The sequence below is a fragment of the Chryseobacterium sp. genome (assembly GCF_041914225.1).
GTDB lineage: Bacteria > Bacteroidota > Bacteroidia > Flavobacteriales > Weeksellaceae > Chryseobacterium.
Genome location: NZ_JAYSDT010000001.1, coordinates 1 through 57,307 on the forward strand (window position 1 = coordinate 1; position 57,307 = coordinate 57,307).

Genomic DNA, 57,307 nt, shown 5'->3' on the forward strand with positions numbered 1-57,307 from the left:
TTTTTAAAACAATGCGCAAATATCTTAAATATTAATGAATTGTAAAAATTATATGTGGTTAAAGTTTGTTAAGGGCCTTTCTTCAGAAGAAAAATGCAAATTTTCACAGATATAAATAACAATTCTTTATATAAAAAGATTACCTGATAAGACGGCTTACTTTATCAGGCTTACTCTGTATTTTACATTTTAAGCAGACTTAATTTTATGAATTGAGATAAGATTTTTTATCTTTGAAACATGAATTGGGAGAATATCGCCGGACAGACGAATCTGAAAAAACTTCTTAGAGAAAGCATTGCTGAAAACAGAGTGAGCCATGCCCAACTTTTTGTAGGAAAGGAGGGATACGGAACACTCCCGATGGTGCTGGCTTATGCAAGGGAAATCTTCAGCCAGGAAAATGAACATGCTGCTGCAAAGGTAGAGCATCTCAATCATCTTGATCTTCACTTCAGCTTTCCGGTTTTTACGGATAATAAAAACTCGTTAAGTAAGAATAAATTTGATGAATTCAGGGAAATGATCCTGGCTTCCCCCTATGCAAGTTATGATGACTGGACTGCTTTTTTGGAGTCGGAAAATAAGCAGTTATTTATTTCTGCAGATGAAATAGATGATCAGAACCAGAAATTTTCTCTGAAAAGTTTTGAAGGAGGAACCAAAATTCTTATTGTCTGGAGAGCAGATAAGATGAATGTTGCCGCTTCAAATAAATTTTTAAAATTCTTGGAAGAGCCGCCGGCAAAGACTGTCATCCTTCTTACTGCTGAAAGTACCAATGATATCCTTCCTACCATCCTTTCCAGAACACAGATTGTAGAGATCCCGAGAATTCATGATGAGGATATTGAAAATTATCTCAGACAGAACTTTTCAGTTTCAGAAGAAAAAATTAGAGAGATTGTTCATGAAGCGCAGGGAGATCTCAACTATGCCATAAAATTGCTGAATTCGGGTGACAAATCCAATGAGTTTGAAAAGCTCTTTGTACAATGGGTAAGAGATGCATTTATGGTAAAAAAGAAACCCGAGTATCTCAGAAGCATTATTTTCTGGGCAAGAGAAATTGCCGGATGGAACAGGGAAAAACAGAAAAACTTCCTGAATTATTGTTCTGAAATATTCAGGTTGGCATTGCTTCAGAATTACCAGTCCGAAGATCTTGTCTATAAAAAAATCAATGCGAATGGTTTCAATTGGGCAGGATTTTCAAAATTTATAAGCGGAGCCAATATTGAAAGCATCCTGGAAGAAATCAATGCAGCCGATCTGCATCTGACAAGAAACGGAAATCCTAAAATTGTCTGGACGGATCTGGGAATAAAATTATCAAGATATATACATAAAAGCTCATAAATAAACTCCGGTGGCAGCCGGAGTTTTTGTTTTCAACTACAACCGGTTATCATATTGCTTGTAGTTTCCTTCTTTTTTTATCTATTATTTAATGTTAAGTATTCAGAAAATTCAAATACTGTTATTAAAAGTTTTCATTACTATTAAATAAATATGAACTCTTTTTTAAGCTGTTTTCCATCAAAAACAGCCTTTCCTTCGGTTTTAGCATCTATTATAGAAACAGTCTTTTCTTTGCAATAAATTAAATCTATATTAAAAAATCAATCAATCGTTTGATTTGAATAAAAACTTATGTAAATTTGCGCCCTGAAAAATGAATACTAACATGATTTCAAAAGAAGAGAATATATTATTTGCCGCTGAGGAGCTCTTTGCTGAAAAAGGGTTCGAAGGAACCTCTACCCGGGAAATTGCTAAGGCTGCTAATGTAAATATCTCTATGATCTCATATTATTTTGGCTCTAAGGAAAAACTTTATGAGAAATTAGTAGAATACAGAATGAATGAAGGTCAGTTTTTTTCGAAAGATCTTTTGGGGAGAACTGATATCAACGAATGGCAGAAAATTGAAAGAGTAATTGATCAGTTTTCCAACAAAATCCGGAATCAAAAATGCTTTTACAGGATTATGCAGAGAGAGCAGCTGCATACCAAGAATCCACAGATTGTAGAATTTTTGAAGCAAACCAAAATGGGATTCCTTTCCATGTATTCACAGATATTGGAAAGCGGTCTTAAAAATGGAATTTTCACCAAAAAACCACCTATTTACCTGCTTCATTCCACAGTAAGCGGAACTTTATTTTATGCATTCAATGCAAAAGAAATGTATAAAGAGTTCCTGAATGAAACAGAAGATGAGGAAGCTTTTGACGAAAAATACTATACAGAACTTAATAAACATATTAAATATTTACTAAAAGACCTTTTAGGTTATGAAGAGAATAAATAACTCAGTGATTGCATTATCACTATTCGTAGGAATAGCCCATGCAAATGCTCAGGAGAAAAAGACACTTTCTCTTGACGAAGCCGTGCAGCTGGGAATCCAGAACAGCAAGAATCTTAAGATAGATGCAGCCAAGATAGAAGAGGCTACAGCTGATCTTCTGGAAGCTAAAAACAGACAGTTACCGGAGCTGAAAGTATCAGGAAGCTATATGTATCTTCCGATAAAACCGAATATTGATATCAAGCTTCCCGGTGTTTCAGGTGCAGGAGGTCCGGAAGTACATCAGGTGCTTTACGGAACTGCCAATCTGAGCGTTCCGATCTACAGTGGCGGAAGAATCAAATATGGTATTCAGTCGGCTAAATATCTGGTGGAAGCTTCCAAACTAAGCACTGAGAATGATAAGATTGCTATTGCTTATAATGTAGCTCAGGCTTATAACAACTTATTCAAGGCAAACCAGTCTATTAAGGTTTTTGAAGAAAATCTTGCAGCTTCCCAGAAAAGAGATGAAACTTTCCTGAAAATGGAAAATAATGGTTTGATCGCGAGAAATGACAGATTAAAAGCCAACCTTCAGACTTCAAATATTGAGCTTCAGCTATTGGAGGCAAAAAACAATTACAATATTGCCAATATCAATATGGATCTTCTGCTAGGTCTTCCTGAAACAACGATACTTGAAGTGGATGAAAATTATATTGAAGAAGGATCGGATGTGAAGCCTGTTGATTTTTATGTTAATGAAGCCCGAGAAAACCGTAAGGATTTGCAGGCTTTGGCACAACAGAGAAAAGCAGCAGAATTTGGAACCAAGGCTGCAAAAGCAGAAAATCTTCCTTCTATAGCATTCACCGGAGGCTATGTAGCTGCTGATATTCCTAAGTTTCTTACCGTATATAATGCAATCAACGTAGGAATCGGAGTATCATACAATCTATCCAACCTTTGGAAAGAAAACTCTTCTTTAAGACAGTCACAGGCCAGAGAAAAACAGCTTGCCGCTACCGACGAATTACTGAATGATAACATTAAGCTTGATGTCAACAGAGAATACCAGAACACAGACTATTCCAAAAAAAGAATTGCTGTTTTCGAAAAATCTGCTGAGCAGGCCAATGAAAATTACAGAATTACAAAAAATAAATACGACAACGGTCTTGCAACCATGACTGAATTGCTGGATGCAGACGCCGCTCAGATTGCTGCCAACGTTGGCGTAATCAATGCTAAGGCAGATGCTGCACTGGCATACAGAAAACTATTACAGACAACAGGAACTTTAACAATTAAATAATCAGATCGAAACCAAAATGGAAAATAATAATACACAGGCAGCTGAACCTAAAAAGAAAAAAAGTTTAGTTTTTCCTATCATTTTAGCGGCAGTAGTAATCGGAGGAGGAATCTACGGTTACAGAGCTTATACTTACGGACAGTATCATGAAGAAACTGACGATGCTCAGATTGCTTCCAATATGGCACCGGTAATTTCTAAAATCTCCGGCTATATAGCTGAAGTAAAAGTAAAAGACAACCAGTTTGTAAAAAAAGGAGATACTTTGGTGATTTTGGATAACAGAGATCAGAAAATGGCTCTTGAACAGGCTCAGGCAGCATTATCTACGGCTAAAAGTAATATTTCCAATGCTGAAGCTGCTACAACAGCAACTTCGAAAAATATCGGTTCTTCAGAAGCAGCAGTAATCACTGCTAACGCTCAGATAGAAGCTGCAAAAGTAAATGTATGGAAAACATCACAGGACCTGAAAAGATATGCCAATCTTGTAAAAGACCATTCTATTACAGAGCAACAGTATGAGCAGGCACTTGCTGCAAAACAATCTGCAGATAAACAGCTACAGGTATTGGTTGACCAGAGAAATCAAATCGCTCAGCAAACTCATATTGCTTCTTCCCAGACGGCGGCAAGCTCTCAACAGATCAGTGTTGCAGGATCAGTAGCTAAACAGAGAGAAGTAGATGTAGAAAATGCAAGGCTGAACTTATCATATACAGTAATCCTGGCACCGGAAGACGGCTATGTAGGAAAAGTACCTACACAGGCAGGTCAGTACCTGCAGGCAGGATCACAGTTGTTTGCTTTGGTGAAAAACGACCAGAAATGGGTAGTGGCCAACTTTAAGGAAACACAGGTAGACAAAATGGTAGAAGGGCAGAAAGTGAAAATTGAGATTGATGCTTTCCCTGATCAGGAATTTGAAGGAGTGGTAAGCTCATTCTCCCCGGCTACAGGAGCTACTTTCTCTATTCTTCCTCCGGATAATGCAAGTGGTAACTTCGTAAAAGTAGTTCAGAGACTTCCTGTAAAAATTGATTTTGTGAATCTTGACAAAAATATTGCAAAAAGATTGAGAACAGGAATGAACGTGAAGGCAGAAGTTGCTTTGAAATAACATTTAAATTGTTAAAAGTCAATGAACTTCGTTGTCAATAGTGAATCAGTTTTGCTGTCAATTAAAACGGTAGGCTTTACAATTCACCATTCACTTGCGAAGCAAAATTCACCATTGATTTTTCACATCGAAAAAAACTTATGCAAGATTCATTAGTAGAATATGGAGCGCGGAGAGTGATCATTACGATTACTGCTATCCTTTGTGCCCTTCTTGAAATTGTAGACTCCACGATTGTTAATGTTGCCTTGAATGAAATGAAGGGGAATCTTGGAGCTACGCTTTCAGAAGTGGGTTGGGTGATTACGGCTTATGCCATCGGGAACGTTATTATTGTTCCTATGACAAGCTGGCTTTCACAGCAGTTCGGGCGTAGAAATTACTTTGCGGCATCCATCATCATATTTACGGTATTTTCATTTTTATGTGGAAATGCCACCAATATCTGGGAACTTGTTTTCTTCAGATTGATGCAGGGTATCGGAGGAGGAGCCTTACTGGTAACCTCACAGACGATCATTACGGAATCTTATCCGATTGAAAAGAGAAGTATGGCTCAGGCTATCTATGGTCTGGGAGTAATTATCGGTCCTACATTAGGTCCGCCACTTGGAGGATACATCGTTGATAATTACAGCTGGCCGTATATATTTTATATTAATATTCCGATCGGGATTGCAGCCACTTTAATGACCCTGCAGTTCGTGAGAAGTCCGAAATATGCTGAAAAGCGTAAAGTTTCAGATGTCGACTGGATCGGTATTGGTTTACTGGCTGTAACGGTAGGTTCATTACAGTTCATTCTGGAAAGAGGACATGAAGAAGATTGGTTTGAAAGCGGAATGATCGTAGCCTTTACAGTAGCTGCAATATTAGGATTTATATTATTCCTCTGGAGGGAACTTACCTTCAAATATCCGATTGTAGAACTCCGGGTATTGAAAAATGGAAACTTAAGAATCGGAACGGTGATGTCGTTTGTATTGGGATTTGGGCTGTATGGGTCTACATTCATCGTTCCGCTTTATACACAGAGTATCCTGGGCTGGACGGCGCTTCAGTCAGGAGCCTTAATGATTCCGGCGGCTTTAACGACTGCTTTCATGATGCCTATCATCGGAAGATTACTGACGAAAGGAGCAAAACAGCAGATTTTAGTTTCCCTGGGATTGTTCATCTTTTTTATCTACAGTTTCTGGGGATATAAAATCCTGACACCAGACACCAGTAAAGATGCTTTCTTCTGGATGCTGATTGTAAGGGGAGCAGGTCTGGGACTGCTGTTCATTCCTATTACATCACTGTCATTAAGTACACTGAAAGGCCAGGAGATTGGTCAGGGTGCAGCTTTTACCGGGATGATGAGACAGCTGGGAGGGTCTTTCGGGATTGCAGCAATTACAACCTTTATTGCCAACGCTGGTCAGAAATACAGAAATAACTTAATTTCCCATCTGGACGAGAACAGTTTTGACGTTCAGCAAAGGCTGGCTGCCCTGAAAGCAAACTTTATTGCAAAAGGAATGACTCCTGATGCCGCAATGAATGCCGCTTACAAAATGCTGGATCTGTCCGTAACCAAACAGGCAACCGTTCTTTCCTACATGGATGTATTTCTTTATCTCGGGGTCATATTCCTGATATGTATTCCGTTTATCTTGTTCATAAAAGAAAGAAAGAGCAAAGAAAAAATAGATTTGAGTGAAGCCATGCACTAAATTTTAAGATCAAAACCTTCGAAATTTTCGAAGGTTTTTTATGTTGTTTTTTACGTAAAATAGTAGGAGACAGTAACTTTCTGTTTTCATTTTGTTAAATAAAAAATAATATCACTTGTTGGAGAGTTTATTTATTTTTTCTAGCTTTACATAGTTTTACGACTTCAACTACAATCTCAAAATACTAATAACTTATTATATGAATCAAATTCAGCTGCCGGAAACTTACGTGGCATTATCAGATTTCAGAAAACATGATGTTTATCTCCCTGAAATGAATCAGGCTCAGATTATCGCAGATTTCTTTCCCGGAACTTTTACAGAGCTTACCCAGCGCCTTTCTGATATTACAGGAGCTTTCTATGGAGGAATGCTTAAACAGGCCGGAAAACTGTATGGAGCAGAAGCAATAGAACAGCTTTCCAGCACCTTTATGTATGATCTTGGGTCAAGAATGGCCTTAAAGAACCTTGAAACAAAATCCAATCTGCAGCCTGGGATTCCTGCTGTTGCAAAAATATTAATTGGAGCAGTTTTTACATCCAGTCCCGAATATAATTTTGAATTTAAAGAATTAAATGACCATACATGTGAGCTGCTGATCAAAGGAGTAGACCGTTACCATAGAATCACCCAGAGCCTGCAGATTGCAGGACTATTGAAATGGCCGGTTATAAAACCTTTCATACAGGGAGCTTGCGATACTATGGGGCTGGATGTTTTACTTGAAATAAAAGTCCTGAAACTTGATCCGGACAGTACATGCAGCTATCATGTCACTGTTTCTGAAAAATAGAATGAGAATGCCGGGAAATTAAAAATGCATTCATGAAATATAATAGAAGCGGACTTTAGTCCGCTTTTACTATTATAAATCGAAAATCAGGTTCAGCCAAAAAACTAAAACTGGCATCCCGTACCCCGAACTCCTAGTCAATCCTCTCTATCCATTCAATACCGCTGATGTCAATCAATTTTAAGGAATGAATTTCATTTTTCTGAAAAATATCATCAATATTCATAGTCACATCAGCTTTTGCTCCCAGTGGAACTACAAGACTGTGTTTCCCCGGTTTCACTTTGGCAACATAATGATTTTGAATATTCTCTTCAGGAATTCCGCCGAGTTCTCTTTGATCAAGTTCCTTTAAAATATTTCCGTTTTTGTCCAGAATATGGATGCCTATTACGAAAGATCCGTATACATCGGCACCTTCAGTTCTGTATACCTCAAATTTCAGGTGTGATTGATTATGGGAGATATTTGAAATTTCCAGTTTAGGCTTTACTGATTTATTATGGAGAGTTCCCCATACACCGCCATGGAAATACTGGTTGGTAAAAAGGGTTAACCCAAATATGATTAACGATCCTGCCAGTACGAAAATTTTAGGTTTTGAGATGGGGAAACTTCCGGATCCCAGCCATTGAAACCAATTCTTTTGAGTGAAATTTTGGCTCTTCTTCATAAAATAATAATCCAGTGAATAAGCACCGCTTCCCGAGAGAAACAGAACAAATCCTCCTGCGATTCCCAGAACACCTATCTGCCATTCATCAAGACAGGTTGTTCCCAGCCAGCCGGAACCCAGTAAAATTCCAAAAGCAAGGCTGAAGATACCGATGCTCATGAGGCGGGTAAATAATCCGAGGATGATGAATAATCCGATAATAGCTTCAATAATAGTAAAAATCATCATGGAGCGCTGTAATGCGTCGGGATGGGTAACCAGGTACTCAATAACAGGTTTTATTCCAAGTGCATTAGGTAAAAAATGATTGAATTTTTCCCCGATATATCCGTTTTCATCGGGAATAAGTTTGTTTTCCAGGATAAGTCTGCGCCAGAATGCTGAAAAATAAGTCCATCCGATGACCATGCGGAGGGATAAAGTATATAAGCCGGCCAGGTTCGAAGACTGGCTGTTTATGGTATGTTTCATTGAAATTAATATTGTATTGTAAAAAACTGATTTTATAATTTGATTTTAAAAAAGTTTAAATCAGATTAAGTTTCAGTCTTTTAAACAGAATATATTTCGGAGGGCTGTTTCCTGTTGAATGCCCGGAATAGTTATTGAGAAAGATCTTCTCTTCAACGGAGCTGACTGCAGCAGCAGTAAGACCGGATAAGAATTTATTATACTGGTTTTGAACTTTGTTTTTTGAAACTGATATACCTGAAGAAACAGATGCCTCATCGCAGCTAAAGGAAAGTGAGGAAGTGGTTTTTACCTTATTAAGTCCACTGATATACTGAATGTCAAAAATGTCAAGAATATTCCTTTTAACAGGGCACGGAGACAATGAAAATACCAAAATAAGCATCGTAACGACAGCTTTATAGGTTTTCATATGGAATCCTGAATGGTGCATGATTACAAAACTATACTTTATTTCAACATAAGATTAATAAATTCCAGGAAATCATTCTGCTGATCTACAAATAAATAATGGGAGCAGTTATCAATCAGTTTAAAGTTTTTCTTTCCGACAATATTTTTAAGATCATTAAGTTGCTTTTCCGAAAATATACCGTCATTCTTACCATACACTGCAAAAAGAGGAATTCCTTTTTTTCGGATATTTTTTAAAACGGTGGTATTATCAAGATTATTCAAAGGTTCATTCTGATAAAATGTAAGTGGAGAGTTGGGGTTTCTTATATTGTTTTTATAAAATTCTCCTGCCTGGTATTCCTTTCTCAGCATTTCACTTTCGGAAGTAGGATTGGGCATGTCAAAGAAGCCAAGTTTTCCAGCCATTTCATAACATCTTTTTCTGTAAGCCGCGGAATTTTTATCCAGATTTTCTATTGCTGAAATTTCTGCAAGCTGAACAGAATCATTTTTGAAATGTTCTTTTGCCTTTTTAAGAATATGATCATAGGTCTCCTGCTGGGTAAATAAAGCGCCCGCAAGAGTCAGCGACTTTACCTTTTCAGGAAATTGTGCCGTAAACAAAGTTCCGATAATCCCGCCGAAACTGTGGGCAATAATATTGGCTTTTTTGATATTGTATGCGGAATAAATACCTTTTAAATCCTCAAAACTTTCTTTAAATGTCATGGTTGCACTTTCATCTTTTGAACGTCCTTCACCACGTCTGTCATAGACAATGACGTAAAATCCTTTGTCAGCAAGTTTTTTGGCTGTAGTTCCTTCAAATAAAGTGGCATTTCCGCCCGGTCCGCCATGAATAAAAATGACAGGCGGGTTTTTAGGTTCACCATAAGCCTTGGAATATAAATTCTGTGCTTTAAAGAACATTGAGCCTATCATAAAAAGAAGGGAAAACAGTACTTTCATATTGGATATTTTGACTCTTCTAAACTACTAAATTTCTCTGGACGGAAAGTCATAAAACTGTTTTAAGAGCTGTTAAATTTAAAAATTAAAACACTACTGACGGACAGTTGTCACAATCCCGCTTTATCTTTACAGTCTGAAAGTTTTACAAAATAGAAAATATATTGAAATGAGTTATTGTTTGGCAATAGAAGGGATGCAGCCCGAAAGCAGAAAAGAGCTGCACAGGAATTATCATGACAACTATTACGGGTTTCCTATTCATGATGATAATGAATTGTTCGGAAGACTGATCCTTGAAATCAATCAGGCTGGATTAAGCTGGGAAACTGTCCTGAAAAAAGAAGAAAGCTTCAGAAAAGCCTATGACAATTTTGATATTCAGAAAATAGCGGCTTATACAGAAGAAGATCGGGAAAGACTGCTGAGCGATCCGGGAATTATCAGGAATAAACTAAAAGTAAATGCTGCGGTTGAAAATGCAAAAACAATTATTGAATTGCAACAGGAATTCGGTTCTTTCGAAAAATGGCTGGAACATCATCATCCTAAAACATTGCAGGAATGGATGAAGCTGTTCAAAAAAACATTCAAGTTTACAGGTGGGGAAATTGTAAATGAATTTCTGATGAGCACCGGATATCTGAAAGGAGCCCACCATGAAAGCTGTCCCATTCACCCGAAAGTATTGGCGCAAAAACCTTTGTGGAAAAAAGCTGAGGGAAAGTAGAATACGGATTATTCTTTAATTAACAAACCTGGATTTCTACGGAATGACAATAGAACTGTTTGATATTATGCACGAACAATGTCATTCCGCAGGAATCTCATTTTTTAAATCATTCTTCGATGTTTCCTTCATCAGTTCTTTATGTTCTTTGCCCCATTTTTCAAACTCAAGGATAATGGTGTTCAGTTTGTAGCCTATTTCTGTAAGCTCATATTCTACCCGTGGCGGAACTTCGGCATACACTGTTCTTGTAATAATTTTATCCTCTTCCAGCCGGCGGAGCTGAAGCGTAAGCATCCGCTCGGTAATATTCTGAAGCTTTTTTCTAAGTTCCCCGAATCTCATTTTCCCATTAATCAGATAACAGCAGATTGCCAAAGCCCATTGTCCTCCGATAATATTGGAAGCATAAATTTCCGGGCACTCATCAGCAAGTGCTTTTTTATTGGCATAATTGGTTGAGGTTTCCTTTATTTTAGTCATTACTTACATTTTTTATAGTACCATACAATAGGTTGCTAATGTACGAAATGTAAGTAACGTGTTGTAATTTTGCAACAGAAATTTAAACATAAGAAATTTAAACATAATGAAGACCTTAGTAATTGTGACGCATCCTGATATTGAAAAATCAGTGATCAATAAAAAATGGATCGATGAATTGAAGAAATACCCTGACAAATATACGGTTCATCAGCTGTATGAGGCTTATCCTGACGGGAAAATTGATGTAGCTCAGGAACAGAAAATGATGGAATCTTACGATAAAATTGTATTTCAGTTTCCTTTTTACTGGTTCAGCAGTCCGCCGCTTTTAAAACAATGGCTGGATGAAGTGGTTTTGTATGGCTGGGCCTATGGAAGCAACAGCGGTTTCAAGCTGGCGGGAAAGAAAATGTCACTGGCTGTTACCGCAGGAATAGATGAAGAAGGATACAGCGCATCCGGAGAATATAAATATACGATGAAAGAGCTTTTCCGACCTTATGAATTAACCTTTGATTATATAAAGGCAGATTATAAAGAACCATTCGTTTATTATGGAATTGAAAGAGATTCTTCCGATGAATGGATCAACAGAAGTGTTCCGATGTATCTGGAGTTTCTGGATAATTTATAACAATATAAAAAGTAAGTTGAACTTGAATTAAAATGAGTTCAACTTACTTTTGTATGTATTCAAAAGGTTCCACATTCCAGTCATGGACATATTTCTTTATGGTATTTCTGTCAATGCTAAAGGGTACATCCTGATATTTCCAGCCTTTTGAAGGAACTTTTAAATCTATAAGGTAGTTTTCAATAGAGTAGATGTCAAGTATTGCTGAATTATCGGGTTTTATAGAATCAAAGACGATGAGAAATTTATCTCCTTTCTGATAAGAGACATTAGCAGTTTTAGAATAGGTTATACCATTAACATCATATTTGTAATCTATTCCTACGCCATTATTATTTTTGTGATGCCAGTCCGAACTAGCTTCTCCAATTGTATATTTAGGGCTTTTGAGTATGTTGTTTATTCCTAAATTGGCACTAATTAAACAAAATATGATAAAAATTAAAGTGATTATCAAACAATAATGTGAAACTTTTCTGAAATCAGTTTTTTCATGCTCCGGTTCTATATTTCTCATTGAACTTCTGCAGATCTATTGCCTGCTCCTGAAAATATTCTTTAAATGTATCTGAAAGATTTTTATCTTTAAATTTCATAAGAGTATACCCACTGTCAAAAGCAACAATTTCTAAAATACTTTCCGGTATTAAAAATTGATCAGGTTCCCAAATGATGGAATTTTCAGCAGATAATTTGGAAATTAATGAAGCATCAGGTTCAATATTATCTGGAACAGCTGATATTATTCCCCAGATAATTTGAGGACTGTTTTTGTAAAGCTGTTCAAATTGTTGATGGCTTAAAATGAAAAAATCGTATTCATAGTTGATAGGGATTGGCTGGCCATTAGGAATAAATTCCAAATCAGTCAGGATCCAGTTATAAGTAACCAGGTAATTCCATATAGGCATTAAAACTTCATGGAGATTTGTATGGAATTTTACCTTTTTTGTACTTCTGATAATCCAGTTCATTTATTCTTTATGTAAAATCCGATAAATCCTCTTCTCTGCTTCCTCCTTTGTAATCCCACTATAAAAATCGTCCACAAACGGATGATCATAACTTTGATGAGGATAAACAAAAGGTCGTCCGACAGAATTATTTACTACTACAGTTGTAGGAACACTTTCCTCAAACTCATAATCCGGAAGATAGGTGGAAAGCCATCCGAAATATTCAGCCTCGAACTCCTTGTTATCATAGTTCTCAACGTATTCATTGAAGTTTTTTTCACTCAAAGAAACCCAGATTCCATAATCCAGATCTTTGCAGTCATCCACTACTTCCTGTACAAGAACAGTACGGATAAACCTGTGGGAATCTTTTGCTTCTTTTATGACGCACAGATCTGAGCTAAGTTCTGCATTTTTCAATTCTTCTTCAGATAAACAGGAATAAAAATAAGGGTATGAATAGGCAATTGCCGGCCAGTCTTCTTTCTCTTCTCCACAGCATTGGCAGATGTATTTCATCATTGTATTTTATTTATAATATTGATTAAATTTAAAAAGCTAAAAATCCTTATCCTACCGTAGGCGTATCCTCTTCTTTCAGTATTTTTTTATCCTTCATGGTAAGCATCATTCTTTCATATTTGTACTTTTCCCAATCAAAGCTGTTGAGAAAATCAAGGGCTACCTGAAATCCTCTGTTGAAGAGCTCTTCCTTTTCCTCCCTTTTCATAAAGAAATTCAGCCAGCTGCTGGTCCCACAGTTAACAGTCTGTATGCTGTACAGTTTATAAAAGGTGTGTTTGGTAAGAAATGTTTTATCATTAAATCCTTTTAAGGTACTGATGATATTTCCGGCGTAGCTGAATGGTGTTTTAAGGATTTCTTCACTGGTTTTCCCTTTTTCCGAAAGGATAGTAGAATCACTTGTGAGCTGCACCCCAAAAAGGGGCATTCTCGGATAAAAAACTTCATCCGCATGAAACAGATCAATGGGGAAGTTGGAAATACTGCCGCCATCAATGAAAACTCCTGCAGGATTGATATCTTCAGGCTTGGTATTCATCCAGTACCTCCAGGCATATTTTACAGAATCGTCGTCTTTATTGATTTGTTTCTGAAAAGGCTCAAAGAAAAAGGGAACAGCCATAGAAGCCCGTACAAATTCTGCCGGACTGATGTGCTTCAGTTCCTCTTCAGACCAGTAAAGATTAGCCATCGTGGGAAGCTCTACCTTAATTTTTGCATTGATATCGGTGGTGATGACAACATATTCGGACTTGAGAAGGTAAAACGGGTTATTTTTATAATAATCATTATTTACAGAGCTTTCGTAGAAAATCCGGTATCGGGTCTGATCAATATGTTCCTTATTCTTTTCCTTAATCTTTTCGATGCTTTGCAGAGCCATCAGGTAATATTCCTGTCCGTTTCCATACCGGTAATTGAGGTTGAGCTCTCTTTCTTTCTGAATGAATTTTTTATTGAGATGAGCAACCGTTTTTATTCCGAATTGATCCAGCGCATTCTGCATCGTTTTCTGAAAAGTATTTCCGGGATTCAGTCCGCTGTTTTCTTTTCTGAAATTGTTGTAAAGCTTTTTGATACAGAAAAATAGAATGACGGCTGGTATCAGAGGAATCAGGAACATCAGTTTTGCATTCAGAATCGTTGTTGAAGGTGCCAGAAAAGGAATACTGATCAGGATAATAAAAAGGATAGCAGCAATAACAGCATTGATCTTAAAAAAATCTTTGTTATTCAGCATCGCATGAAGGGTGGTTTTTACATACGTCTTCCCATCCATGAAATCTGAAAAATCCCAGCTAAAAAGGATATCCTTGATCAGCTCACTTTTAGATTCCTCTTTGGTTTTACAGGCTGCAATAAGCATCGTATTAATGGCGCCAGCACTTGTTCCTGCTACTTTCAGAAAACGGATACCGAATATTTCCAGGCCGTAAAGATAGCCTACCAATGCACTCCCCCAGACACCACCACCTTCCTGAACAAACTCCACATACTGATTACCTGATTGATCCAGAAGGTCAGAAAATTCTTTGCCGGAGATATTCTGATGTACAGCCATCAGCTTTTCTTTGGATGCCTGTGAAAGGGACGGATCTTCCAGGATTTTATTAAGGTTTTCAGAGGTCATGGTATTTTTGTTTTGTGGTATGATGGTTAAAGACAACAAGTAATCAACTGGTCATATTTACAGTAGATACGCCTTTGTGTCAATATAAAATCTGATCACCATTGCTTTCGTCTTACATAAATAAATGTACTGATCACAACTGTAGCCATTGCTCCCAAAGTTATAAAATAGCCATACTTATGATGAAGCTCAGGCATATTATCGAAATTCATCCCGTAAACGCCGGCAATGAAAGTGATCGGTAAAAAGTAAACGGAATAAATGGCCAGAACCTTCATCACCTGATTGGCCTTCTGATCAGAAAGGGCCAGGAACATGGAAATAAGGTTAGTAATCTGGATATTCAGATGATCAAAATCCGCTACAACATCTTTATGCTTGTCCTTTAAATCAACAAATTCGGAGTCCTGTAAATTCAGGAGTTTAAATTTATCAATAGCATCCGTAGAGATAACCAGTACCCGTGAATTCAATCCTGATTTTCGTTTCAGTTTATAAAGACGGCGGATCTGGCTGGTATGATTGGTGTTTTTAAGGAAAATCTCATTCTCAATATTATCCATCGTTTCGAAAAGACTTAAAGATTCATCATCAAAACTTTTCATAATCAGGATAGCAATCATGAGGGTGATTTGCTGAGGAGTAACGTCCTGCTGAATCAAAGAAACCTTTTTTTTGGTCTCCGTGATACTTCTGGTCTTCATCCTGTGGATGGTAATAATGGTATTTTCAACCAGAAAAATTCCAATTTTGGTGCTGATATCGCTGATGGTATTCAGATTTTTCCTTTCCAGCTCCGTACTTTCACGAAGTAAGAAGAATTTTACATTCCCGTCTTCTTCATATTTCGGAAGGTGGTTAGGATCCATTGTATCTTCAAGAAGAAGATTGTTGATTTCATATCTTTCATGAAGAAATTTCAGGTCTTCTACAGTAGGAGCCTCTACATCTACCCATTCGCACTGGGAGGTTCTGTATATCGTGTCAATTGGCATAAAGTAAAAATACTAATATTTTGAAAAACTATGTGTTAAATAAGTTTTATCTTTGCCAAAATTAAAAAACTATATGATTAAAAGTACAATAAAAGGTGTGGGATTTTATGTTCCAGATAACGTTGTAACAAATGATGATTTAGCAAAACTGATGACGACCAATGATGAATGGATTACGGAAAGGACAGGCATCAAGGAAAGAAGACACAGAAAAAACAGATACGACTCTCAGGAAACCAGCGCTTATCTGGGTTTTAAAGCTGCAGAAAAAGCCATCCAGAATGCTGGTCTTACCTCAAAAGATATCGATTATATTATCTTTGCCACACTTTCTCCGGATTATTATTTCCCAGGATGTGGTGTATTGCTTCAGGACATGCTGGGATGTGATACGATAGGAGCATTGGATGTAAGAAATCAATGTTCAGGATTTGTATATTCTATGAGTGTTGCCAATGCATTTATCAAATCTGGGACTTATAAAAATATTCTTGTGGTAGGAGCTGAAGTTCACTCCTTCGGACTGGATTTTTCTGATGAAGGAAGAGGGGTTTCTGTCATTTTCGGAGATGGGGCAGGAGCTATTGTTCTTTCGGCTACAGAAGATGAAAATGCGGGTGATATTTTAGCCATGAATATGCATTCTGAAGGAAAATATGCAGATGATCTTTGTACTCAGTTCCCGGGTTCAAAGTTCGGATGGAGCGACAGGATGAGAAAAGACCCTGAAAATGTAACAAACAAAGAAGTATACCCGATTATGAACGGTAACTTTGTGTTTAAGCATGCCGTAACAAGATTCCCTGAAACAATGATGGAAGCATTGAACAAAGCTGGAAAAAAAGTTGAAGATCTTGATATGTTCATTCCTCATCAAGCGAACCTGAGAATTGCCCAGTTTGTACAGGAAAAATTCGGATTACCAGACGATAAAGTGTTCAACAATATCCAGAGATACGGAAACACAACAGCGGCTTCTATTCCGATTGCTTTAAGCGAAGCAATTGAGCAGGGAAAAATCAAAAGAGGAGACCTTGTCCTTCTTTCTGCTTTCGGAAGCGGATTTACGTGGGGAAGTGTCCTGTTTGAATACTAAGAGAAGCAATTATTGCTTATTGCCTCATAAAAAACAGAAGGGAAACCTTCACTTATACCACAACTGAAGACGTGAAAATTCCCATCCTTTGGAGGGGTGGCGAAAATTCAAAGAATTTTTGACGGGGTGGTTTATACATCATAAAAAAACGCAGAACGGAGTTCTGCGTTTTTTTATTTCAGACCTTAATAATCAATTAAAGGCTTTTCAGTAATTTTTCCGTGTCAGAAGAATCCTGTCCGGTGCTTTTCGCAAGTTCAATAGACTTTTCAGCCCATATTTTTGCATTTTTCTTATCACCCACCTTATTGTAAAGGTTGGCTAAAGTATCTGTATTGGCAAAGTTCTGGTCTTTTTTTACAGATTCCTGCGCCCATGCAATCGCTTTTTCAAGGGACTCCTTGTTGCTTACATTTTCAAAGAAGTTCCACGCAAGGGAATTCAGTTCTTCGGAACCTGCTGCAGAATAATCTTTGTAAAGGTCAAGGATTAATTTTTCATATTCAGGAATATTTTTATTCTTTAAAGCTCTGTTGGCTTTCATTCTTTTTAAGATCTTGTCAGCCTCTTCTTTGCTCAGGAATTTCTGCGCTTCAGACATAAAATAGCTGTCATTCCATGTTTTAGCATCTGCATTGTATGCTTTTTTAGAAATAGTATTCAACTTGATATTTTTATCAAACTTTTCATACTTATCTTCCGGGAAAAATTTAACGATATCGGCTTTTTTATCCTGGAAAATTTTGTACAAAGGACTGTCTGTAGTCTGAACTCCTGAAAGAAGCATCTGAATATCTTCCTGATCTAAACTGGTTTTCTGCTGAAAATAACGGTTCATCACTTTACCGGCGAACTCAGCATCATTATACATGGTAAGGCCTGCAAGATTCTTTAAAAATTCAGGATCTTTTTCTCCGTTTTCAAATTGCTGCTTCAGAGAAGTCAGTCTTTTATTCGGATCTTCAGCATCTTTTGCAAACTGGATAAAGTCTTTTTCCTCTACATATCCCAAAGTTCTGTGTACCGCTTCACCATTTCCGTCAATAAACAGGTAAGTAGGAAATGCTTTTACGTTATATTTTTTGGCAAGCTCAATTCCTTCCCCTTTTTCCATATCAATTTTAGCATTGATGAAATGAGAATTATAATAATCACCCACAGACTGAAGCGGGAAAATATTTTTAACCATCAGCTTACAAGGCCCGCACCATGAGGCATACGCATCAATAAAGACCAGTTTTTTTTCCTTTTTCGCTTTGGCAAGGATAGAGGCAAAATTGCCTTCTTCAAATTTAATTCCCTGCGCCCATGCCAGGGCTCCTATAAAGATGGAGGAAAGTATTGCTATTTTTTTCATAAAAACTTTTTATTCCCTACAAATGTAATAAATATGATGACACATGAGCCGTTCATATTGAAAATAATTATATAGGAACTTTAGCTTTAAAACAGAGATCAGGTGATTATGAAAGATAATCATATATTATTTTAGTTTTATTATTAAAATTAATGTAAATGATTGTTTTGGGTAAATGATTAAATTTCAAGATAATATTTTAATAAAAAATAAAATATCACTAGTTTTGTAAAAAACAAAAAGACACTCCCTGAAAATAATGATGAATTATTATAAAATCAAAATAATAATTTGTTTTTTTATGCCTAGAAGTCTTCTGAAATTTTTGTTTTTGCTGATAACAGCAGTTCCTATATTCGCCCAGAAAAAAAATAACTTTGATCTTATCTGTGAAAGGACTTCTTCCGTCACAGCTTATAAGGATTTACCCAAAGCAATCAAAACTGCGGATTCTCTTTATATGTCAGCTCAAACTCCTGCAGAGAAAATCAGATGCCTCATTCTTTCTTCAGAACTTTATCACCATGCGGGCGAACTTAAAAAAGCAATTTGTTACAGTGAAAATGCACACTCGGTCATCAACCAGGTTAATGATCCGCAATGGATGACTGTAGTAACCAGATTACTTGCGAGACAATATAGACAGGTAGGGTTATACGAAAGATCCAAAAAATACATTCTGAAAGGACTGGAAGCTGCCGGCCGGATCACTGATTTTCAGAAGAGTAACGAAGCGGCAGGACTGCTGAATCAGGAAATGGCCTTCTATGAAATGGAGATGGGGAATTATCCCAATGCTATACAATATATCGAATCTTCTCTGAAATATTTTGAAAAAATAAACAGTGATAAAGAAAAAAAGACAACAGCCGCTTCTTATCAGCTGTTGGGAGATATTTATTTCAAACTTAATGATTATCCTGTTTCTGAAAGCTATTATAGAAAAGCAGAAGGTTTACTTAAAGACGGAAGCTGCACCCTGGGTTTGGTGTATAACGGATTGGGAGGTATCCGTCTTAAGCAGAAAAACTGGAAAGATGCTGAATCCTATCTTAAAAAGGCGGAGAAAATTGCAGATACATCCCGGAGTCTTAAGCTTAAAAAGGCCGTATATTCCAATATTAATGATTATTATGAAGGAACGGGAGATAATTTTAAAGCTTCATTGTATGCGGTGAAATATATACGTGCCTATGACAGCATTGCAGCCCGCAATCAGAGTTTTGCAATGAAATCCTTTGAAAACCCAAAGGGAAAGCCTAATAAAAAGAGCGGGCAGATGAACGGAGTAAAAAATGCTGCTATTGTAATCCTCTTTATTTCACTGGTAGGCTTACTCATTTTTATCAGAAGAAAACAGAAAAAACAGCGTTCAAAATTACGAAATATGATGAGGGCTCAGTTTAATACGATCAGCAGCAGAAACCATTATCCTTTATTACAGCCCGATTCTGAGTTTTCCAATATATCTGTAGAAGAAATTGATGACAAAGAACCTGAAGCAGACCGGAGAAGAAATGATTCCCTGATGACTTCCGAAACAGAATCTAAGCTGCTTGAACTTCTTGAAGACTTTGAAAGAGGTAATCTTTATAATAACAAAGGAATGTCCCTTTCTTTTCTTGCCGGTGAACTGAACACCAATACAAAATATCTTTCTTATGTCATTAATCAGCATAAAAGCGCAGACTTCAAAACATACATCAACCGTTTAAGGATTAATTATATTGTAGATAAACTCATCAATGATGAGAAGTACAGGCAGTATAAAATAAGTATCCTTGCCGATGAATGCGGGTTCTCTTCTCACAGTAAATTTGCATCGGTGTTTAAAGCGGTAACGGACTATTCTCCATCTGCCTATATCAAATATCTGGATAATGAAAATAAATCCGATACACATGTTCATTTTCCGGAAAATGATTAAAAAGACCTGATTTTTTAATTTCTATCTTGTCATTTTCATGAAAATGAACAACCTATTGTTTTAAAGAAACGCCTTTCTATCATATATTTGTGTCAGTTTCACAGAACAGGAGACAATCCTGATACATCTTATCGCTTTTTATTCCGCTTTCTGAATTAAGGTCATTTAAGTGAAACAACAATTCCTCTTTTTAATCTTTTAAGGAAATATTCTGTATCAGAATATCAGCCATATTTTATAATCGGGGTTGATTGCCCGGTTTTTTTTCAGTCAAGTTTTTTTAAGTGCAAATCCACAGAAAGTCTGTGGATTTGTGATTTTATTTAACTTTTGTACTGTCTGTCTTTGCTTTTGAGGTATCAGCCGGTGCTGGTGAAGGTATAGAATTGGCAACTGCAGAATCACCCATTCTGTTTCTTAAGGAATCTTTATTGTGGGCTTCTTTATATTCCTCCCTTTTTTCTTTGTTTTGAGCACAGCTTCCAAGGAAAAGAAATCCGAGAACGGCTCCTATGAATAATTTTCTCATTGTAATATATTTTAATGTTTGGTGTTTATCAAATATAAGGATTTAAAGATAAAAGATAAAAGATAAAAGATAAAAGATAAAAGATAAAAGATATTCTCATTAAACACTACTATACATTTGGATGTAAAATATCAAAAGGAATTTCTTCTGTTTTTAATTTCATCAGGTTTTATAGGATTAATAATGGGTTAGATTCCTACGGAATGGTAAGGACTGATTATATCACGTATTTGGTGCTGCTTAATTCTTTTTGTCATTCCGAAGGAATCTATATAACGTTATTTTCAACAAGTTTGAAGAATAAACGATTTTTTCATTAAGCTATTATTTGTCAGGATATCAATAGAAGTGGGCTTTAGCCAAACCTAATTTTTTCATCCATAATTAAATTAAACCATCTACCCTTTAACTTTTTATCATAAAAAAATCTGCAGCGCTTTCATCTGCAGATTTTCCATGTTAAGTTAAACGTATATAAATACTATTTGACAGGAGACGTTGCCATAGAATCCCTTTTTATCTTGATAGTGTCAGGATTCGTCATTTTTGTAGTCATTGTATCAGTAGTAGGCGGTATACTTTTTTGTGTACTGTCTACTGTTGCTGAATCACGATTACTTGTTGACATTGTCGATTCTTTGGTTCCACAGCTCACTGCAAATATTCCTATTCCGATGGCTGTTAGCAATAACTTTTTCATATTATTTTATTTTGGGGTGTATAATAACGGAAAATCAATAATTATTCCTAACAGGGCATTAAAAATCGTAAAATACCTGTAAAGTTTGTTAAAAGATGTTAGTAGGGACGAGGAGCGGGCTTCGAGGTATGAGGTGTAAGGTGAAGTGGGAGAGTTAGAGAGTTAGAGAGTGTCGGGAAGTGAAGAGTATTTTTCTGGTTATCAGTAATTTTAATTTTAAACCCCAAACTTTGAACTTTTAACACCACCCATAACTCGAATCCGAACCCCCGAATCCGCATTACCCCACAAAAAAGCCCCGAAACCGAAATTCCGAGGCTTTATATGAAGAACAGACTATGATTACTCATTGCCCATTACTTATTACTCATTACTTATTATCCAAGGTATGGATATTTGTAGTTTTTCGGAGAAACAAAAGTTTCTTTTACGCTTCTTACAGAAACCCATCTCAGAAGATTCATTTTAGAACCTGCTTTATCGTTTGTTCCTGAAGCTCTTCCTCCACCGAAAGGCTGCTGTCCTACTACAGCACCAGTTGGTTTATCATTAATGTAGAAGTTACCTGATGCATTTTCTAAAGCCTTATAAGCTTCGTTGATTGCGTAACGGTCTTGTGAGAATACAGAACCAGTCAATGAATAAGGTGAAGTAGAATCTACAAGCTTAAGTGTTTCTTTCCAGTCTTTATCTTCATATACATAGATGGATAAGATTGGACCAAAGATCTCTTCTACCATACTTTCGTAGTGAGGATTTGTAGTTTCGATTACCGTTGGGTGTACAAACCATCCTTTAGAATCATCATATTTTCCACCGATAGCTACAGTAGCTTCACCTGAAGCGTTCGCTCTGTCGATATATCCTTTGCACTTTTCGAAAGAATTTTTGTCGATTACAGCGTTTACAAAGTTAGAAGTATCTTCAGGAGAACCGATTTTGATTGTACTCATCTGATCTTCCATTACTTTTTTCACATCAGCCCAAAGAGATTTAGGAATATAAGCTCTTGACGCTGCAGAACATTTTTGTCCCTGATATTCGAAAGCACCTCTTACCAATGCAGTAGCTACAGCTTCTACGTTTGCGGATGGGTGTGCAATCACAAAGTCTTTACCACCTGTTTCTCCAACAATTCTTGGGTATGTTCTGTAGTTGTGGATATTGTCACCGATCATTTTCCACATTCCCTGGAATACTTTTGTAGAACCTGTGAAGTGAAGACCTGCAAAATCCGGGTGAGCCAATACTTTCTCAGCAGTTTCTTTACCATCCGTAAAGATCATGTTGATAACCCCCGCAGGAAGACCCGCTTCAGTCAATACATCCATTATTACTTTTGCAGAATATACCTGCTTGTCAGACGGTTTCCAAACCACCACGTTTCCAAGCATAGCCATACAAGTTGGAAGGTTTCCGGAAATCGCTGTAAAGTTGAAAGGAGTTACCGCAAAGCAGAATCCTTCTAATGGTCTGTACTCAACACGGTTCCAGATTCCGTTGTCAGAAACCGGCTGTTCAGCATACATTTCTGTCATGAACTCTACGTTGAATCTTAAGAAGTCGATAAACTCACAAGCAGAATCAATTTCAGCCTGATGTACGTTTTTAGACTGTCCGATCATTGTGGCAGCGTTGATCACATCTCTGTAAGGACCAGCCAAAAGATCAGCTGCCTTTAAGAAAATTGCTGCACGCTGTTCCCAGCCTAGTTCATTCCATTCTTTTTTAGCTGCCAATGCCGCGTTGATAGCGTCATCCACATGCTGCATACCACCCTGGTAATAGAATCCGAAGTCATGAGCATGATCCTGTGGAGACTGAAGCTGTACTTTTGTATCAGTTTTTACTTCCTTTCCGTTGATGATCATTGGGATTTCTACCTTTTCAGCCCACATTTTTTTATACGTGGCAATAAGACTTTTAACTTCCGGAGATCCCGGTTCATATGAATTTACCGGCTCATTTACCGCTAATGGTACTTGCGAAATTGCTTTTGACATATTACGTTTTATTATTTTATTAAATTAAATAAGATGTGTATACAAATTTACGATAATTATAAGGAAAGAAAAAATACGGCCTGATTTTGTGAAATAAACTTAATTGTTAATTAATTCTTAGTAAATAATGTTTTTTAAGCCAATATAATTGATAATAAAACATGTGTTGGTCCTGTTTTTTAAATAGAAGAAAAAGATGAGATGAATAGTCATAGTTATAGGAATAAGGACAAAAAAATATTTGTCATAGTTCATAGAGAGCGCTTAAGCGTTGTAAACAAAGGATTTGTGGCTGAATGTTAAAAATACATAAAATTGCATTTGTTGCGATTTTGAACATTTTAAATAAATTTTTTGATAGCCGGGGCTTTCAGATTGTTCTAATTTTACAGCATTATTAACAGGTATGAAAAAAAGAGTCTTATTTTTCTCTTTTGTGATATTTTTCTCAGCGCTGTGTGCAGGTCTTTTTGCACATAAAGGGAAAACTCAGCCATACTCTGATATCCTTTCAAACATTCATCTTCTTCAGCAGAAATCCGATCAACAGACCCAGCCTGAAATGTACAGTTTTTCAGATGTACAGGATGTGCAGGATTCCAATGACTGGGAGAAAGTGAAGTTTGATTACTCAGTACTTACACAGCAGTGGTTATATTATTTCTTTGCAGGCTACACTTACAGTACACGGGTTGCGGCCGTTCAAAACCGTATTTATATTACAGCACCAAGATACATTCTGTATCATTCCCTGCAGATTGCGGGCTGCTAATCCTTTTTTTTAATCGTAATGACTTTTATGGTTTGTATTAATGTGAATACAGATCCGTAAGAATCATTTCCCACTTTACATTTTTGAATATTTCTATTTGCCTTTACAAAAGGTGAACAGGATTCTCTTTGTCCAATTTTAAATAAAAATACTATGCATTTAACACCGAGAGAAACGGAAAAGCTTATGCTGTTTCTGGCAGGCGAACTCGCTCTGAAAAGAAAGGCAAGAGGCCTTAAATTAAACTACCCTGAATCCATAGCACTGATCAGCCACTTCTTGCTTGAAGGTGCAAGAGATGGAAAAAAAGTAGCCGAGCTAATGCAGGAAGGCGCTAATCTTCTTACAAAAGAGGATGTGATGCCCGGCGTGGCAGAAATGATCCACGATGTTCAGATTGAAGCAACGTTCCCGGATGGGACGAAGCTGGTAACCGTACACAATCCAATCCGTTAATACCTATTCATCATGATACCAGGAGAAATTTTTGTAAAAGAAGGTACAATTATCTGCAATGAAGGCAGAGAAACTGTAAAAATAAAAGTAACCAATACAGGTGACCGTCCTATTCAGGTAGGTTCACACTTCCACTTTTTTGAAGTCAATAAAGCGATGAGCTTTGACCGCGAAAAAGCTTTCGGAAAGAGATTGAATATTGTAGCAAGCACTGCAGTACGTTTCGAACCGGGAGAAGAAAAAGAAGTGGAACTGGTAGAAATAGGAGGAACCAAAAAAGCAATGGGTTTCAATAATCTTGTGGACGGACAGATAGATTCCGAAGAACAGAAAAGAGAAAGTCTTGCAAAAGTTGAAGAGTTAAACTTTAAAAATCACTAAGATGAGCTTACACGTAGACAGAAAACAATACGCCAATATATTAGGTCCTACAGCCGGAGATAAAATCAGGCTGGGGGACACTGAAATTATCATTGAAATTGAAAAAGATTTCACTCATTACGGTGATGAAGCCGTTTTCGGAGGAGGAAAAACCGTTCGTGACGGAATGGGACAGAATGTTACCGCGAAAAGAGATGAAGGTGTTCTGGACCTTTGTATCACCGGAGCTGTTATCATTGACCACTGGGGAATTGTGAAAGGGGATATCGGAATCAAGGATGGGAAGATTGTAGGAATCGGAAAAGCTGGAAACCCTGATACAATGGATGGTGTATCTCCTGATATGATCATAGGGGCTTCAACTGAAGTTCACGGAGGAAAAGGATATATCGTAACGGCCGGAGGTATTGATACCCATATCCACTATATCTGTCCTCAACAGATCGAAACTTCTTTATACAGTGGAATTACTACTATGATTGGCGGAGGAACAGGTCCAAACGACGGAACCAGCGCAACAACAGTAACTCCGGGAAAATTCAACATGCAGAAAATGCTTGAAGCAGCAGAAGAATATCCTATGAACCTTGGTTTCTTCGGAAAAGGGAACTGATCAGCAGAAGAACCTATCGAAGAACAGGTGGAAGCCGGAGCTTTAGGCGTAAAAATCCATGAAGACTGGGGAGCAACTCCTGCGACGATTGATGCAGCACTGAAAGTAGCTGATAAATATGACGTTCAGGTGGCCATCCATACAGATACATTGAATGAAGGAGGTTTTCTTGAAGATACGATGAGAGCCATCAACGGAAGAGTAATCCACACCTTCCACACAGAAGGAGCAGGTGGAGGCCACGCACCGGATATCATTAAAGCAGCCATGTATCCCAATGTATTGCCGGCTTCTACAAACCCTACACGCCCTTACACCGTAAATACCATCGATGAGCACCTGGACATGCTGATGGTTTGCCACCACCTGAGCAAAAATATTCCTGAAGATGTGGCATTCGCAGATTCACGTATCCGTCCTGAAACCATTGCTGCAGAAGATATTCTTCATGATATGGGAGTTTTCAGTATCATGAGTTCAGACTCTCAGGCGATGGGAAGACCGGGGGAAGTGATTACCAGAACATGGCAGACTGCAAGCAAAATGAAAGAGCAGAGAGGTGATCTTGCAGAAGATAAAGACAGTGGAAACGATAACTACCGTGCCAAAAGATATGTGGCTAAATATACTATCAATCCAGCTATTGCACATGGTATTTCGGAATATGTAGGATCAGTTGAAAAAGGAAAACTGGCAGATCTGGTGATCTGGAAGCCTGCATTATTTGGAGTAAAGCCGGAAATGATTGTAAAAGGCGGATTTGTAATCGCTGCTAAAATGGGAGATCCTAATGCATCTATTCCAACACCACAGCCGATCATTTACAGAAATATGTTTGGAGCCCACGGAAAAGCTAAGTTCGGGACTTGTGCCAACTTCGTTTCGCAGATCTCTATCGATAACGGAACTATTGCTTCCTACGGATTAGAAAAAATGATTCTTCCTGTGAAAAACTGCAGAAATATTTCCAAAAAAGACCTTATCCATAACGATAAAACGCCTTTAATTGAAGTGAATCCTGAAAACTATAAAGTAACAGTAGATGGTGAATACATCACATGTGAACCGGCAGAGAAACTTCCTTTAACACAGTTGTATTATTTGTTCTAAGATAAATTTTATGAATCAAACCTAACAGGTTTCAAAAACCTGTTAGGTTTATTCAACAACGAAAAAAGATTTATCAGACCCTATTTTAAAACAATTATAGAACTACGTTTAGAATGAAATATTTAAATAAAACAGTTTTTTCTGTTGCTGTAGCCGGAATGTCGTTACTTTCCAGTAATGTAAGTGCTCAGTTTTTAGGAGGGCACAGGCTGAAAAGCGATGAAGAAGGACCAAAAGGCCAGTTTATGATCTATGGTTCCCTGGACTATTCTAAAATTACCACACCGTCAAGCAGCAGCAGTACGGTTTCCAGTGCACCGCTTGGAGTGGGATACTTTATTAATAATAATGATCTTATCGGGGTTAATTATGCCTACTCACAAAATTCTGTTGATCATCATGTGGCTTATAAACAAAATGAAGCAGGTATCTGGTATAGCCCTTCACTGATGCTTGGAAAATACTTTGTACTGATCGGGCAGGTAGATGCTCACTATGTCTGGGGACAACAGCTGTCAACGGCTGCTGATGCGATGCAGAATTTTAACGGATTCCGTCTTCGTGCCTATCCTTTGATTGGAATATTGCTTGGAGGCGGCTGGGCTCTGAAATTCAAATTTGCAGAACTATCAATGCTTCAGACCAAAACAAAAGAGGAGGGCTGGACAAAAAGCTACATAGCAGGAATCAGTGGTTCAACATTCGGGGTAGGAATCTCCAAAAACTTAGACTTCAGAAAAAAATCCAACAATGATAATTAATCAAATCATAGGCAATCTCGCTGAAAATCCTACGGACAAAACCATAGATTATCTTGATCTGGAATGGTTTGAAACGACGAAAAGAATCCAGCGCAAAAAGACCAGACAGGGAACTGATGTCGCGATCAAATTTCTCAGAGAGGGACAGCGTCTGCGTGAAGGGGATATTCTTTTTGAGGATGCAGAAAAAATAATCGCAGTCAATGTTCTGGAAACAGAAGCCATTGTGATGTCGCCCACTTCACTGCTGGAAATGGGTACTGTATGTTATGAGATCGGAAACAAGCATATTCCGCTTTTCATTCAGAATGACAAAGTCTTGCTTCCTTTTGAAATGCCGATGTTCAGATGGCTGGAAGCGAGTGGTTTTAAGCCGGAAAAACAATCGGTGAAACTGCTCAATCTTCTTAAATCTAATGTAGAACCTCATGGACATGGAAGTCTGGGCTCTACAATCTTTACAAAAATCTTAAAAATGGCAGCTCCGAAAGATGAATAGCATGAATATAAATTTTCTGTCGGGTTTGCTTCATTTGGCGGATCCTACACTTCCTATCGGAGGCTACACCCATTCCAACGGACTTGAAACTTACGTACAGGAAAGAATTGTACATAACGTAGAAACTGCAAAAGAATTTGTGCAGAATATGCTCCAGTACAACCTGAAATTCAATGACGGGGCTTTTGTAAAGCTGGCTTATGAAGCAGCCGAAAAGGGAGATTTTCAACAGCTTTTAGAACTGGATAATGAATGTAATGCGATAAAATGTCCCAGGGAAATCCGCCAGGCCAGCCAGAAATTAGGTCTCAGGCTGATTAAGATATTCAAAAGAAGAGAAGATTTTCCTCTTATGGAGGTTTTTGAAAAAGCAGTTCAGCGTAAAGAAGCCAATTCCCACTACTGTATTGTATTCGGAGTCTATGCCTGTTTAATGAAAATTCCTTTGTACGAGGCGCTTTTAGGGTTCTATTACACTTCAGTGGCGGGAATGATTACCAATGCTGTAAAGCTGGTCCCTCTTGGACAGCTGGATGGACAGGATATCCTTTTTTCTCTTTACCCTGTGATGGAAAAAACAGCTTTGGAAACTATAGAACTGGACAGAGATCTAGTAGGGCTTTGCAATACCGCTTTTGACATCAGATGTATGCAGCATGAGAGATTGTATTCAAGGCTTTATATGTCCTAAAAAGATAAAAGGTAAAAGAGCAAATTGGCGAATTGCTCTCTGCTGAGTGAAACGTCCTTGCGATCGAAAAATATTCGAGGTAAAAAAACTTAGCGCCCATAGCGTTAAAAAACAAATAAAATTTTAGAAAAAAATGGAAAACAGAAAATATATAAAAGTAGGAGTGGCAGGACCGGTAGGTTCAGGAAAAACTGCATTACTGGAACGTTTAAGCAGGAAATTATTCGGGACTTATGATCTTGGAGTAATCACCAATGATATTTATACCAAAGAAGACGCTGAGTTTATGGCAAAAAACAGCCTTCTTCCTCATGACAGAATTATCGGAGTGGAAACAGGAGGATGTCCACACACAGCCATCCGTGAAGATGCAAGTATGAACCTTGAAGCAGTAGATGAGCTGGCAGCACGTTTCCCGGAAATCGAACTGGTTCTTATTGAAAGTGGAGGGGACAACCTTTCAGCGACATTCAGTCCGGACCTTGCAGACGTTACCATTTTCATTATCGATGTAGCAGAAGGAGAAAAAATTCCCAGAAAAGGAGGACCTGGGATTACAAGATCAGATTTACTGATCATTAATAAAATTGACCTTGCCCCTTACGTAGGAGCCAGCCTTGAAGTCATGGAAAATGATGCCAGAAGAATGAGAAAAGGAAATCCTTTCGTATTCACAAATCTTAAAACAGATGAAGGACTGGACAAAGTAATAGGTTGGATTAAAAAATATGCTCTTCTGGAAGAAATTGAAGAACCGAACCTGGTAAGATAAATGGACAGTCGTTTAAAAATTATTGCAGGATTCAAGGAAGGAGAATCCTATGTGAAAGATCTTTATATCTCACTTCCTTTCAGGGTAGTTTCTGTAGGACAGCGAAAAAATGACAAAAAGCTCTATCAGATGGTAATGAGCTCCTCTCCGGGAATTCTGGATGGAGACCATTATCATCTGGATGTTACGCTTGAAAAAGGAGCTGCGCTTCAGTTGCAGTCACAATCTTATCAAAGGCTTTTCAACATGCAGGACAAAGCGCTTCAGGAACTCAACGTCTCTATGGAAGATGAAACTTCTTTTGCTTACGTTCCACATCCCATAGTTCCTCATGAAGATTCCAATTTTAAAAGTAAAGCCAATATTCATATAGGGAACAACAGCCAGATCATCATCAGTGAGATTATTACCTGCGGACGGAAGCACTATGGAGAAGTTTTTAAGCTGAAGCGCTTTCAGAATGTAATGGAAATCTATCACAACAATAAGCTGGTCGTGAAAGATAATGTTCTCATTCAGCCTGATATGATCCCGATCAGCAGCATCGGAAATCTGGAACAATATACCCACCAGGGAACCCTGATCTTCTACAGTACGAAAGAAAATGTAGACAGAAATGGATTGATTGAAAAAATAGTTGAAGCAGCAGCGCAGCACCATGAACAAATGGAAGCAGGAGTTTCAGCAATGGATGACAACGGTTTTGTAGTAAGAGCTCTGGGACATGGAGGAGAATTGATGTACAACTTCTTCCTTCATATTCAGGAGATTCTCTGGTCGTTGGAGTAAAGAAGATCTAATGCTTACGAGAGACATATTCAATAGAAGCGGGCTTTAGCCCGCTTAATAAAAAGAAATCTTCCATTGGCTTTAGCCAAAACTTAATAAAGAATCTGAAATAACAGAATTAATAAAAAATGGATAGTACAGTTTGGGCACTTCTTTTGAGTGCCGTTTCAATAAGTTTTATACACACCGCTTCAGGACCGGATCATTACCTGCCATTCATAGTGATCTCAAAATCTAAAAAATGGAGCGGTATGAAAACAGCAATATTAACGGTTGTCTGTGGTTTCGGACACGTATTCAGTTCTCTGATTTTGGGCTTTATCGGGGTTTTTCTCGGATGGCAGCTGAATAAGATCTCCTGGTTTCAGGATATCAGAGGAAACTTCTCAGGATGGGCACTGCTGATTTTCGGAGGCGTTTATCTGGTATATGGTCTCATTCAGGCAATCAGAAATAAGCCTCACAAACATTTTGACGTGATGGGAGATGATGTCTATGTATACGAACACAATCACAGCGAAGTTGTAATACCTCAGAAAAGAATAAAAGTAACCCCGCTTGTATTATTCATGATTTTCGTGATGGGACCAAGTGAACCATTGATTCCTTTGTTGTTTTATTCAGGAGTAAAACACTCAATGTCTGAAATTGCCGTACTGGTAATTTCTTTCACTGCAACTACAGTCTTAACCATGCTTGGAATGGTTCTTCTGGGACGTTATGGTTACTCAACACTATTTAATACCGAAAAACTGGAAAGATATATGGGGGTGGTAAGCGGAGCTGTGGTAACCGTGTGCGGAGTCGGAATGGTCTTTCTTGGATGGTAAACGGGTTTCGGGATGCGGGATACGAGATACGAGTGGTAGAGTTTGAGGGTAAAAGGGTTTGAGAGTTTTAAGGTTGAAGAAAAAATTGAAGCTGAAAAATGATGAACTTTCAATCTCGCATCTTTTATCTTAATCTAATCCTCGCACCTCGCAATCCGAAACCCGCACCTCGAATCCAGCAACAAAAAATAACCAGCGAAAAACAAACAACCCCCCCATTATTAATAAATTAAAAAAACTATGAACGAATTTTTCAAAAAACTGCCTTTTTTAGACAATATATTAAAAGGAATCGGGCAGATTATGCTTCAGGAAAACAGATGGACCGGTCTTCTGTTTCTTATAGGAATCTTCATGGGAAGCTGGCAGTGCGGCGTGGCGGTATTGCTTTCAACAGCAGCCGGAACTTTCACAGCAATGAAACTTAAATATGATCAGTCTGAAATTAATGCGGGACTGTACGGCTTCAGTGCAGCGCTGGTGGGAGTAGCCCTGGCATTTCTTTTCGAAACTACGGTATTGATCTGGATTTTAATACTATTAGGTGGAGCGTTGGCTGCTGTTATCCAGCATTTCTTTATCCGGAAGAAAATTCCGGTGTTTACTTTTCCTTTTATCATTATTACATGGGTATTGGTTTTTGCATTGCATCATTTTACCCACATTCCACCTTCTGCCATGTTGAGCAGTGAAGTAGTTCCTACAGAATATGATGATTTTCTTACCTGTACCAATGGATTTGGTGAGGTGATATTTCAGGGCGGGGTTCTTTCAGGAATGATTTTCTTCCTGGCTGTTTTCATCAGCTCTCCGATAGCAGCTTTATACGGGTTAGCCGCATCTATTCTTGGTGCCGGATTATCACAGTTAAATGGAGAACCCATCAAAGAAATCCACATGGGATTATTTGGATTCAACGCGGTGCTTTCCGCTATCGTTTTTTCCGGAGTCAAAAAGACAGACGGTCTATGGGTGCTTATTGCAGTCCTTATTACCATTGCCATTGATGATTTCTTAATAGACAATCATTGCCTGGATATCGTTGGCGGAGTATTTACTTTCCCATTCGTAGCCGGAACGTGGATTACACTTTTAATTCAAAAAATATTTCTTAAAGCGAAAGCGTAGCTTCTGAGTTTGAGAGTTGAAGGGTTTGAGAGTTGTGGAGCCTTAAGAGTGAGAATTTTTCCAGTCTCTCATCTCTTCGTCTATTATCTCTCATCTCTTATCTAATTTATAATTTAACTAAACAAAAAATGAAAATAACAAAAATAGCAGCTGCATTTCTGGTCATGACATTCAGTGGAAAAATGATGGCGCAGGAAGCAGAAAAACAGTTGCTGATCAAAGATGCAAATGACAAATTTCCCATTGCCGATGCTTTGGTAAAATATGACCACGGAAACAGCCATACCCATACAGGACTGGATGGCACTTTTGCCATTCCTGTAAAATCCCTTCCTGATACCCTTGTGATCAGCCGTCAGGGATATGATGAGGTAAAATGGGTGGTGACTAATGATGAAGATAAAAATAAAGTTATTTTTTTGCAGCATAAACCTTTTCAGATTTCAGAAGTAGCGATCAATCACAGTTCATTTCTATCAGCCATTACCAAGGTTGATCTGAATAAATTTCCAGTCAACTCAGCGCAGGATCTGTTGAGAAAAGTTCCGGGACTTTTTATTGCCCAGCATGCCGGAGGAGGAAAGGCAGAACAGCTTTTTTTGAGAGGATTTGATGCTGATCACGGGACTGATGTAAGCGTGAATATAGACGGAATGCCTGTGAACATTGTTTCTCATGCCCATGGACAGGGATACTCTGACCTGCATTTTGTGATTCCCGAAACAGTAAACAATATCGATTTCGGAAAAGGGGCATATTATATGGATCGCGGAGACTTTAATACCGCGGGATATGTAGATTTTCAGACGTACAACGGATTGAAAAACAGTATGATTAAACTGGAAGGAGGCTCGTTTAATTCCAAAAGAATTCTGGGAATGTTCAATATTCTGCATGATGATCTGGGTAGGAAAAATGCATATGTAGCAGCAGAATATAATTATACAGATGGTCCTTTCGATGTGAAACAGAATTTTAACAGGGTTAATATTTTCGGAAAATACAATCAATGGCTTACGGATAATGATTATTTCAACATTCAGTTTTCAACATTTAATTCTTCCTGGAATGCTTCCGGACAGATCCCGGAACGTGCCGTAGATGAAGGAATTATTGGCAGATGGGGTAGTATAGATCCTACTGAAGGTGGGAAAACTTCAAGAACAAACCTTCAGATGAACTTTAAGCACATTATTTCTCCTTCCGAACAGATTGATGCGATGGCTTTTTATTCAAAGTATAATTTCAATCTGTATTCTGACTTCACCTTTAATTTAAAAGATAAAGATCATGGGGATGAAATTCAGCAGACTGACGGAAGAAATATCTACGGAGCCGAAGTAAAATATACAAAAACGTTTTCCCTTGCAAACAGCTCTTTAAACTGGACTTCAGGAATAGGTTTAAGAAATGATGACATTAATACCTTACAGCTTAATCATGTTTACCACCGAGATATGCTGCTCGACAGGCTATCAGACGTGACAGGAACTGAAACCAATCTTCATACATACTCTGGACTGGTATGGAAAACAGGAAAATGGACGATTAATCCGGCTTTGAGAGTAGATCATTTTATTTTCAATATGCACAATCTGCTGGATGCAGAGCAATTACCATCCGGACAGTCAAAAGAAGCCACCAGGCTGAGCCCAAAACTGAATTTCTCCTACGCTCAGAATGATAATGTGATGTGGTTCCTGAAAACAGGAATGGGCTTTCACTCCAATGATCTGAGAGTGGTAGTTCCCAATAAGAACGAGAATACTCTTCCGTACTCTGTCGGAGCAGATTTTGGGGTAAGATTGCACCCTTTCAAATCCTTGATCATTACTCCGGCAGTATGGTTTATGGATCTTCAGCAGGAGTTTGTCTATGTAGGAGATGATGCAGTGGTAGAGCCTTCCGGGAAATCAAGACGCTTTGGGGCAGATCTTGGAGTTCGTTTCCAGCCGTTGGAAAATTTTTATCTGAATGCGGACATCAATTATTCCCACGCAAGATTTACCGAAGAAGAAAAAGGGCAGGATTATGTTCCGCTGGCTCCGGTAGTTACCAGTACCGGATCTGTAAACTGGGACTTCCTGAATGGCTTTTCCTTAGGAATCCAGTACAGATATCTTGGGGCAAGACCGGCTGTAGAGGATAACAGTATCAGAACCAAAGCCTATTTTGTGAATGACCTAATGCTTTCTTATAACCGTCAGAAATGGGGTGCCAATTTTCAGGTTAATAACCTTTTCAACGTAAAATGGAACGAAGCCCAGTTTGCAACCGAAACCCAGTTGAAAGGAGAAACTGAACCTGTTACAGATCTTACCTACACACCGGGAAGCCCTTTTGGAGTGAGAGTGGGTGTGTATTATAAGTTCTAAATAGGAGAGTGAGAGAGTATAAGGTTTGGAAAGTTTTCGGGATACGTGTTTCGGGGTTTTTACCATTTACGCTTTAGCTTTTTCACTCTTTTACTTGCCTCTTTGCTTTCAAATATTTTGTATAACTTTAATTAATCATAACAAGGATATGGAAGTTCTGTCCAATTTTCAATATAAAAAACTTTTTCTTCCGAATATTACGGACAAAATATTGGCTAATAATGCTGATATACAGCTATATCGGATAGAAAATTATCTTAAAGGAATTCTTATGCCGGTAATTCCATACCGTACAACGTTCAATTTTATTATTTTCGTTACCAATGGCCATATCAGGCAATACCTTGAAAATAAAGAGTATCATGCCGAAAAAGGCGGAGTGATTTTTATCAAACAGGGAACAATCACAGCAACCGTTGAGCTATCCGATGATATTGAAGGTTTCTTTCTGGCTTATGAAAACAATATCTTGTCCGAGCAGGAACTTCCAAAACATAAAAGCAGCATCTTTTTCATGACCCCCTTCCTGAATCTCGACAGTCTGACATACGGAACCATTACCCAGCTTCTCCCCATCATGGAGCAGGAATTGTGGCTGAACAACCTCAATGTGAATGACGTAGTAGTAACGATGCTTCACCTCATATTGATCAAAATGCTGAGCACAGATTCTGATACCCATCATAAATCTGCAACACGTCCCATGGAGTTATCCCTTCAGTTCCGGGATTTATTGTTTAAATATCATGTAGGAGAAAAGAGAGTGGCATTTTATGCTGACAAACTGTCTGTAACAGAAAGCTATCTGAACAAATGTGTGAAAGGAGTTACCCAAAAATCCCCGAAACAGTGGATCAACGAGATCGATATCAATTACAGTAAAGCATTACTTCACTCCAGCAAGGATATTGCAGAAATTGCTTATGAGCTGAACTTTCATACTGCTTCCCACTTTACCCAACTTTTCAAAAAAATTGCAGGCATAACCCCGAAGGAATACAGAACCCAGTTTTTGAACAACAACAGGATTTCAATATAATAGGGCTGGAAGCGGGAAGTCAGATGCTGGAAGTATTGAGTAGCCTGATCAAAAGAGGTTGAGAATTCAGAAAGTTGTTTTAGGAGTTTCATAACTTCCATCTCCCAGCTTCCCTTCTTCCATCTTCTACATCTTCTCGTTTTCCAGAATTTTCAAAACCAGCCTTTCTTCCTTTGTAAGATCGGCCTTTCCGTCATTTTCTTCAATAACTTCCAGTTCGTCAAGATACTTTTTTATGGTATTGTTTTCGTAAAGATTGATGACTAAAGGATGAACGTAATATTTTCTGCAGACGGCCGATGTATTCCCCAGATTCTCTGCAACGATGTCCAGGGCTTCTTTTACTTTCTTTTTATACTGAGTGTCATTTTCGGCATACCCGATCTCCTTAAAGGCAATTAAAGCACTTACCGTTCCGGACCATGTTCTGAAATCCTTGGCTGTAAAATCTTCGCCGCTGATTTCTTTGATATACTCATTCACCATACCCGAATCTACAGAATGGCGGTTTCCTTCATCATCAAAATATTGAAAAAGCTCTTTCCCGGGAATATCCTTACATTTCTGAACGAGCCTTGCCAGTCTTTTACTTCTGAGGTCAACATGATGCATAACCCCTTTTTTTCCTTTAAAAGAAAAAGTAATCTTTTGCCCTTTTACCTGTACATGCTTACCTTTCAAAGTCGTTAAGCCAAAAGATCCATACAGTTTTTCATAAATAGAATTACCAATACGGATGTTGGTTCTTTGCATAAGGCTTACAATTAAGGCAAGGATTTTCCGTTTCTCAAAGTTCCTCAATGCGAGATCCTGTTCTATATGCAGCCGCATTTCTGGTAATGCATACCCGAACTGAAGCATCCTGTAAAATTTCGTATGATTTCTTAAAGCGCTCCAGAGAGGATGGTAACGGTACTGCTTTCTCTTTTTGACATCAAAACCTGTTGCCTGCAGATGTCCGTTTTCCAGTGCGCATATCCATACATTTTCCCAGGCCGGCGGAATGACCAGCTTATTGATCCTTGTGATTTCTTCCTTGTCCTTTATTTTTTCACCGTCTTTGTAATAGGAATATTTCTTTCCCGTTTTCTTACGAGTAATTCCGGCGGTTTCTGCATCGGTGGTATATACGAGATGTACCGCCTTTGCAGAAGCTTCCGGGTCCTTCATGATTTTAACAATTTTTGAAGGCTTCAGATGAGAAATGATTTCCAGGTCTGTATTCTTCTCCATAAAGCATGGTTAAGAGTTTTTACCCCTCGAAAAAATCAGTAAAAGAATTCCTGCTATTACACAGACTAAAAGAATTCCCCACCACATTCCTGCCTTGAAAATTGTTTCTACTGCCTCACAGCTTGTCAGTGTCAACAAGCTAAATATCGTAATACTGTATAAGCTTAATTTTTTCATAATCCTATATTTTGTGATGTTAGACTCTTAAATGATCAGCTCTCCAGTTTTTTATAGATCTTTTAATTTCATCTCCTGAGATGTTTTCATGAAGAGCCCTGTATAAAAGCTCTTTGAACTCATCATCATAAGCAAACCTCAAGGCAGCAATCTGGTCGAACTTCAGTTTTTCAACAGTTTCATCTGATCTTATGTTGAAGATTTCAAAATACCGTTGCTGAAATTCCAGGATCACCATCCGGTTTTGAAGTCCCAGCGCATAATGCTGCCGTGTCATAAATGCAAGGTAGAAAAGCAGAAAAATCACAATAGAAAACAGGATCCAGATCAACCGGTTTTCCGGGTCATCCCAGATTTTATAAATTCCAAAAATCTCCAATAAGATCAGTATTGGAAGATAAATAAAATGATGTGGCGGATAAAATTTCCTGTGGTTATTGTAGTTTTGCTGTTTCATAAGGTAGAATGCTGCAATAATCTTTCCAAAATTTATTATTTTGATATTAAATTGCTATTTGTGGTATGTGCAGTTTGTATATTTTGGCTTTTTTGTATTCATATTCTTTGCTGTAAATTTATATTGTTTGCATTCTAATATTTACGTATATTTTCGTTTGTACCACGAAGAGTATATTGATTTTAAAAAGTTTAAACAAATTCAATATCAGGATAACAATCTTTTCAAAAAGAATTCCTTTAAAAATAACAGATTATTAAGCAAAATAGCCCGTTGATTCATCTTCCGACTTTAAATTTTTCGTAACTTTCGGTGGTTAAAAAAGAAAAGAATGACTTCAAAGGAAAAAGTTGCTGCGCTTCGTGAAGAAATGCAGAAAAATAATGTTGATGCATTTATTGTATATTCTGCAGACCCGCATATGAGCGAATACCTTCCCGAAGAATGGCAGGAGAGAGCCTGGCTGTCTGGTTTCTTAGGTTCTGCCGGTTTTGTGGTAGTGACCAAAGATAAAGCCGGACTCTGGACAGACGGAAGATACTTTACACAAGCTGCGATTGAGCTGGAAGGTTCCGGAATTGATCTTTTCAAAGACGGTATGGAAGGAACCCCTCATTATATCGACTGGATTATTTCAGAAATTCCTTCGGGCGGTACAGTGGCAGTAAATGCTTTGGCTGCTTCTAATGCCAACTGGGAACTGCTTTCTCAAAGATTTAATTCAAAAAATATTACCCTGACAGATCTTCCGCTTTTAAAAGAAGTATGGAAAGACAGAGGAACTCCATCTGCTAACCCGATTTTTGTACATCCGGTAGAAAGAGCAGGTAAATCCGTATCAGATAAACTTGCTGCCATCCGTCAGAAAATGGAAGAGCAGGAAGCTACCGTACACATCATATCAAGTCTGGATGATGTAGCATGGACATTGAACCTCAGAGGAAGTGACGTAGACAGTAACCCTGTTTTCTTAGGATATGTTGTTATCACTAAAAATGATGCAGTCTTATTCACAGGATTGGAAAAAATGGAAGTGGAGGCAAGAAAACAAATGGATGATTCCTTTGTGAAAATGATGCCTTACGAAGAATTCTACAATTATCTGAAGAACTTCAAAAATGAAAAAGTCCTGGTTTCTCCAAACAGCAACCAGCAGATTTTTGAAACATTAAAAGCTGATAACCAGTTTATCAAAGCTCCCGTACCTGGTAACCTTATGAAAGCTCAGAAAAATGAAGCTGAACTGGAAGGTTTCAGAAAAGTGATGGTAAGAGACGGTGTGGCTATGGTGAAATTCCTTTACTGGTTGACGCACAACGCAGGAAAAGAAGCCATGAACGAATATTCTATCGGTGAGAAACTGAGAGGCTTCCGTGCAGAAGGAGAAAATTTTGTAGGAGAAAGTTTCGGTTCCATTGTAGGATATAAAGATAACGGTGCGATCATGCATTATTCTGCCAAAAAAGAAGGAAGCAAAGAAGTAACCAATGAGGACACTATTCTTGTAGATTCGGGAGGTCAGTACCTTGAAGGAACTACGGATATTACAAGAACGTTTGCTTTAGGGACCGCTTCGGAAGAATTTAAAAGAAACTCAACATTGGTATTACAGGGATTGATCCGTTTATCAATGGTGAAATTCCCGAAAGGAACAAAAGGGGTACACTTAGATGCCATCGCAAGACTTCCGTTATGGATGGAAGGAAAGGACTTTAACCACGGAACCGGACACGGTGTAGGGAGCTTCATGAATGTACACGAAGGTCCGCAGAACATCAGAAAAGATCTGAACCCTCAGGAACTTCTTCCGGGAATGGTGCTGTCCAATGAACCGGGATACTATCTTGAAGGCCATTACGGAATCCGTCATGAGAACCTTATTGCTGTAAAAGAAGCAGAAAAAACAATTCATGGAACATTTTATGAATTTGAAACGTTAACATTCTGTCCATTCTTTAAAGATACAGTGGTAAAGGAAATCCTTTCAGAAGGTGAAATAGCATGGCTGAACAGCTATCACAAAACCTGTGAAGAAAAGCTTGCTCCTCACCTGGATGGAGAGATTAAAGAATGGTTCCTGCAATTGGTAAGCCCCCTTTAATATGATGAATGGTGAAAAGTAGATGACAATCATTGCTTTACCCCTTATTTTTAAACCTTAAACAAAAGAATTGTTAGATAAACCAGAGTCCTGTAAGGTATTTCCTGCAGGGCTTTTCTTTTTACACAACCGTATTTTTACGGATATAATTCTAGGGATTCCACTGAGGGATAAAAACTGAGCCTGGCCTATATTTGTACCAACAAAACATCATTCATATCTTCATAAATAACTCAAGTAAATTCAAAGCGGTAAATCATCTCGTCCTGAGATGATTTTTTTTGTTTATTTTCGCTAAAACTAATCTAATATAATGGAACGGGACTATTTTCGAAGCTTTAATCTGTTTTCTGAAACCGAAATTGAAGCGTTTCTGAAGCTTTCCGAGTTCCGGCACATCAGTAAAAATGATTATTTCATACAGGAAGGACAGCAATGTAAAGAAGTTGGACTGGTGAAGTCCGGTATTTTCCGTTCTTTTTATACTTCTTATGATGGAAAGGACATGACTTATTGCTTCAGGTTTCCCAACCATATGATTGCAGCCTATTCATCATTTATTTCAGGATGCCCGAGCAAAGAAAGTATGCAGGCCATTACCAGTGCAGAACTTATTATTCTTAAAAAAGATGCGGTAGATGAACTGGTTCAGAATAGCCTTAACTGGACAAAGTTTTTAAAAATTATCGCGGAGCAGGAATACCTTGAACTTGAAACCCGTTTTTTTCAGCTTCAAAGAGACAATGCAGTGCAGCGTTATGAAGCATTATTAAAGAACCATCCTGATTATATTCAGAAAATCCCACTGCAATATCTTGCTTCCTATCTTGGCATTACACAGCGCCATCTGAGCCGTATAAGAAAGGAAATTTCTTTTTAGACATTTGTCCTGTTGATTAGACAAGAGGCTCTCTATTTTTGTCAAAAAGATAGGGAGTAAAACATCTGATACTTCCTATCTATGAAGCAATCAATCATGAAAAAAATAGCAATTATCAACGGACACCCTAACAAAAACTCATTCAATTTCGGCATTGCAGAAGCTTATAAAGCGGGAGCAGCAGAGTCAGGAGCTGAGGTCAGGGAAATTATCATCAGAGATCTAAATTTCAATCCTAATCTGCAGTTTGGCTACCAGAAAAGGATGGAGCTTGAACCGGATTTGCTGAAAGCCTGGGAAATAATACAATGGGCAGATCATATGGTTTGGGTTCATCCGGTTTGGTGGGGTGGGCTTCCTGCCCTGATGAAAGGATTTATAGACCGGCTATTTTTACCGGGAATGGCTTATCAATTCAGAAAAAATTCTGTATGGTGGGATAAACTGCTGAAAGGAAAAACAGCTCATATCCTTACCACATTAGACCAGCCGGGATGGTATTACCGTTTGTTTTTCGGGAGGCCAAGCGTCAATCAGCTTAGAAAATCTGTCCTGGAATATTGCGGAGTAAAACCGGTTAAGGTTACTTACATCGGAATCATCCGGAACTCTAAAGATGAGCAGAGAGCTCAGTGGCTGAGAAAAGTAAAGAATTGGGAAAGAAACAAAAATAATCCTGCATAGTATGAAAACTTTATCCGGCAATAATTGCTCTATTGCCAGATAAAGTTTCTGTTCTCTGTTTACAACCCTTTTTTCCCTTCTATCCAATACGCCTGCGATTTTATGCATTTCGGAGATACGCCTCTGGCTTTAAGGAATTTCCTGATCAGTGACATTCGTCCTCCGTTTCCGGTAAGGTAAAAAATAACTTCATCATCGCTAATAGCTTCTTTTTCTTCTGTCAGAAAATCATTCAGTGCCTCGATCATTCTCATGGTATTGTTTTTAGGGCTGTGATAGCCGTACAAATTCAGTTTTTCAAGAGCAGAACCTTCTTCCAGCTCATGAAGACAGATAAACACTGAACCACATCCTTCAGTAGCTTCTTTGATGGAGATTGAGCTTCCCAATGACGTTTCATCACCTACGGAAAAATGAATTCTTGCATGAGGAATATAAAACTGTTTTCCCCTTGGCATCAGCATTTTTATAGAATCTCCTTCACTGAGCCGGGCTACAAAACAGCTTCCCACTGCACCGACATTATGCAAATGAAACAAAACATCGAAAGTTCCGGCCTCCCTGTTGAAGTTGAATGGTGAATAATTCCGGAAATCCCTGTCATTGATCCTTATCCCTATTGCATAACCAGGTTCATAAGGGACATCCTGTAAATCTGTCTCAAAACGTACACGGCGAATATCTTTCGTGATTTTTTCTATGTGGATAACGGTACAGTCTTTAAATTTTGAGGACCAGACACTTTCTACGGTGTCGTTGATCCATTTAGGTAAGCTTGGCATAAGTGATTTTTATTGCAAAGGACGTTGCAAAATCAGAAAATACCGATAGCGGTTTCGGGGAATTAATTGGACTATTCGTGGTTGGGTTTATTGGTTTTGATTCCGGAATTCTGAAGGCGACTGGTCTTCCAGTTTTGAAAATAAACGGCTGAAGTAGGTATGATCACTATACCCAAGCTCATAAGCCACCTCTTTTACGCTCAGATTGGTAAAAACCAGCAATCTTTTGGCTTCAATTAAAATCTCCTGATGAATCCAGTGCTGGGCAGGCTTTCCAGTTACTTCACGGACTGTTTCTGTTAAATAACCTCTCGTAATATTCAGGAGTTCTGCGTACTCGGATGGACTTTTCAGGGTTTTGAATTTCTTTCTGACCAAAATCCTGAATGCCCTCGATAGTTGTAAAGCACGGCTTTCGTTAGAAACAGGGAAATTATTTTTCTGGGAATACATCATCGTAAACATTCCCAGGAAGGCATTGAGGAAAGACTGAACAACCAGAAAGCCGTCTTTGGCAGACAGCATTTCATGAGTATACGAATCATGAAGCATCCCTGCTGTTGTGCTGATTTTTTCAATAAGCTTCTTACCAACAGACAGAGGCTGTATTTCAACCAGGGATTCATCAAAAAAAGACCGTACGGCATCGGGAACAAGTTCTGCTTTAACAGCCACAAACCATCCGGTTACATCATTCATTAAAAGCCCCTGGTGTACCTGCCCGGGCAATACACAGAAAATAGTGGAATCGTTTGCTTCTATGGTTCTGAAATCCACCATCATTTTTACGTGGCCGCTTTCCATACAGGTAAAAATATAATGGCTGTCCCGGTGTATTCCTTTGTCCATAAGCGCTTCTTCAGGCTTCTCATTCCATTTATCCATTCTTTTGATATGGAACCTGTGGTCGGAAATACCACTCAGATCATAAGTAGGAATTGTCTGTTTCATTGCTGAGCCTGTTGTAATGAGGATAATACGCAACCACAAAATTACGTATTTTCACGGTTTTACATCCCGGATTTTAATCTGAAATTCGCGGTGAATAATGATCATGTTTTCTTTGGATCAGATTTTATATGAATATACACAGGAATCCGGGGCAGAAAAAAAACTGTTCCGGATTTTATTTTGCTTTTGAAAAAGCCATTTTTATTGCCAGATAAGTCAATACACTGGCCATAAACCATTTCTGAACCTTTATCCAGACCGGATTACTGGAAAAGAACATGGCAACTCTTGCAGCAGTTAATACAATGATAAAGTTAATGCTGAAGCTGATCAGAACCTGGATAATTCCAAGCTCAAGACTCTGCGTGAATACGGAGCCATACTCAGGTTTGATGAACTGAGGAAAGAAAGACAGGTAAAAGACAGTTACTTTAGGGTTTAATACATTCGTTAGAAAACCTATGGTAAAAAGCTTTTTGGGGCTGTCATGGGCGCCATTTTTATCAACATCAAAAATATTCCTGCTCTTTGGTTTTATAGCCTGATAGGCCAGATATAAAAGGTAAACAGTTCCCACAGCTTTAAGAATGGTGTAAGCCAGCGGAACGGCCAGCAAAACTGCAGTAAGACCAAAAGATACCATGATAATGTGGAATAAAAATCCGCACACTACTCCGGCAAGGGAAATAAATCCGGACTTTTTCCCTTGTGTTATAGACTTTGAAATCAGGTAAATCATATTAGGACCGGGGCTGATCACTAAGATGAGTGCAGCCAGGATGAAAAATATAAGTTCGTGAAATGGAATCATAGGTAGTAGTTATTAAATGGAAGTATTTCCGGCACAAAGATACAGACTGTCTCTCACCTTATATTATAAAAAAGTAAAGAAGTATTAATTTTCACTCAATTCAATTTTATTTCCACCGGGAATCTTTTGATTAATAGCGCTAAGCAGAAAGAAGAGTATCTTCAGTATCCCTTTCAGGCAATTCCTTTCTCTTTCTCCAAAAGAAATAAGCAACAACAGCAGTCGCAATGGGAAGAGCAATGCCAAATTCATCAATATAATAATTGGTATTTCCCGTATCTACAGTAAGTGGTGTAAAAATAGACTGTATAAAAAGGTTATGGCTGGCATGCAAAATAGCTCCGGTCCATAAACTTCCGGATTTTAACCGCAGCCAGGTGAAAATAAAGCAGGATGCAAATATCATCACTGTAAAACATAAAAGAGCCAGCCATTTGGGACCACCTGTGTTATAATTGGAAAACAGGAGAAGAGGATAATGATAGAGAGACCATATAAGTCCCATCCAGAGAGAGGTAACAGTATAAGAATTAATCTTGGCCAGCTGCGGAGTGAGAAGACCCCGCCAGCCTATTTCCTCACCTAATGCCGAACCTACGGAACGCACCATCCCAAAGCTGCTCATCAGAATAATGTACAGGATCAAAGTCTGGCCATCAGAAAGATTCCAGCCCATACCTTTACCCGCTTCTGCTACAAACTGATGATTATAAAACCCGCCAGCTCCACTGATCCAGATGATGAGGTAAGGAACCAGGCTGTAAAGAACAGGAATACAGTAAGCCATGATCTGGTATTTCGTAAGACCCCATTTCCAGCCCAGAGAAGAAACAGGTATTTTCCGGATACGGCAGGTAAGGAGTGCAGCAATAGCCGGACACCACATTACAATAGTAGCGTAAGATATAATTCCGCCACCGAGCTTCCCGGTACGGATACACATATAATAGACCGGAAGACAGAAAAGCAAGGTGAGGCACAGGTAAGTGGCAATATTCTTCCTGATTTCGGATTTGGATATTGTATTTTCCATAAACTGATCTGGTGTTGAAGTTTATAAATAATTGAAAAATAGTGGGTTATTTTTTTTAATAAAAGTACACTTATTTCTTATATGAATGATAATTTTAGCACTGTTCAGTTTATAAAAAAGGTATTCTGTTTTTTAATAATGGAAAACTGTAAATTAGCCAAAACAATTTTTTCCGAATTACCTTAGACCATGTCCAGACTAAAAGCTATAAGAGAACAAAAAAATCTGACTCAGGAGGAGCTGTCAGAAAAATCAAAGATTTCTGTAAGAACCATTCAGCGGATAGAATCCGGAACAGAGCCCAAAGGGCATACTCTGAGAGCGCTGGCGCAGGTTTTGGAAATAGAAGAGTCTGAATTACTGCATACCCGGGCACAATCCATCAATGAAAATACTGAGGTTGAAAAAACGGATGAAGAAAAAGATCCTCAGATCAATTATTCTTACATCAAAATCATCAACCTTTCATCACTCATCTTCACCCTTTTGCCTCCACTGAATATTTTTGTTCCCCTGATTCTGATGTTTACCCTGAAGCAGAACAACAGCCTGGCAAGACAGATCATTTCGGTTCAGATGATCTGGACGGTCATGGCACCCATTACCTTCATGCTCGGAATCCTTCTAAAGTTTGGAAAACAGTTTACCGTTGTCCTTATGATCCTGATTGTTCTTTCCAATGTATTTATTATCCTTCGCAATGCAGCGGAAATAGACCGGAATAAAAAACTCTTTTTCAGGCTGAAATTCAGTATGATATAACCCCTGTCAGGACTTTGTCGGGTTTTTGTCGGGTCAGTTTTTAATGAAAAATCTGTTAAAAATCTAACCTTTGTCAAAAAAATAATAATGACAAAGTCTTCACAATTGATGCTTACCTTTTTTATTCTGTTGGTGAATGTATTGCATGCACAGGTAGAAAAAACAGATCCTCTTTATAAAACTATTATGTCGAAAGACAGCCTGTTTTTTTCAGCAGGCTACAATACCTGCAACGTTAAACTGATGGAAAGCCTGTTGAGCGGAAAGTTTGAATTTTATCATGATAAAGGAGGCTTTGAGGACAGAGAAAAATTTATTAATGATTTTAAAACCGGATTGTGCAAATCTCCGGAGACCTACCAGCTGAAAAGAGTCCTGGTTGATAAAACCACAGAAATCTATCCCATGTATAAAGACGGAAAGATCTATGCTGCTATTCAGAACGGAGACCATCTGTTTTATGAAAAAGCAGGTAATCAGGCTGAAAAATTAGTGGGAGAAGCAAAATTTACCCATTTGTGGATATTGGAAAATGCTGAGTGGAAGCTTAAAAATTCGTTGAGCTTTAACCACCATCCAAAACAAACCACTGATAATGAGGCAATGTTTGATAACGATCAGTCGATGCAGAGCTGGCTGAAAGAAAATAATATTCCTGCTCTGGGATTAGGAATTATAGAAGCAGGAAAGTTACAGCAGGTAAAAGTTTTTGGTGATGTTAAAAAGGGTGTTTCAGCGCCTCAAAATGCCTTATTTAATGTGGCATCACTCACCAAACCTGTAACAGCAATGGTAGCCTTACGCCTTATAAGTCTTGGCCAATGGAAGCTGGATGAACCTCTTGATGCCTATTGGACGGATCCAGATATTGTGAATGATGCGAGACATAAAAAATTGACAACCAGAATTGTTCTCACCCATCAGACGGGATTTCCGAACTGGAGATGGATGAATGCAGATAAAAAGCTGAACTTCCAGTTTGACCCCGGAACAAAATACCAATACTCAGGAGAAGGTTTTGAATACCTGAGAAAAGCAATGGAAAAGAAATTTGGGAAATCACTGGATCAGCTTGCCAAAGAACTTATCTTTCAGCCGCTCAGAATGAATGATACCAATTATATCTGGGATCAGAACACTGATGCATCAAGATTTGTAACGGGTTATAATGAAAAAGGAGAGACTTATCCAATAGAGAAAATCACAAAGGCTAATGCTGCCGATGACCTGCATACCACCATTCGGGATTACGGAAATTTTATGGTGAGTGTCATGAAAGGAAAAAATCTGAAGCCGGAAATATTCCGGGAAATGATAAAAAAACAGGTAAAGGTTAAAGAAAATAAATATTTCGGGTTAGGCTTTGAGATTTATGACCTGGGAAATAATCATTATGCATTATCGCATAGCGGAGCAGACCAGGGTACCCGCTGCATTGCCATCATATTACCCGATTCAGGAAAGGGGATCATTATTTTTACCAATGTTGATGACGGGTATAAGGTCTATGAAAAGCTGGTTCTTCATTACCTGGGAGAAGATGGGAAAAGGATTGTAGACATAGAAACCAGATAACTGCCTATACAATAGAAATCTTTGTATATTTAAAGTATTAATCTGAAAATAAGCATGATATCATTGATGTTTTCAGAAAGCAACAGGTATGGGGAGTAATAAAAAGAAAACGATGTGGCAATATTATATCATTCTCGGTGCAGGAATAGCGCTGTTTATTTTTGCATTCTTAAGCTTAAGAAATACGCTTACATTCTTAAAAAAAGCAGAAAAGGCAACGGCAGCCGTTACCTCACTGCGGATAGATGATTCGGACGGGGAAGTGTATATGCCACTCTTTACTTTCCGTACCCGTAATAATGTTGAATATACTTTTGAGCTTCCGGAAGGCACCAATCCTTCAGCCTGGTCTGTAGGTGAGACGGAGACTGTTATTTATGATCCGGATGATCCTTCTTCTGTAAGCTTATATACCTATTTCAGAATTTTTGCATGGCCTTTAATACTGATCTCAATAGCATTGCCATTACTGGTGATTGGTAGCGGGTATTTTATTGCAGAAAAGTTTTTACAGTAATCAGAAATCTTATTTTACCTTTTCAAGGAGATATAATTTAGCACCGGAAAATCCTAATTTGGGCATAAGGTTGCCTTCCAGAACCATTGTTTTACTGTTGACATCAATAACCGAAATATAGTTGTTGGAATTATACTCTATATAGTTTTCTTTTTCCTTCGTTGAAGGATTCTTTCCGAATTCCATAGAATATTTTACCCAATCTTCATCCTGGGTGCTGCAGTGTACCGGCTTGAATTTGGATTTTTTAGTCTTGAAAACAATCTGGTCAAAACCTTCTGTACATTCTGAGGTAAATGACCCGTCAGGATTCTGATCCTTAGAAAAATCCTCAAAAGAACCACGGTAAACACCCACTACTTTCCAGGTGCCGTCCAGACGGTCTTCATCTATTTTTCCTTTAGCCTTACTTACTGCCCAGCTGATTCCGTTAACCGTTCCCTTTACAGCTTTATATCCCAGATTTACAGCTCCGGATACTACTTTTGTTGCCGTTCTTACCACACATGAATTGAGAACCAGTACAGCCGAAGCCAGAAATAGCATTTTTTTCATTTTGTCAAATTTTATCCTGCGAAGATAGTATTTTAAAAAAAGACGTCTGTAATTTTTTATCAGGAAGAACCAGGAGAATTTGTTTTATTGAATTACATCTTTTATTTCCCGTCAAAATACTTCTTAAGATCAGAAATATTTCTGATATGGAGCTCTTCAGCCTGTTTTCTGCGCATCATCAGTGCATAAGCATTATTGAACCCCAAAGGCTGCAGCCATTGAATTCCATATTGTTTTTCAAAAGCTGCATTCACATAATGGTATGTTTTATCAGGACTTTGGGAAACCTCTCTGATTGTCTCTGCTGAAGGTTTTAAAAGAACCAGAAGGCCGGTTCCTGTATATTCAGGATAAAAATCAATCGCGTCATTCATTAAGGCATCAAAGCAGATTTTCGTTCCCCCTAAACCGGTTTTGGTTTCTACTTCATAATTGGTATATCCTTCAATAAGCATGGTATACATTTCCGCAAGGATATATTGCTCACCAAAGATTTTTGAGCCAATCCGGATGGTTCCCGAATTTCCTTTCCGGGGACTTTTATACAGGTTATTGCTGATGAGGAAATCCTTTGCGATCCTTTCAGGAGTCTGGTTGAGATGATCAGCTCTGTAATTCAGGTCCGTCATGATGGAATCATTGAATTTTCCGGCCAGCAGATTTAAAGCTTTCTCCAGATCCGGAAATTTTTTCAGTGTCTTTGTTTTGATAATAGGAGCCGCATAATAAGGAGGGAATATTTTTTGATCATCATTCAGTACATACAGATCATAAGCTTTGATCCTTCCATCTGTAGAATATCCGCTGATCAGGTCCAGCTCTTTCTCATAAGCTGCTTTATACATAATCGCATCACTGACTACGAGAGGATTGACATTGAGTCCATATACAGAACGAAGTCCGATATCACCATCCTGCCTTCCCATAAATTCCGGGGTAAAACCGGCTTTAATGGTCCGGTGTGACACAGAAGTCAGAAGATAGCCTGTTCCCAGAACAATAAGGCTCACAGGAAGAATATATTTCAGCTTCTGAAAAAATCTGTAGCCTGATTTCTGGATCATCGCAATGATCTGATCCAGTACAACGGCCAGCAATGCTGCCGGAATGGCTCCGGCAAGAATCATATTCGTATTGTTGAGCGAAATCCCTCCGAAGATAAATTCTCCCAGACCACCTGCTGCCACAAAAGAAGCCAGGGTAGCTACCCCCACATTAATAACCGCTGCAGTCCTGATACCCGCAATAATCACCGGCATCGCCAGAGGGAGTTTTACTTTAAAAAGAAGCTGCCTTCTGTTCATTCCCATGGCTTTTGCCGACTCAATCACTGCAGTATCTACCCCTGTAATTCCGGTATAGGTATTCCGGATAATGGGAAGAAGAGCATAGATCAGTAAAGCCGCAATGGCCGGTTTCGGGCCAATGCCGAAAACAGGAATCATAAATCCCAGCAGGGCAATACTTGGAATGGTCTGTAAAATACCAGCAGTGCCCAATACCGGACTGGAAAGTTTCTTTTTCCTGGATATCAGTATGCCTAAAGGGACTCCGATCATGATGGCCAGAAGTAGTGACAAAAAGGTAAGCCCAAGATGCTGAATGATCTGGGATGTCAGCTTCTCATGCTGGTCAGCAATAAATTGCCAGAGACTCTGCTGCTGTGTCATACCATCTGTGATTTTTTATAATGATTAAACGCTTTCACCACTTCTTCATAAACTTCAGCGTTTTGGTGATCAGAACTGAGTTGCTGTAAAATATCCCATACACTTGTATCATCTGTACTTTCCGGTCTGTAGTATGAATTTTCAGGAGTAAGAAACGGACTGATATGGTGCAGCGCGGCTACTTTATATTCTAACAGAAGCCGGTTTTCAGCAAAAAAATCACGAACAAAATGCGTGGCAGGCTGATAAAGCATTTCCCTGGGAGTACCTGTCTGTATGATTTTTCCATGATCCATCAGGCATATCCTGTGCCCCAGTTCAAAAGCTTCCTGCACATCATGGGTAACCAGGATAATAGTTTTACTTTTAAGTTCTTCCAGCGATTTGAATTCGGAATGAATATCAGCTTTGGTAATATTATCAAGTGCTCCGAAAGGTTCATCCATCAGCAAAACAGGGCTGTCTGCAATCAGTGCTCTTGCAATGCCTACCCGTTGTTGCTGCCCGCCGCTTAGCTCATGGGGAAAGCGGGACAGAACTTCTTCAGAAAGGTGGAGCTTTGCCAGAAGTTCATGCGTTCTTCTTTCTGTTTTCTTTTTATCCCATTTCAGAAGTTCAGGAACTACGGCAATATTCTGCTGAACCGTATAATGGGGAAATAATCCGGAATGCTGCATCACAAAGCCTATTCCCATCCTCAAATCCTCGGGCTTCTGATCCCTGATGTTTTTACCATTAATGAGAATGTTCCCTGAATCTGCTTCTATAAGGCGGTTAATAATCTTAAGCGTTGTGGTTTTCCCGCACCCGCTCGTGCCCAAAAGGACAAGGATTTCCTGATCAGATGCCTGAAAAGAAATATGATCCACTGCTTTTTTTCCGTTAAAACTCTTTGAGACTGATTCTACTGTGATCATAGGTGAAAATTACCGGGCAAGTCTGATTCCTGTGAACTGCCATTTTAAATTGGGTTGAAAAAAATTACGGTAGGTCTTTCTGCTGTGTCCCGGAGGTGTAGCTTCTGATGCTCCCCTTAAAACCATCTGATTCACCATGAATTTTCCATTGTATTCACCTACAGCTCCTGCTTCTTTCTTAAAATGAGGATAAGGCAGATAAGCAGAATTCGTCCATTCCCAGCGTGTTCCCCAGTCAAAATAATCTGAAGCAACTTCCCATTCTGCTTCAGTAGGAAGACGCATTCCTTTCCAGGAGGCAAAAGCAGAGGCTTCGTAGAAATTGATATGGCACAGCGGGGCATCGGGATCTGTTTCCTGTAGTCCGTTGAGCGTATAATACATCCATTTGCCTTCAATATAATGCCAGTATAGCGGGGATTTTGCAGAATTCTGTTTTACCCAGTCCCATCCTTCAGCATGCCAGTGCCTGAAATCTTCATATCCGCCAGCTTCCATAAACTCTAAATACTCCCTGTTGGTTACCAGTTGACTGGCAATTTCAAAGTCTGTCAGATATACTTTATGCCTTCCCTGCTCATTATCAAAACAGAATCCTTCCCCTTTAAAACCAATTTCATACACTCCTTCAGGAAAGCTGAGCATTCCGGCCGTTTTTAAATCGTTTTGTACAGATTTTTCTTCTGTATAAGCCGGGAAAAGCGGATTATGTCCTAAAATATACTTAATATCGGTTATTAATAATTCCTGGTGCTGCTGTTCATGGTTAAGTCCTAGGTCCAGAAGCGGTTCAACAGCTTCTGTCAGAAATGAACTTTCAAGAAAAGCCTTCATGTGTTCATCTACATATTTTCTGTATTGGTATACGTCTGAAACAGAAGGACGGCTGAGGTTTCCGCGGTCTGTCCGGATTACTCTTGCTCCGATGGTTTCGTAATAGCTGTTAAAAACAAAATTATACTGAGGATCAAAAACTTTATAATCGGGAAAATGAGGAATAAGGATGAAGGTCTCGAAAAACCATGTAGTATGACCAAGATGCCACTTCGGCGGGCTTACATCAACAATAGGCTGTACTACATAATCTTCAATTTCCAGTGGGGCACAGATTTCCTCAGAACGTGTGCGGACATCCATATACTTTTTCGTAATATCTTTTGTGGCGGTCTCTGGTGTCATGTCTTTTAGTTTTTAATGATTGGTTTTAAATGAAAGAAGCATGATTTATTTTCACTTTGCAGATGCTGTGCAGCTTTTTTATTGTACCTGCCAGATCACATCCACAAACCATTTTTTAGAATCTCTGATCTCTCCGGTTATGGAAAATCCCGATTTTTCACTCAGCTCCCTGATCTTTTCAGGGGAAAACTTCTGTGAAATCTCCATATCGATAAGCTCATTTTCTTCAAATGAAATCCTCGTATTACCAATGGTTACCTGCTGGCTGATAAGGCTCACCAGAAAACTTCTGCAGGCTCCGAAGACGGGGTCATAAGTCTGATAATGCTGAAATTGTTTCAGATCAAAATTACCGCCAAGTTCATTGTTGATACGGCTCAGGAGATTAAGATTAAAGGCAGCGGTAATCCCTTCCTCATCATTATAGGCATTCAGAATAGTATGCGGATTTTTCTTCAGGTCAAATCCTACCAGTACACGGTCTTTGGAAGAAAGACTTTTGTTCAGGTGCACGCAGAAATCTTCAGCTTCTTCCAGGGTCATATTCCCGATATTGCTTCCGAGGAACAAAACCACTTTTCTCCGGTTGGATAATGCAGCAGCTTTTTGGAGCATTTCAAAATAATCACCTTCCAGACAGGTAATTTTCATGTCAGGTAACCGGTTGCTCAGTTTTTCATGAAGTATGGAAAGAATATTTCCTGAGATATCAATCGGCATATAGGTGAAATCAACCCCTTTACTGGTCAGCCGTTCAAGCAGATAGGTTGATTTCATCGCGTCTCCCGCTCCTAGTTCAATCAGGTCAAAAGATTCGTTTCCGGGAATAAGGAGCTCAATAAGTTCATCTGTTTTATTTTGGAAAATATCCAGTTCACAACGGGTCAGGTAATAAGCAGGCATAGCCATGATTTTCTGAAAAAGGTGATCACCGGTTTTATCGTAAAAATATTTTGAAGATAATTTTTTAGGAGTACTCTGCAGTCCGTTCAAAACATCTGAACGAAATAGATCTGCAGCATTTTTTTCAGTCTCAGCGTGTGAATCTAACTGTACATTCATAAATCTTATTTTGTGTGGTTTTGTAGATCACTGCAATTATCCTGCCTTTTACAGCATGAAATTTTTTTGCTTTTATCTAATTAAATATAGACAATTTTACTTTTAATAGCATGATTTTCATGATGTTTTTATCAGATGTGGTACTTTTGAGCTCATTATTCAATCAAATAAACTGTAGTTCGAACATAAAATTTAACAGCTTTACAATGGTTCCTTATTTCCGGTATTATCATTGATTCCGTGCAGGATTTCACCACCTTCCAGAGACATTTCAATAGCCTGGTTACTATACATTACCATTTGTTTTTCATAGTCTGCAACAGCTTCCGGAATACTGTTTTTACTGATCAGATAACGGGTCAGAAGAGCAGCATCTGTAAAGGCTGTATTGGCTCCGACTCCTCCTGCAGGGCTCATCGTATGAACGGCGTCCCCCAATGCGGTAATATTTCCGGATTTCCACGGTTCCTTTGGTAAAGAAGACCGGATAGGAGTTACGGATAAGGAAGACCGGTCTGCATGCTGAAATAATGCTTTAAGCTGAGGATGCCACTGATAGGTCACTTTATGAACAGCATTTAAAATCTCTTCTGCTGAATGGCTGTAGAAATCGGACTTTACCATTCCAAAAGCCTGAGGATTGCCTATGAATGCCCAATAAAAATAATCGGAGATCGGGCTGAGAAGATCCCAGGACGGATCTTTTCGGGAAAAATCAAAAGACATAAAATCTGTAATTAAAGAAAACCGGTCACCGATAATTACTGAAGTGCCTTCCTGTAATTCTTCGGCAATGGCGTGCCGGGCTTTCTCAGAATGAAAAGTTCTCCCATAGATCGTAATATTCCCGGTATTGATTTTTCTGTCTCTGCAATATTCCTTTCCGATTCTTGAGTGAACTCCGTCAGCAGCTACTACCAAATCTGCAGTGTAGGTAGAGCCGTCTGAAAATGTAAGTTCCACTTCACCGGTTTCTGTTTCCTGCCAGTCTGTGAGTTCTTTTCCAAAACAGATATTGTCCTGTATGCCCTGAAGCAGAATTTCACGCAATGTCAGGCGGTTGGGTTTCAGGTCAGGCATTTCTTTTACTCCGTCACTCCAGGATTCTACAAGGGGATTTTGAGAGCTTTCAAGAGTTGTTGTTAAAACCTTCATTCCGCTGTAGCTTGCCGCGCAGGTAGCAAGGAACAGCCTGTACAGATCTCCGGGAAGGCATTCTTCTAAGGCTTTTCTGCCGGGTTCATTCACCCTGATTCTGTATCCTTGTGAACGGGTGTTTATTGCGGCATCTTTTTCAAATACGGTGCATGGGATTCCATTCTTTTTTAATCCCTGGGCAAGGCACAGACCTCCCAGTCCGGCTCCTATAACAGCAATACGTTTGCTTTTTAATTGTTGTACCATCATAATTGTTGATCAATCTTTTTATTGTTTCTGATGATTGACGGGACAAAATTAGAGCCTGGGGGCAGGGAATACGAGAGCTATTTAACGGTGATGATGGGACAAATCATGGTTTCCGGCTCTGAACTGTAAAGCGGTCATTCCTGTTCCTTTTTTAAAGAACCGTGAAAAATAAACAGGATCATCATAGCCCAGCTCAAAGGCAATCTGCTTTACATCCATATGGGTGTAAAACAGCAGACGGCGGGCTTCCCACAGAATTTTCTGCTGTATCCAGAAGCTGGCAGGATATCCGGTAACATCTTTTACGGCTTCATTCAGATAGAGTGGAGTAATATTCAGGAAATCTGCATACTGCTTTACCTGTTTGACAGTTCTGAAGTGATCTGTGATCAGCTTTTTAAACTGCCTTGTAATCGAATACCTTTGGCCCCTGTGCTGAAAATTTTCTGTTTCTGTTCCTGAAATTCTTGAAATAATGATTCCAGCCGCAGATTCAGCCAAAGACCTTGTGATGGAAACAATATGCAGTGCCGGATCTTTTTCTGCTTTTTCAAACAGGGGAGGCAGGTCAAAAATAATGTCATTTTCCGTAACGGTCGAAGACTGGCGGAGCCATTGGCAGAGGTCCAGTATTTCACGGTAAGATTCAGGAATAAGTTCAGCTTCTATGAATAAAAACCATCCCTCGTTGTCTTTCTGATGAATGTACTGATGAATTTGCCCGGGACCGGCAAAACATAAGGAAGGGCCTTTTAAATCTATCCTGTTAAAGTCTATTTCTATCACAAAGTTTCCTTTCTGCTGAAGAATAAACATATAATGATCATCCCTGTGAATTTCAGCCTGTTTCTCATGGAATATAGATAAAGGCATCACCCGGACAGCTGAATTTTCCAGTTGGTTGTGATGGGAAGGAATTATTTTTTTCATATGGCTTACGAAGATACGTGATAAATTGATAATTGATGATTGATGATTGATGATAGGGAATGTAATGTATAGATAATTGGTACGAAGGCATGCATTTATGCTGCTGTCTGCTTTAACGTCCGAAAATCAGGATTCACCGCTTAATATGACCTGTTCAAAGTTTTTGTACTGAGTTCCGGTTCTGCTTTATCATAATTTTACCCTCATAAAACATCACAATTATGAATACTACATTGAACTTCAGTAAGAAAATAAGCTCCGCTTTATCCCTGATCATTTTTATAGGGGCAGGATTATGGCCACTGAAAGCACAGGCGCCTTCCACTGGTGAAAATGATCAGGATAGTGCAGCGGTCAGATCAGCTTTTCAGAATACAAAGAAAATCAGGGCCGGGCTGCTGGATGTTGGATATGCAGAAGCAGGACCTGCCAATGGCAAACCTGTTATCCTTCTTCACGGGTGGCCGTACGACATCCATAGTTTTGAACAGTCTTCTGCCATACTTGCTGAAAAAGGTTACCATGTTCTGGTACCTTATTTAAGAGGGTACGGGACAACAACGTTTGTATCACCCGATACAAAACGTAACGGTCAGCAGAGTGCTGTGGCATTGGATATCATTGCTTTCATGGATGCACTGAAAATTGACAAGGCCATCATTGGCGGCTTTGATTGGGGTGCCAGAACTGCAGATATTATGGCGGCATTGTGGCCTGAACGCTGTTCCGGACTGGTGGCAGTAAGCGGATATCTGATAGTAAGTCCAAAGGCAAACGAAAAACCTCTGCCTCCAAATGCTGAGTTTTTATGGTGGTATCAGTATTATTTTTCAACTGAAAGAGGGTATAAGGGGTATAAAGCCAATACAACGGCTTTCAATAAACTGATATGGAAAATGGCTTCACCCAAATGGACTTTTGACGACCAAACCTACGAACGTTCTGCAGCAGCATTTGATAATCCTGACCATGTTGATATCGTGATCCACAATTACCGCTGGCGCCTGGGATTGGCGAAAGGGGAGACGCAATATGATGCGCTTGAAGCCAGACTGGCAAAGTCTCCATCTATCACAGTCCCCACAGTTACCCTGGAAGGTGATGCCAACGGTGCTGCGTTTCCTGCTCCGGAAAGTTATGCTTCAAAATATACAGGTAAATATGCACACCATACGTTAACGGGCGGAATCGGACATAATTTGCCGCAGGAAGCTCCAAAAGCATTTGCAGATGCGATCATGGAAGTAGATGCTATGTCACAGGCCAGATAGAACCTGACAGATTTAGAAAAACCACTGCATTGAGCAGTGGTTTTTTATTTTATCTTATCAAAATGTTATTCCTGAAAACCATTTTCAGCTTTCAGCTTGTTAACCAGGGGATTGGCATACATAGCCAGGAAATATTCCCTGGAAACAGGATCCGACGGATCAATACGCATTTCAAGCCTGCGGACAAATAATTGTTTTTCCTGTTCCGTATATTTGGAAGCGTAGGTATTGGTATTGTGAAGGAGGTCGTAAGCGATGTACTTGGTAGGCCAAAGCTTATAATTACTGATGATGGAACGGTCAATCACCTGGGCAATTGCCTGTAGCTGCTTGTTTTTATTGTCGATAGTGGCCGCAATTTCATCCAGTTCTGTATCAAGCACATCACCGGCATGAAGGTGAATACGTTTCTTTTGTCCCAGAATTCCGCTCAGGATATTGGTAAAATCTTCATTTTTCCCCTTGATGTATTCCTCATCCCTGTGCTGTGCCAGGAGCTGAGGCATTTTTAGGGAATCTGTAGGGTCATATTCATAGGAGATGGAGACCGGAACAATCTTTAAGGATTTAAAATAATCCGTTAAAGACTGGTCACCGGCTGCCATGGCCAGCATTTTCAAAACACCCTGCTGGGTAGAATCGTTACCGTCTTTGGTACGGCCTTCACGTTGGGCAATCCATACGGAACGGTTTTCATTATACAGCTGTTCCCTGATGTATTCAGATATTGTCTGTGAACTGGTGAGCTGCTCACGAAGAGGAAGACCTCTTTGCACCAGAAAATTTCTGTTCAGCTTAGCAAGTACATTTAA

The 57,307-nt window shown here is 38.8% G+C and carries 57 protein-coding genes and 1 pseudogene (1 of these 58 cut by a window edge); 30 read left to right on the forward strand and 28 right to left on the reverse strand.

Features of this window, described 5'->3' with window-relative positions; genetic code table 11:
• The first annotated feature begins 240 nt into the window (after positions 1-240).
• From ACE3RB_RS00005 to ACE3RB_RS00030, 6 genes are all read left to right on the forward strand, one after another.
• Positions 241-1,359, forward strand: a complete 1,119-nt coding sequence (locus ACE3RB_RS00005) for an ATP-binding protein (RefSeq protein ID WP_374462282.1) — start codon at positions 241-243, stop codon at positions 1,357-1,359.
• A gap of 316 nt (positions 1,360-1,675) precedes the next feature.
• Positions 1,676-2,314 carry a TetR/AcrR family transcriptional regulator gene (locus ACE3RB_RS00010; RefSeq protein WP_374462283.1) on the forward strand — a complete coding sequence of 213 codons (639 nt, stop codon included), beginning with the start codon at positions 1,676-1,678 and terminating at the stop codon, positions 2,312-2,314.
• Positions 2,298-3,611 carry a TolC family protein gene (locus ACE3RB_RS00015; RefSeq protein ID WP_374462284.1) on the forward strand — a complete coding sequence of 438 codons (1,314 nt, stop codon included), beginning with the start codon at positions 2,298-2,300 and terminating at the stop codon, positions 3,609-3,611. The genes ACE3RB_RS00010 and ACE3RB_RS00015 overlap by 17 nt, the downstream gene beginning before the upstream one ends.
• Positions 3,612-3,627: 16 nt before the next feature.
• A complete protein-coding gene (locus tag ACE3RB_RS00020; protein WP_374462285.1) occupies positions 3,628-4,731 on the forward strand; it encodes an HlyD family secretion protein in 1,104 nt (367 codons plus the stop codon).
• A 140-nt stretch (positions 4,732-4,871) separates the two neighbouring features.
• A complete protein-coding gene (locus tag ACE3RB_RS00025) occupies positions 4,872-6,449 on the forward strand; it encodes a DHA2 family efflux MFS transporter permease subunit (RefSeq protein WP_002977631.1) in 1,578 nt (525 codons plus the stop codon).
• Positions 6,450-6,648: 199 nt separating this feature from the next.
• Entirely contained in the window at positions 6,649-7,245 is a 597-nt protein-coding gene (locus tag ACE3RB_RS00030; protein WP_374462286.1) for a hypothetical protein, read from the forward strand.
• A gap of 133 nt (positions 7,246-7,378) precedes the next feature.
• Here ACE3RB_RS00030 and ACE3RB_RS00035 read toward each other — a convergent pair whose 3' ends face one another.
• From ACE3RB_RS00035 to ACE3RB_RS00045, 3 genes are read right to left on the reverse strand one after another with little or no spacing between them, the layout of a single operon-like run.
• Entirely contained in the window at positions 7,379-8,392 is a 1,014-nt protein-coding gene (locus tag ACE3RB_RS00035) for a TQO small subunit DoxD (RefSeq protein WP_374462287.1), read from the reverse strand.
• Between the two features lie 55 nt (positions 8,393-8,447).
• Positions 8,448-8,825, reverse strand: a complete 378-nt coding sequence (locus ACE3RB_RS00040) for a hypothetical protein (protein ID WP_374462288.1) — start codon at positions 8,823-8,825, stop codon at positions 8,448-8,450.
• A gap of 17 nt (positions 8,826-8,842) precedes the next feature.
• The gene (locus ACE3RB_RS00045) at positions 8,843-9,757 is read right to left on the reverse strand and encodes an alpha/beta hydrolase (RefSeq protein WP_374462289.1); all 915 of its coding nucleotides are present in this window, start codon (positions 9,755-9,757) and stop codon (positions 8,843-8,845) included.
• Positions 9,758-9,926: 169 nt separating this feature from the next.
• Here ACE3RB_RS00045 and ACE3RB_RS00050 point away from each other — a divergent pair, with 169 nt between their 5' ends.
• Positions 9,927-10,487 carry a DNA-3-methyladenine glycosylase I gene (locus ACE3RB_RS00050; protein WP_374462290.1) on the forward strand — a complete coding sequence of 187 codons (561 nt, stop codon included), beginning with the start codon at positions 9,927-9,929 and terminating at the stop codon, positions 10,485-10,487.
• Between the two features lie 81 nt (positions 10,488-10,568).
• On the opposite strand, the gene ACE3RB_RS00055 is transcribed toward ACE3RB_RS00050, so the two are convergent.
• Entirely contained in the window at positions 10,569-10,970 is a 402-nt protein-coding gene (locus ACE3RB_RS00055) for a winged helix-turn-helix transcriptional regulator (protein ID WP_374462291.1), read from the reverse strand.
• 106 nt (positions 10,971-11,076) lie between these two features.
• Between ACE3RB_RS00055 and ACE3RB_RS00060 the strand changes: the two genes are divergently transcribed.
• The gene (locus tag ACE3RB_RS00060; RefSeq protein ID WP_374462292.1) at positions 11,077-11,607 is read left to right on the forward strand and encodes an NAD(P)H-dependent oxidoreductase; all 531 of its coding nucleotides are present in this window, start codon (positions 11,077-11,079) and stop codon (positions 11,605-11,607) included.
• A 43-nt stretch (positions 11,608-11,650) separates the two neighbouring features.
• Here the strand turns inward: ACE3RB_RS00060 and ACE3RB_RS00065 are convergent, their stop codons facing one another.
• The 5 genes from ACE3RB_RS00065 to ACE3RB_RS00085 form a co-directional block, all read right to left on the reverse strand.
• Positions 11,651-12,124, reverse strand: coding sequence for a hypothetical protein (locus ACE3RB_RS00065; protein WP_374462293.1), 474 nt, complete (start codon positions 12,122-12,124; stop codon positions 11,651-11,653).
• Positions 12,099-12,581 (reverse strand): hypothetical protein, encoded by a 483-nt coding sequence (locus ACE3RB_RS00070; RefSeq protein ID WP_374462294.1) that lies wholly within the window; start codon positions 12,579-12,581, stop codon positions 12,099-12,101. The genes ACE3RB_RS00065 and ACE3RB_RS00070 overlap by 26 nt, the downstream gene beginning before the upstream one ends.
• Positions 12,582-13,085, reverse strand: a complete 504-nt coding sequence (locus ACE3RB_RS00075) for a DUF2199 domain-containing protein (protein ID WP_374462295.1) — start codon at positions 13,083-13,085, stop codon at positions 12,582-12,584.
• A gap of 46 nt (positions 13,086-13,131) precedes the next feature.
• A complete protein-coding gene (locus ACE3RB_RS00080; protein ID WP_374462296.1) occupies positions 13,132-14,718 on the reverse strand; it encodes a patatin-like phospholipase family protein in 1,587 nt (528 codons plus the stop codon).
• A 95-nt stretch (positions 14,719-14,813) separates the two neighbouring features.
• A complete protein-coding gene (locus tag ACE3RB_RS00085) occupies positions 14,814-15,713 on the reverse strand; it encodes a CorA family divalent cation transporter (protein WP_374462297.1) in 900 nt (299 codons plus the stop codon).
• Positions 15,714-15,786: 73 nt separating this feature from the next.
• Here ACE3RB_RS00085 and ACE3RB_RS00090 point away from each other — a divergent pair, with 73 nt between their 5' ends.
• Positions 15,787-16,809, forward strand: a complete 1,023-nt coding sequence (locus tag ACE3RB_RS00090; protein ID WP_374462298.1) for a 3-oxoacyl-ACP synthase III family protein — start codon at positions 15,787-15,789, stop codon at positions 16,807-16,809.
• A 196-nt stretch (positions 16,810-17,005) separates the two neighbouring features.
• Here ACE3RB_RS00090 and ACE3RB_RS00095 read toward each other — a convergent pair whose 3' ends face one another.
• A complete protein-coding gene (locus ACE3RB_RS00095; RefSeq protein ID WP_374462299.1) occupies positions 17,006-18,166 on the reverse strand; it encodes a thioredoxin family protein in 1,161 nt (386 codons plus the stop codon).
• Positions 18,167-18,497: 331 nt separating this feature from the next.
• Between ACE3RB_RS00095 and ACE3RB_RS00100 the strand changes: the two genes are divergently transcribed.
• Positions 18,498-20,093 (forward strand): tetratricopeptide repeat protein, encoded by a 1,596-nt coding sequence (locus tag ACE3RB_RS00100; protein WP_374462300.1) that lies wholly within the window; start codon positions 18,498-18,500, stop codon positions 20,091-20,093.
• Positions 20,094-20,412: 319 nt separating this feature from the next.
• On the opposite strand, the gene ACE3RB_RS00105 is transcribed toward ACE3RB_RS00100, so the two are convergent.
• The 3 genes from ACE3RB_RS00105 to pruA all read right to left on the reverse strand — a co-directional run bounded on the left by ACE3RB_RS00105 (position 20,413) and on the right by pruA (position 23,325).
• A complete protein-coding gene (locus ACE3RB_RS00105; RefSeq protein ID WP_374462301.1) occupies positions 20,413-20,622 on the reverse strand; it encodes a hypothetical protein in 210 nt (69 codons plus the stop codon).
• A 481-nt stretch (positions 20,623-21,103) separates the two neighbouring features.
• Positions 21,104-21,250, reverse strand: a complete 147-nt coding sequence (locus ACE3RB_RS00110) for a hypothetical protein (protein WP_374462302.1) — start codon at positions 21,248-21,250, stop codon at positions 21,104-21,106.
• Positions 21,251-21,699: 449 nt separating this feature from the next.
• Positions 21,700-23,325: an L-glutamate gamma-semialdehyde dehydrogenase gene (pruA, locus tag ACE3RB_RS00115; protein WP_374462303.1), complete on the reverse strand. Its 1,626-nt coding sequence runs from the start codon at positions 23,323-23,325 to the stop codon at positions 21,700-21,702.
• Between the two features lie 406 nt (positions 23,326-23,731).
• Between pruA and ACE3RB_RS00120 the strand changes: the two genes are divergently transcribed.
• The 13 genes and pseudogenes from ACE3RB_RS00120 to ACE3RB_RS00180 all read left to right on the forward strand — a co-directional run bounded on the left by ACE3RB_RS00120 (position 23,732) and on the right by ACE3RB_RS00180 (position 35,541).
• Positions 23,732-24,097, forward strand: coding sequence for a hypothetical protein (locus tag ACE3RB_RS00120; RefSeq protein WP_374462304.1), 366 nt, complete (start codon positions 23,732-23,734; stop codon positions 24,095-24,097).
• A 153-nt stretch (positions 24,098-24,250) separates the two neighbouring features.
• Positions 24,251-24,553, forward strand: coding sequence for an urease subunit gamma (ureA, locus tag ACE3RB_RS00125; RefSeq protein WP_002977652.1), 303 nt, complete (start codon positions 24,251-24,253; stop codon positions 24,551-24,553).
• A gap of 12 nt (positions 24,554-24,565) precedes the next feature.
• The gene (gene ureB / locus ACE3RB_RS00130; RefSeq protein ID WP_374462305.1) at positions 24,566-24,934 is read left to right on the forward strand and encodes an urease subunit beta; all 369 of its coding nucleotides are present in this window, start codon (positions 24,566-24,568) and stop codon (positions 24,932-24,934) included.
• A 1-nt stretch (position 24,935) separates the two neighbouring features.
• Positions 24,936-26,657 (forward strand): annotated as a pseudogene (gene ureC / locus ACE3RB_RS00135) (urease subunit alpha).
• A 113-nt stretch (positions 26,658-26,770) separates the two neighbouring features.
• Positions 26,771-27,418 (forward strand): hypothetical protein, encoded by a 648-nt coding sequence (locus tag ACE3RB_RS00140; protein WP_374462306.1) that lies wholly within the window; start codon positions 26,771-26,773, stop codon positions 27,416-27,418.
• Positions 27,408-27,917 (forward strand): urease accessory protein UreE, encoded by a 510-nt coding sequence (gene ureE, locus ACE3RB_RS00145; protein ID WP_374462307.1) that lies wholly within the window; start codon positions 27,408-27,410, stop codon positions 27,915-27,917. The genes ACE3RB_RS00140 and ureE overlap by 11 nt, the downstream gene beginning before the upstream one ends.
• A gap of 1 nt (position 27,918) precedes the next feature.
• The gene (locus ACE3RB_RS00150; RefSeq protein ID WP_374462308.1) at positions 27,919-28,608 is read left to right on the forward strand and encodes an urease accessory protein UreF; all 690 of its coding nucleotides are present in this window, start codon (positions 27,919-27,921) and stop codon (positions 28,606-28,608) included.
• A 133-nt stretch (positions 28,609-28,741) separates the two neighbouring features.
• The gene (gene ureG / locus ACE3RB_RS00155) at positions 28,742-29,380 is read left to right on the forward strand and encodes an urease accessory protein UreG (RefSeq protein WP_047094673.1); all 639 of its coding nucleotides are present in this window, start codon (positions 28,742-28,744) and stop codon (positions 29,378-29,380) included.
• A complete protein-coding gene (locus tag ACE3RB_RS00160) occupies positions 29,381-30,169 on the forward strand; it encodes an urease accessory protein UreD (protein WP_374462309.1) in 789 nt (262 codons plus the stop codon).
• A gap of 128 nt (positions 30,170-30,297) precedes the next feature.
• Complete coding sequence (locus tag ACE3RB_RS00165; protein WP_374462310.1) at positions 30,298-30,999, forward strand: hypothetical protein; 702 nt, start codon at positions 30,298-30,300, stop codon at positions 30,997-30,999.
• Between the two features lie 240 nt (positions 31,000-31,239).
• Entirely contained in the window at positions 31,240-32,127 is an 888-nt protein-coding gene (locus ACE3RB_RS00170) for an urea transporter (protein ID WP_374462311.1), read from the forward strand.
• Between the two features lie 128 nt (positions 32,128-32,255).
• Positions 32,256-34,502 carry a TonB-dependent receptor gene (locus tag ACE3RB_RS00175; protein WP_374462312.1) on the forward strand — a complete coding sequence of 749 codons (2,247 nt, stop codon included), beginning with the start codon at positions 32,256-32,258 and terminating at the stop codon, positions 34,500-34,502.
• A 148-nt stretch (positions 34,503-34,650) separates the two neighbouring features.
• A complete protein-coding gene (locus ACE3RB_RS00180; RefSeq protein WP_374462313.1) occupies positions 34,651-35,541 on the forward strand; it encodes a helix-turn-helix domain-containing protein in 891 nt (296 codons plus the stop codon).
• Positions 35,542-35,667: 126 nt separating this feature from the next.
• On the opposite strand, the gene ACE3RB_RS00185 is transcribed toward ACE3RB_RS00180, so the two are convergent.
• Genes ACE3RB_RS00185 through ACE3RB_RS00195 form a run of 3 tightly spaced genes read right to left on the reverse strand, consistent with a single transcriptional unit; the run spans position 35,668 to position 37,408 of the window.
• Complete coding sequence (locus tag ACE3RB_RS00185) at positions 35,668-36,774, reverse strand: DNA topoisomerase IB (RefSeq protein WP_374462314.1); 1,107 nt, start codon at positions 36,772-36,774, stop codon at positions 35,668-35,670.
• Positions 36,775-36,783: 9 nt separating this feature from the next.
• Positions 36,784-36,951: a phosphatidate cytidylyltransferase gene (locus ACE3RB_RS00190; RefSeq protein WP_332387872.1), complete on the reverse strand. Its 168-nt coding sequence runs from the start codon at positions 36,949-36,951 to the stop codon at positions 36,784-36,786.
• Positions 36,952-36,970: 19 nt separating this feature from the next.
• Positions 36,971-37,408 (reverse strand): DUF6526 family protein, encoded by a 438-nt coding sequence (locus tag ACE3RB_RS00195; protein ID WP_374462315.1) that lies wholly within the window; start codon positions 37,406-37,408, stop codon positions 36,971-36,973.
• A 331-nt stretch (positions 37,409-37,739) separates the two neighbouring features.
• Here ACE3RB_RS00195 and ACE3RB_RS00200 point away from each other — a divergent pair, with 331 nt between their 5' ends.
• From ACE3RB_RS00200 to ACE3RB_RS00210, 3 genes are all read left to right on the forward strand, one after another.
• Positions 37,740-39,509, forward strand: a complete 1,770-nt coding sequence (locus tag ACE3RB_RS00200; protein ID WP_374462316.1) for an aminopeptidase P family protein — start codon at positions 37,740-37,742, stop codon at positions 39,507-39,509.
• Positions 39,510-39,822: 313 nt separating this feature from the next.
• The gene (locus ACE3RB_RS00205; RefSeq protein ID WP_374462317.1) at positions 39,823-40,389 is read left to right on the forward strand and encodes a Crp/Fnr family transcriptional regulator; all 567 of its coding nucleotides are present in this window, start codon (positions 39,823-39,825) and stop codon (positions 40,387-40,389) included.
• A 96-nt stretch (positions 40,390-40,485) separates the two neighbouring features.
• A complete protein-coding gene (locus tag ACE3RB_RS00210; protein WP_374462318.1) occupies positions 40,486-41,073 on the forward strand; it encodes an NAD(P)H-dependent oxidoreductase in 588 nt (195 codons plus the stop codon).
• Positions 41,074-41,132: 59 nt separating this feature from the next.
• Here the strand turns inward: ACE3RB_RS00210 and ACE3RB_RS00215 are convergent, their stop codons facing one another.
• The 4 genes from ACE3RB_RS00215 to ACE3RB_RS00230 form a co-directional block, all read right to left on the reverse strand.
• On the reverse strand, positions 41,133-41,855 hold the full coding sequence (locus ACE3RB_RS00215) for a siderophore-interacting protein (RefSeq protein ID WP_374462319.1): 723 nt from the start codon (positions 41,853-41,855) through the stop codon (positions 41,133-41,135).
• Positions 41,856-41,942: 87 nt separating this feature from the next.
• Positions 41,943-42,806: a helix-turn-helix domain-containing protein gene (locus ACE3RB_RS00220; protein ID WP_374462320.1), complete on the reverse strand. Its 864-nt coding sequence runs from the start codon at positions 42,804-42,806 to the stop codon at positions 41,943-41,945.
• 175 nt (positions 42,807-42,981) lie between these two features.
• On the reverse strand, positions 42,982-43,617 hold the full coding sequence (locus ACE3RB_RS00225) for a LysE family translocator (RefSeq protein ID WP_374462322.1): 636 nt from the start codon (positions 43,615-43,617) through the stop codon (positions 42,982-42,984).
• 139 nt (positions 43,618-43,756) lie between these two features.
• Positions 43,757-44,650, reverse strand: coding sequence for a CPBP family intramembrane glutamic endopeptidase (locus ACE3RB_RS00230; protein WP_374462323.1), 894 nt, complete (start codon positions 44,648-44,650; stop codon positions 43,757-43,759).
• Between the two features lie 189 nt (positions 44,651-44,839).
• Between ACE3RB_RS00230 and ACE3RB_RS00235 the strand changes: the two genes are divergently transcribed.
• From ACE3RB_RS00235 to ACE3RB_RS00245, 3 genes are all read left to right on the forward strand, one after another.
• Complete coding sequence (locus tag ACE3RB_RS00235) at positions 44,840-45,412, forward strand: helix-turn-helix domain-containing protein (protein WP_374462324.1); 573 nt, start codon at positions 44,840-44,842, stop codon at positions 45,410-45,412.
• 87 nt (positions 45,413-45,499) lie between these two features.
• Entirely contained in the window at positions 45,500-46,987 is a 1,488-nt protein-coding gene (locus ACE3RB_RS00240; RefSeq protein WP_374462325.1) for a serine hydrolase, read from the forward strand.
• Positions 46,988-47,075: 88 nt separating this feature from the next.
• On the forward strand, positions 47,076-47,504 hold the full coding sequence (locus tag ACE3RB_RS00245; protein WP_374462326.1) for a DUF3592 domain-containing protein: 429 nt from the start codon (positions 47,076-47,078) through the stop codon (positions 47,502-47,504).
• Positions 47,505-47,513: 9 nt separating this feature from the next.
• Here ACE3RB_RS00245 and ACE3RB_RS00250 read toward each other — a convergent pair whose 3' ends face one another.
• The 7 genes from ACE3RB_RS00250 to ACE3RB_RS00280 form a co-directional block, all read right to left on the reverse strand.
• Complete coding sequence (locus ACE3RB_RS00250; RefSeq protein ID WP_332387851.1) at positions 47,514-48,059, reverse strand: hypothetical protein; 546 nt, start codon at positions 48,057-48,059, stop codon at positions 47,514-47,516.
• Positions 48,060-48,160: 101 nt separating this feature from the next.
• Complete coding sequence (locus tag ACE3RB_RS00255; RefSeq protein WP_374462327.1) at positions 48,161-49,729, reverse strand: ABC transporter permease/substrate-binding protein; 1,569 nt, start codon at positions 49,727-49,729, stop codon at positions 48,161-48,163.
• On the reverse strand, positions 49,726-50,646 hold the full coding sequence (locus ACE3RB_RS00260; protein WP_374462328.1) for an ABC transporter ATP-binding protein: 921 nt from the start codon (positions 50,644-50,646) through the stop codon (positions 49,726-49,728). The genes ACE3RB_RS00255 and ACE3RB_RS00260 overlap by 4 nt, the downstream gene beginning before the upstream one ends.
• Positions 50,647-50,655: 9 nt before the next feature.
• Entirely contained in the window at positions 50,656-51,825 is a 1,170-nt protein-coding gene (gene egtB, locus ACE3RB_RS00265) for an ergothioneine biosynthesis protein EgtB (protein ID WP_374462329.1), read from the reverse strand.
• A gap of 78 nt (positions 51,826-51,903) precedes the next feature.
• Positions 51,904-52,887, reverse strand: coding sequence for an L-histidine N(alpha)-methyltransferase (gene egtD, locus ACE3RB_RS00270; RefSeq protein WP_374462330.1), 984 nt, complete (start codon positions 52,885-52,887; stop codon positions 51,904-51,906).
• A 201-nt stretch (positions 52,888-53,088) separates the two neighbouring features.
• Positions 53,089-54,294: an FAD-dependent oxidoreductase gene (locus ACE3RB_RS00275; protein ID WP_374462331.1), complete on the reverse strand. Its 1,206-nt coding sequence runs from the start codon at positions 54,292-54,294 to the stop codon at positions 53,089-53,091.
• Positions 54,295-54,375: 81 nt separating this feature from the next.
• Positions 54,376-55,224, reverse strand: coding sequence for a helix-turn-helix domain-containing protein (locus tag ACE3RB_RS00280; protein ID WP_374462332.1), 849 nt, complete (start codon positions 55,222-55,224; stop codon positions 54,376-54,378).
• 221 nt (positions 55,225-55,445) lie between these two features.
• On the opposite strand from ACE3RB_RS00280, the gene ACE3RB_RS00285 reads away from it, so the two are divergent.
• Positions 55,446-56,495 carry an alpha/beta fold hydrolase gene (locus ACE3RB_RS00285; protein ID WP_374462333.1) on the forward strand — a complete coding sequence of 350 codons (1,050 nt, stop codon included), beginning with the start codon at positions 55,446-55,448 and terminating at the stop codon, positions 56,493-56,495.
• Positions 56,496-56,560: 65 nt separating this feature from the next.
• On the opposite strand, the gene ACE3RB_RS00290 is transcribed toward ACE3RB_RS00285, so the two are convergent.
• Positions 56,561-57,307 carry the 3' portion of a 1-acyl-sn-glycerol-3-phosphate acyltransferase gene (locus ACE3RB_RS00290; protein WP_374462334.1) on the reverse strand. 396 nt of this gene lie beyond the right edge of the window, so 747 of the gene's 1,143 nt are visible here — the last part of the coding sequence; its start codon lies beyond the right edge, outside the window; it ends in the stop codon at positions 56,561-56,563.

Excerpts from the sequence above, each read along its gene's own strand:
- ACE3RB_RS00005 (WP_374462282.1), top strand. The coding sequence starts at position 241 with ATGAATTGGGAGAATATCGCCGGACAGACGAATCTGAAAAAACTTCTT.
- ACE3RB_RS00010 (WP_374462283.1), top strand. The coding sequence starts at position 1,676 with ATGAATACTAACATGATTTCAAAAGAAGAGAATATATTATTTGCCGCT.
- ACE3RB_RS00015 (WP_374462284.1), top strand. The coding sequence starts at position 2,298 with ATGAAGAGAATAAATAACTCAGTGATTGCATTATCACTATTCGTAGGA.
- ACE3RB_RS00020 (WP_374462285.1), top strand. The coding sequence starts at position 3,628 with ATGGAAAATAATAATACACAGGCAGCTGAACCTAAAAAGAAAAAAAGT.
- ACE3RB_RS00025 (WP_002977631.1), top strand. The coding sequence starts at position 4,872 with ATGCAAGATTCATTAGTAGAATATGGAGCGCGGAGAGTGATCATTACG.
- ACE3RB_RS00030 (WP_374462286.1), top strand. The coding sequence starts at position 6,649 with ATGAATCAAATTCAGCTGCCGGAAACTTACGTGGCATTATCAGATTTC.
- ACE3RB_RS00035 (WP_374462287.1), bottom strand. The coding sequence starts at position 8,392 with ATGAAACATACCATAAACAGCCAGTCTTCGAACCTGGCCGGCTTATAT.
- ACE3RB_RS00040 (WP_374462288.1), bottom strand. The coding sequence starts at position 8,825 with ATGCACCATTCAGGATTCCATATGAAAACCTATAAAGCTGTCGTTACG.
- ACE3RB_RS00045 (WP_374462289.1), bottom strand. The coding sequence starts at position 9,757 with ATGAAAGTACTGTTTTCCCTTCTTTTTATGATAGGCTCAATGTTCTTT.
- ACE3RB_RS00050 (WP_374462290.1), top strand. The coding sequence starts at position 9,927 with ATGAGTTATTGTTTGGCAATAGAAGGGATGCAGCCCGAAAGCAGAAAA.
- ACE3RB_RS00055 (WP_374462291.1), bottom strand. The coding sequence starts at position 10,970 with ATGACTAAAATAAAGGAAACCTCAACCAATTATGCCAATAAAAAAGCA.
- ACE3RB_RS00060 (WP_374462292.1), top strand. The coding sequence starts at position 11,077 with ATGAAGACCTTAGTAATTGTGACGCATCCTGATATTGAAAAATCAGTG.
- ACE3RB_RS00065 (WP_374462293.1), bottom strand. The coding sequence starts at position 12,124 with ATGAGAAATATAGAACCGGAGCATGAAAAAACTGATTTCAGAAAAGTT.
- ACE3RB_RS00070 (WP_374462294.1), bottom strand. The coding sequence starts at position 12,581 with ATGAACTGGATTATCAGAAGTACAAAAAAGGTAAAATTCCATACAAAT.
- ACE3RB_RS00075 (WP_374462295.1), bottom strand. The coding sequence starts at position 13,085 with ATGATGAAATACATCTGCCAATGCTGTGGAGAAGAGAAAGAAGACTGG.
- ACE3RB_RS00080 (WP_374462296.1), bottom strand. The coding sequence starts at position 14,718 with ATGACCTCTGAAAACCTTAATAAAATCCTGGAAGATCCGTCCCTTTCA.
- ACE3RB_RS00085 (WP_374462297.1), bottom strand. The coding sequence starts at position 15,713 with ATGCCAATTGACACGATATACAGAACCTCCCAGTGCGAATGGGTAGAT.
- ACE3RB_RS00090 (WP_374462298.1), top strand. The coding sequence starts at position 15,787 with ATGATTAAAAGTACAATAAAAGGTGTGGGATTTTATGTTCCAGATAAC.
- ACE3RB_RS00095 (WP_374462299.1), bottom strand. The coding sequence starts at position 18,166 with ATGAAAAAAATAGCAATACTTTCCTCCATCTTTATAGGAGCCCTGGCA.
- ACE3RB_RS00105 (WP_374462301.1), bottom strand. The coding sequence starts at position 20,622 with ATGAGAAAATTATTCATAGGAGCCGTTCTCGGATTTCTTTTCCTTGGA.
- ACE3RB_RS00110 (WP_374462302.1), bottom strand. The coding sequence starts at position 21,250 with ATGTCAACAAGTAATCGTGATTCAGCAACAGTAGACAGTACACAAAAA.
- pruA (WP_374462303.1), bottom strand. The coding sequence starts at position 23,325 with ATGTCAAAAGCAATTTCGCAAGTACCATTAGCGGTAAATGAGCCGGTA.
- ACE3RB_RS00120 (WP_374462304.1), top strand. The coding sequence starts at position 23,732 with ATGAAAAAAAGAGTCTTATTTTTCTCTTTTGTGATATTTTTCTCAGCG.
- ureA (WP_002977652.1), top strand. The coding sequence starts at position 24,251 with ATGCATTTAACACCGAGAGAAACGGAAAAGCTTATGCTGTTTCTGGCA.
- ureB (WP_374462305.1), top strand. The coding sequence starts at position 24,566 with ATGATACCAGGAGAAATTTTTGTAAAAGAAGGTACAATTATCTGCAAT.
- ACE3RB_RS00140 (WP_374462306.1), top strand. The coding sequence starts at position 26,771 with ATGAAATATTTAAATAAAACAGTTTTTTCTGTTGCTGTAGCCGGAATG.
- ureE (WP_374462307.1), top strand. The coding sequence starts at position 27,408 with ATGATAATTAATCAAATCATAGGCAATCTCGCTGAAAATCCTACGGAC.
- ACE3RB_RS00150 (WP_374462308.1), top strand. The coding sequence starts at position 27,919 with ATGAATATAAATTTTCTGTCGGGTTTGCTTCATTTGGCGGATCCTACA.
- ureG (WP_047094673.1), top strand. The coding sequence starts at position 28,742 with ATGGAAAACAGAAAATATATAAAAGTAGGAGTGGCAGGACCGGTAGGT.
- ACE3RB_RS00160 (WP_374462309.1), top strand. The coding sequence starts at position 29,381 with ATGGACAGTCGTTTAAAAATTATTGCAGGATTCAAGGAAGGAGAATCC.
- ACE3RB_RS00165 (WP_374462310.1), top strand. The coding sequence starts at position 30,298 with ATGGATAGTACAGTTTGGGCACTTCTTTTGAGTGCCGTTTCAATAAGT.
- ACE3RB_RS00170 (WP_374462311.1), top strand. The coding sequence starts at position 31,240 with ATGAACGAATTTTTCAAAAAACTGCCTTTTTTAGACAATATATTAAAA.
- ACE3RB_RS00175 (WP_374462312.1), top strand. The coding sequence starts at position 32,256 with ATGAAAATAACAAAAATAGCAGCTGCATTTCTGGTCATGACATTCAGT.
- ACE3RB_RS00180 (WP_374462313.1), top strand. The coding sequence starts at position 34,651 with ATGGAAGTTCTGTCCAATTTTCAATATAAAAAACTTTTTCTTCCGAAT.
- ACE3RB_RS00185 (WP_374462314.1), bottom strand. The coding sequence starts at position 36,774 with ATGGAGAAGAATACAGACCTGGAAATCATTTCTCATCTGAAGCCTTCA.
- ACE3RB_RS00190 (WP_332387872.1), bottom strand. The coding sequence starts at position 36,951 with ATGAAAAAATTAAGCTTATACAGTATTACGATATTTAGCTTGTTGACA.
- ACE3RB_RS00195 (WP_374462315.1), bottom strand. The coding sequence starts at position 37,408 with ATGAAACAGCAAAACTACAATAACCACAGGAAATTTTATCCGCCACAT.
- ACE3RB_RS00200 (WP_374462316.1), top strand. The coding sequence starts at position 37,740 with ATGACTTCAAAGGAAAAAGTTGCTGCGCTTCGTGAAGAAATGCAGAAA.
- ACE3RB_RS00205 (WP_374462317.1), top strand. The coding sequence starts at position 39,823 with ATGGAACGGGACTATTTTCGAAGCTTTAATCTGTTTTCTGAAACCGAA.
- ACE3RB_RS00210 (WP_374462318.1), top strand. The coding sequence starts at position 40,486 with ATGAAAAAAATAGCAATTATCAACGGACACCCTAACAAAAACTCATTC.
- ACE3RB_RS00215 (WP_374462319.1), bottom strand. The coding sequence starts at position 41,855 with ATGCCAAGCTTACCTAAATGGATCAACGACACCGTAGAAAGTGTCTGG.
- ACE3RB_RS00220 (WP_374462320.1), bottom strand. The coding sequence starts at position 42,806 with ATGAAACAGACAATTCCTACTTATGATCTGAGTGGTATTTCCGACCAC.
- ACE3RB_RS00225 (WP_374462322.1), bottom strand. The coding sequence starts at position 43,617 with ATGATTCCATTTCACGAACTTATATTTTTCATCCTGGCTGCACTCATC.
- ACE3RB_RS00230 (WP_374462323.1), bottom strand. The coding sequence starts at position 44,650 with ATGGAAAATACAATATCCAAATCCGAAATCAGGAAGAATATTGCCACT.
- ACE3RB_RS00235 (WP_374462324.1), top strand. The coding sequence starts at position 44,840 with ATGTCCAGACTAAAAGCTATAAGAGAACAAAAAAATCTGACTCAGGAG.
- ACE3RB_RS00240 (WP_374462325.1), top strand. The coding sequence starts at position 45,500 with ATGACAAAGTCTTCACAATTGATGCTTACCTTTTTTATTCTGTTGGTG.
- ACE3RB_RS00245 (WP_374462326.1), top strand. The coding sequence starts at position 47,076 with ATGGGGAGTAATAAAAAGAAAACGATGTGGCAATATTATATCATTCTC.
- ACE3RB_RS00250 (WP_332387851.1), bottom strand. The coding sequence starts at position 48,059 with ATGAAAAAAATGCTATTTCTGGCTTCGGCTGTACTGGTTCTCAATTCA.
- ACE3RB_RS00255 (WP_374462327.1), bottom strand. The coding sequence starts at position 49,729 with ATGACACAGCAGCAGAGTCTCTGGCAATTTATTGCTGACCAGCATGAG.
- ACE3RB_RS00260 (WP_374462328.1), bottom strand. The coding sequence starts at position 50,646 with ATGATCACAGTAGAATCAGTCTCAAAGAGTTTTAACGGAAAAAAAGCA.
- egtB (WP_374462329.1), bottom strand. The coding sequence starts at position 51,825 with ATGACACCAGAGACCGCCACAAAAGATATTACGAAAAAGTATATGGAT.
- egtD (WP_374462330.1), bottom strand. The coding sequence starts at position 52,887 with ATGAATGTACAGTTAGATTCACACGCTGAGACTGAAAAAAATGCTGCA.
- ACE3RB_RS00275 (WP_374462331.1), bottom strand. The coding sequence starts at position 54,294 with ATGATGGTACAACAATTAAAAAGCAAACGTATTGCTGTTATAGGAGCC.
- ACE3RB_RS00280 (WP_374462332.1), bottom strand. The coding sequence starts at position 55,224 with ATGAAAAAAATAATTCCTTCCCATCACAACCAACTGGAAAATTCAGCT.
- ACE3RB_RS00285 (WP_374462333.1), top strand. The coding sequence starts at position 55,446 with ATGAATACTACATTGAACTTCAGTAAGAAAATAAGCTCCGCTTTATCC.